General features: G+C 54.0%; 51 protein-coding genes (2 of these 51 cut by a window edge). 39 read left to right on the top strand and 12 right to left on the bottom strand.

Features of this window, described 5'->3' with window-relative positions; all coding sequences use genetic code 11:
• The 3 genes in view from hemX to hemC are tightly spaced (at most 23 nt apart) and all read right to left on the bottom strand, a layout consistent with a single transcriptional unit that may run on beyond the window.
• A protein-coding gene (hemX, locus tag SJI19_RS10470; protein WP_323478202.1) for a uroporphyrinogen-III C-methyltransferase crosses the window boundary here: on the bottom strand, nt 1-623 show its 5' portion. 592 nt of this gene lie to the left of the window's left edge; only the first 623 of its 1,215 coding nucleotides appear in the window; its start codon is at nt 621-623; its stop codon lies beyond the left edge, outside the window.
• 23 nt (nt 624-646) lie between these two features.
• The gene (gene hemD, locus SJI19_RS10465) at nt 647-1,387 is read right to left on the bottom strand and encodes a uroporphyrinogen-III synthase (protein WP_323478201.1); all 741 of its coding nucleotides are present in this window, start codon (nt 1,385-1,387) and stop codon (nt 647-649) included.
• Nucleotides 1,384-2,337, bottom strand: coding sequence for a hydroxymethylbilane synthase (gene hemC, locus SJI19_RS10460; RefSeq protein ID WP_323478200.1), 954 nt, complete (start codon nt 2,335-2,337; stop codon nt 1,384-1,386). The genes hemD and hemC overlap by 4 nt, the downstream gene beginning before the upstream one ends.
• A gap of 378 nt (nt 2,338-2,715) precedes the next feature.
• Between hemC and SJI19_RS10455 the strand changes: the two genes are divergently transcribed.
• The 9 genes from SJI19_RS10455 to SJI19_RS10415 all read left to right on the top strand — a co-directional run bounded on the left by SJI19_RS10455 (nt 2,716) and on the right by SJI19_RS10415 (nt 13,522).
• The gene (locus tag SJI19_RS10455) at nt 2,716-5,265 is read left to right on the top strand and encodes a class I adenylate cyclase (protein WP_323478199.1); all 2,550 of its coding nucleotides are present in this window, start codon (nt 2,716-2,718) and stop codon (nt 5,263-5,265) included.
• Between the two features lie 186 nt (nt 5,266-5,451).
• The gene (gene lptM, locus SJI19_RS10450; RefSeq protein ID WP_323478198.1) at nt 5,452-5,661 is read left to right on the top strand and encodes an LPS translocon maturation chaperone LptM; all 210 of its coding nucleotides are present in this window, start codon (nt 5,452-5,454) and stop codon (nt 5,659-5,661) included.
• Between the two features lie 70 nt (nt 5,662-5,731).
• A complete protein-coding gene (gene dapF, locus SJI19_RS10445) occupies nt 5,732-6,556 on the top strand; it encodes a diaminopimelate epimerase (protein WP_323478197.1) in 825 nt (274 codons plus the stop codon).
• The gene (locus tag SJI19_RS10440) at nt 6,553-7,257 is read left to right on the top strand and encodes a DUF484 domain-containing protein (protein WP_323478196.1); all 705 of its coding nucleotides are present in this window, start codon (nt 6,553-6,555) and stop codon (nt 7,255-7,257) included. Before dapF ends, SJI19_RS10440 begins: the two co-directional genes overlap by 4 nt.
• Entirely contained in the window at nt 7,254-8,165 is a 912-nt protein-coding gene (gene xerC, locus SJI19_RS10435; protein WP_323478195.1) for a tyrosine recombinase XerC, read from the top strand. Before SJI19_RS10440 ends, xerC begins: the two co-directional genes overlap by 4 nt.
• Nucleotides 8,165-8,881: a 5-amino-6-(5-phospho-D-ribitylamino)uracil phosphatase YigB gene (gene yigB, locus SJI19_RS10430; RefSeq protein ID WP_323478194.1), complete on the top strand. Its 717-nt coding sequence runs from the start codon at nt 8,165-8,167 to the stop codon at nt 8,879-8,881. Before xerC ends, yigB begins: the two co-directional genes overlap by 1 nt.
• A 97-nt stretch (nt 8,882-8,978) precedes the next feature.
• Nucleotides 8,979-11,141 (top strand): DNA helicase II, encoded by a 2,163-nt coding sequence (uvrD, locus tag SJI19_RS10425; protein WP_323478193.1) that lies wholly within the window; start codon nt 8,979-8,981, stop codon nt 11,139-11,141.
• A gap of 366 nt (nt 11,142-11,507) precedes the next feature.
• Nucleotides 11,508-12,458: a magnesium/cobalt transporter CorA gene (corA, locus tag SJI19_RS10420; protein ID WP_323478192.1), complete on the top strand. Its 951-nt coding sequence runs from the start codon at nt 11,508-11,510 to the stop codon at nt 12,456-12,458.
• A gap of 8 nt (nt 12,459-12,466) precedes the next feature.
• Nucleotides 12,467-13,522: an AbrB family transcriptional regulator gene (locus SJI19_RS10415; protein WP_323478191.1), complete on the top strand. Its 1,056-nt coding sequence runs from the start codon at nt 12,467-12,469 to the stop codon at nt 13,520-13,522.
• On the opposite strand, the gene rarD is transcribed toward SJI19_RS10415, so the two are convergent.
• Complete coding sequence (gene rarD / locus SJI19_RS10410) at nt 13,493-14,401, bottom strand: EamA family transporter RarD (RefSeq protein ID WP_323478190.1); 909 nt, start codon at nt 14,399-14,401, stop codon at nt 13,493-13,495. The two genes, SJI19_RS10415 and rarD, sit on opposite strands and share 30 nt — an antisense overlap.
• 260 nt (nt 14,402-14,661) lie before the next feature.
• Here rarD and pldA point away from each other — a divergent pair, with 260 nt between their 5' ends.
• The 3 genes from pldA to rhtC all read left to right on the top strand — a co-directional run bounded on the left by pldA (nt 14,662) and on the right by rhtC (nt 18,178).
• Nucleotides 14,662-15,546 (top strand): phospholipase A, encoded by an 885-nt coding sequence (pldA, locus tag SJI19_RS10405; RefSeq protein WP_323478189.1) that lies wholly within the window; start codon nt 14,662-14,664, stop codon nt 15,544-15,546.
• Nucleotides 15,547-15,609: 63 nt separating this feature from the next.
• On the top strand, nt 15,610-17,442 hold the full coding sequence (gene recQ, locus SJI19_RS10400; RefSeq protein ID WP_323478188.1) for an ATP-dependent DNA helicase RecQ: 1,833 nt from the start codon (nt 15,610-15,612) through the stop codon (nt 17,440-17,442).
• Between the two features lie 118 nt (nt 17,443-17,560).
• The gene (rhtC, locus tag SJI19_RS10395; RefSeq protein ID WP_323478187.1) at nt 17,561-18,178 is read left to right on the top strand and encodes a threonine export protein RhtC; all 618 of its coding nucleotides are present in this window, start codon (nt 17,561-17,563) and stop codon (nt 18,176-18,178) included.
• On the opposite strand, the gene rhtB is transcribed toward rhtC, so the two are convergent.
• Both rhtB and SJI19_RS10385 read right to left on the bottom strand, forming a co-directional pair.
• The gene (rhtB, locus tag SJI19_RS10390; RefSeq protein ID WP_323478186.1) at nt 18,165-18,779 is read right to left on the bottom strand and encodes a homoserine/homoserine lactone efflux protein; all 615 of its coding nucleotides are present in this window, start codon (nt 18,777-18,779) and stop codon (nt 18,165-18,167) included. The genes rhtC and rhtB overlap by 14 nt on opposite strands.
• A 52-nt stretch (nt 18,780-18,831) precedes the next feature.
• A complete protein-coding gene (locus tag SJI19_RS10385) occupies nt 18,832-18,954 on the bottom strand; it encodes a hypothetical protein (RefSeq protein WP_323478185.1) in 123 nt (40 codons plus the stop codon).
• A gap of 21 nt (nt 18,955-18,975) precedes the next feature.
• On the opposite strand from SJI19_RS10385, the gene pldB reads away from it, so the two are divergent.
• The 5 genes from pldB (at nt 18,976) to gntT (ending at nt 24,468) form a co-directional block, all read left to right on the top strand.
• The gene (gene pldB / locus SJI19_RS10380; protein WP_323478184.1) at nt 18,976-19,971 is read left to right on the top strand and encodes a lysophospholipase L2; all 996 of its coding nucleotides are present in this window, start codon (nt 18,976-18,978) and stop codon (nt 19,969-19,971) included.
• Between the two features lie 75 nt (nt 19,972-20,046).
• Nucleotides 20,047-20,844, top strand: a complete 798-nt coding sequence (yigL, locus tag SJI19_RS10375; protein ID WP_323478183.1) for a sugar/pyridoxal phosphate phosphatase YigL — start codon at nt 20,047-20,049, stop codon at nt 20,842-20,844.
• Between the two features lie 117 nt (nt 20,845-20,961).
• Complete coding sequence (locus tag SJI19_RS10370; RefSeq protein ID WP_323478182.1) at nt 20,962-21,657, top strand: pirin family protein; 696 nt, start codon at nt 20,962-20,964, stop codon at nt 21,655-21,657.
• 173 nt (nt 21,658-21,830) lie between these two features.
• Nucleotides 21,831-22,826, top strand: a complete 996-nt coding sequence (gene gntR, locus SJI19_RS10365; RefSeq protein WP_323478251.1) for a gluconate operon transcriptional repressor GntR — start codon at nt 21,831-21,833, stop codon at nt 22,824-22,826.
• 322 nt (nt 22,827-23,148) lie between these two features.
• Nucleotides 23,149-24,468 carry a gluconate transporter gene (gntT, locus tag SJI19_RS10360; RefSeq protein WP_323478181.1) on the top strand — a complete coding sequence of 440 codons (1,320 nt, stop codon included), beginning with the start codon at nt 23,149-23,151 and terminating at the stop codon, nt 24,466-24,468.
• 262 nt (nt 24,469-24,730) lie between these two features.
• Here gntT and SJI19_RS10355 read toward each other — a convergent pair whose 3' ends face one another.
• Nucleotides 24,731-25,324, bottom strand: coding sequence for a YhgN family NAAT transporter (locus tag SJI19_RS10355; RefSeq protein WP_323478180.1), 594 nt, complete (start codon nt 25,322-25,324; stop codon nt 24,731-24,733).
• A 370-nt stretch (nt 25,325-25,694) separates the two neighbouring features.
• On the opposite strand from SJI19_RS10355, the gene asd reads away from it, so the two are divergent.
• The 6 genes from asd (at nt 25,695) to glgP (ending at nt 36,758) form a co-directional block, all read left to right on the top strand.
• Entirely contained in the window at nt 25,695-26,798 is a 1,104-nt protein-coding gene (gene asd / locus SJI19_RS10350; protein ID WP_323478179.1) for an aspartate-semialdehyde dehydrogenase, read from the top strand.
• Nucleotides 26,799-27,328: 530 nt separating this feature from the next.
• Complete coding sequence (gene glgB, locus SJI19_RS10345) at nt 27,329-29,512, top strand: 1,4-alpha-glucan branching enzyme (protein WP_323478178.1); 2,184 nt, start codon at nt 27,329-27,331, stop codon at nt 29,510-29,512.
• Nucleotides 29,512-31,497 (top strand): glycogen debranching protein GlgX, encoded by a 1,986-nt coding sequence (gene glgX, locus SJI19_RS10340; protein ID WP_323478177.1) that lies wholly within the window; start codon nt 29,512-29,514, stop codon nt 31,495-31,497. Before glgB ends, glgX begins: the two co-directional genes overlap by 1 nt.
• A gap of 13 nt (nt 31,498-31,510) precedes the next feature.
• On the top strand, nt 31,511-32,797 hold the full coding sequence (gene glgC / locus SJI19_RS10335) for a glucose-1-phosphate adenylyltransferase (RefSeq protein WP_323478176.1): 1,287 nt from the start codon (nt 31,511-31,513) through the stop codon (nt 32,795-32,797).
• A 56-nt stretch (nt 32,798-32,853) separates the two neighbouring features.
• Nucleotides 32,854-34,284: a glycogen synthase GlgA gene (gene glgA, locus SJI19_RS10330; protein ID WP_323478175.1), complete on the top strand. Its 1,431-nt coding sequence runs from the start codon at nt 32,854-32,856 to the stop codon at nt 34,282-34,284.
• A 26-nt stretch (nt 34,285-34,310) separates the two neighbouring features.
• Nucleotides 34,311-36,758: a glycogen phosphorylase gene (gene glgP / locus SJI19_RS10325; RefSeq protein ID WP_323478174.1), complete on the top strand. Its 2,448-nt coding sequence runs from the start codon at nt 34,311-34,313 to the stop codon at nt 36,756-36,758.
• A gap of 167 nt (nt 36,759-36,925) precedes the next feature.
• On the opposite strand, the gene shiA is transcribed toward glgP, so the two are convergent.
• Nucleotides 36,926-38,242, bottom strand: coding sequence for a shikimate transporter (shiA, locus tag SJI19_RS10320; RefSeq protein ID WP_323478173.1), 1,317 nt, complete (start codon nt 38,240-38,242; stop codon nt 36,926-36,928).
• Nucleotides 38,243-38,511: 269 nt separating this feature from the next.
• Nucleotides 38,512-39,210 carry an RluA family pseudouridine synthase gene (locus tag SJI19_RS10315; RefSeq protein WP_323478172.1) on the bottom strand — a complete coding sequence of 233 codons (699 nt, stop codon included), beginning with the start codon at nt 39,208-39,210 and terminating at the stop codon, nt 38,512-38,514.
• A gap of 29 nt (nt 39,211-39,239) precedes the next feature.
• On the opposite strand from SJI19_RS10315, the gene SJI19_RS10310 reads away from it, so the two are divergent.
• Together SJI19_RS10310 and SJI19_RS10305 are read left to right on the top strand one after the other, a co-directional pair.
• Complete coding sequence (locus tag SJI19_RS10310) at nt 39,240-39,476, top strand: hypothetical protein (protein WP_323478171.1); 237 nt, start codon at nt 39,240-39,242, stop codon at nt 39,474-39,476.
• Nucleotides 39,476-39,736, top strand: coding sequence for a hypothetical protein (locus tag SJI19_RS10305; protein WP_323478170.1), 261 nt, complete (start codon nt 39,476-39,478; stop codon nt 39,734-39,736). The genes SJI19_RS10310 and SJI19_RS10305 overlap by 1 nt, the downstream gene beginning before the upstream one ends.
• Nucleotides 39,737-40,010: 274 nt before the next feature.
• On the opposite strand, the gene glpD is transcribed toward SJI19_RS10305, so the two are convergent.
• Nucleotides 40,011-41,522 (bottom strand): glycerol-3-phosphate dehydrogenase, encoded by a 1,512-nt coding sequence (glpD, locus tag SJI19_RS10300; RefSeq protein ID WP_323478169.1) that lies wholly within the window; start codon nt 41,520-41,522, stop codon nt 40,011-40,013.
• 191 nt (nt 41,523-41,713) lie between these two features.
• Here glpD and glpE point away from each other — a divergent pair, with 191 nt between their 5' ends.
• The 5 genes from glpE to malQ all read left to right on the top strand — a co-directional run bounded on the left by glpE (nt 41,714) and on the right by malQ (nt 48,900).
• Entirely contained in the window at nt 41,714-42,043 is a 330-nt protein-coding gene (gene glpE / locus SJI19_RS10295) for a thiosulfate sulfurtransferase GlpE (RefSeq protein WP_323478168.1), read from the top strand.
• 440 nt (nt 42,044-42,483) lie between these two features.
• Complete coding sequence (gene glpG / locus SJI19_RS10290) at nt 42,484-43,329, top strand: rhomboid family intramembrane serine protease GlpG (protein WP_323478167.1); 846 nt, start codon at nt 42,484-42,486, stop codon at nt 43,327-43,329.
• A 24-nt stretch (nt 43,330-43,353) separates the two neighbouring features.
• Complete coding sequence (locus SJI19_RS10285) at nt 43,354-44,112, top strand: DeoR/GlpR family transcriptional regulator (RefSeq protein WP_323478166.1); 759 nt, start codon at nt 43,354-43,356, stop codon at nt 44,110-44,112.
• A 264-nt stretch (nt 44,113-44,376) separates the two neighbouring features.
• On the top strand, nt 44,377-46,782 hold the full coding sequence (malP, locus tag SJI19_RS10280; RefSeq protein WP_323478165.1) for a maltodextrin phosphorylase: 2,406 nt from the start codon (nt 44,377-44,379) through the stop codon (nt 46,780-46,782).
• 9 nt (nt 46,783-46,791) lie between these two features.
• A complete protein-coding gene (gene malQ, locus SJI19_RS10275; protein ID WP_323478164.1) occupies nt 46,792-48,900 on the top strand; it encodes a 4-alpha-glucanotransferase in 2,109 nt (702 codons plus the stop codon).
• A 104-nt stretch (nt 48,901-49,004) separates the two neighbouring features.
• Here malQ and nfuA read toward each other — a convergent pair whose 3' ends face one another.
• Both nfuA and SJI19_RS10265 read right to left on the bottom strand, forming a co-directional pair.
• Entirely contained in the window at nt 49,005-49,580 is a 576-nt protein-coding gene (gene nfuA, locus SJI19_RS10270; RefSeq protein WP_323478163.1) for a Fe-S biogenesis protein NfuA, read from the bottom strand.
• A gap of 59 nt (nt 49,581-49,639) precedes the next feature.
• Nucleotides 49,640-50,326 carry a phosphoribosyltransferase family protein gene (locus SJI19_RS10265; RefSeq protein ID WP_323478162.1) on the bottom strand — a complete coding sequence of 229 codons (687 nt, stop codon included), beginning with the start codon at nt 50,324-50,326 and terminating at the stop codon, nt 49,640-49,642.
• Nucleotides 50,327-50,384: 58 nt separating this feature from the next.
• On the opposite strand from SJI19_RS10265, the gene bioH reads away from it, so the two are divergent.
• The 9 genes from bioH to mdcH form a co-directional block, all read left to right on the top strand.
• Nucleotides 50,385-51,158, top strand: a complete 774-nt coding sequence (gene bioH, locus SJI19_RS10260) for a pimeloyl-ACP methyl ester esterase BioH (protein ID WP_323478250.1) — start codon at nt 50,385-50,387, stop codon at nt 51,156-51,158.
• Nucleotides 51,159-51,365: 207 nt separating this feature from the next.
• The gene (gene mdcA, locus SJI19_RS10255) at nt 51,366-53,027 is read left to right on the top strand and encodes a malonate decarboxylase subunit alpha (protein WP_323478161.1); all 1,662 of its coding nucleotides are present in this window, start codon (nt 51,366-51,368) and stop codon (nt 53,025-53,027) included.
• Complete coding sequence (locus SJI19_RS10250; protein ID WP_323478160.1) at nt 53,027-53,878, top strand: triphosphoribosyl-dephospho-CoA synthase; 852 nt, start codon at nt 53,027-53,029, stop codon at nt 53,876-53,878. The genes mdcA and SJI19_RS10250 overlap by 1 nt, the downstream gene beginning before the upstream one ends.
• Nucleotides 53,879-53,903: 25 nt before the next feature.
• Nucleotides 53,904-54,203, top strand: a complete 300-nt coding sequence (gene mdcC / locus SJI19_RS10245; RefSeq protein ID WP_323478159.1) for a malonate decarboxylase acyl carrier protein — start codon at nt 53,904-53,906, stop codon at nt 54,201-54,203.
• The gene (locus SJI19_RS10240; protein ID WP_323478158.1) at nt 54,196-55,032 is read left to right on the top strand and encodes a biotin-independent malonate decarboxylase subunit beta; all 837 of its coding nucleotides are present in this window, start codon (nt 54,196-54,198) and stop codon (nt 55,030-55,032) included. Before mdcC ends, SJI19_RS10240 begins: the two co-directional genes overlap by 8 nt.
• Nucleotides 55,029-55,835 carry a biotin-independent malonate decarboxylase subunit gamma gene (gene mdcE, locus SJI19_RS10235; protein WP_323478157.1) on the top strand — a complete coding sequence of 269 codons (807 nt, stop codon included), beginning with the start codon at nt 55,029-55,031 and terminating at the stop codon, nt 55,833-55,835. Before SJI19_RS10240 ends, mdcE begins: the two co-directional genes overlap by 4 nt.
• 181 nt (nt 55,836-56,016) lie before the next feature.
• Nucleotides 56,017-56,976, top strand: coding sequence for an AEC family transporter (locus SJI19_RS10230; RefSeq protein ID WP_323478156.1), 960 nt, complete (start codon nt 56,017-56,019; stop codon nt 56,974-56,976).
• 14 nt (nt 56,977-56,990) lie between these two features.
• Nucleotides 56,991-57,644 (top strand): malonate decarboxylase holo-ACP synthase, encoded by a 654-nt coding sequence (locus tag SJI19_RS10225; RefSeq protein WP_323478155.1) that lies wholly within the window; start codon nt 56,991-56,993, stop codon nt 57,642-57,644.
• Nucleotides 57,641-57,671 carry the 5' portion of a malonate decarboxylase subunit epsilon gene (gene mdcH / locus SJI19_RS10220; RefSeq protein WP_323478154.1) on the top strand. Its footprint extends 899 nt past the window's final position, so only the first 31 of its 930 coding nucleotides appear in the window; it begins with the start codon at nt 57,641-57,643; its stop codon lies beyond the right edge, outside the window. Before SJI19_RS10225 ends, mdcH begins: the two co-directional genes overlap by 4 nt.

Here is a 57,671-nt window from a genome sequence, read left to right as displayed (position 1 = left end):
ACACCCATCAGGCTGGGATCGTTCATCTGCGCCAGGCTAACATCGGCGTCTTTTAGCAACACGCTGGCGGTGAGGACATCATGGTCACTCCAGAGTTTCTGTCCGGCCTGTTTGACCAGAAAATTTGCCTGCGCCAGCAACCAGGTATTGGCATCGGAGCCGGAGATGGTGGCGACTTTATCGCGCAATTCGTTAAGTTGCTTATCCTGGCTGGCCGCCTGCTGCTGCTGTGCAGCGGAGAGTTCCTGAGTTTGCTGGCTCAGCGCGGTCTGATTGTCCTGCTGCTGTTGTTGTTGCTTGTGTTGCAGCGCCTCGAGGCGAGACTGCAGTTGTTGGTTAACCGCGGTTTGCTCTTTTATCTGTCGGCTGCTGTAACTGTAAAAAATCGCTGCCAGCAGGAACGTCAGCAAAATGGCCAGTATGGCCAACAGCATACTCAGCGACAGCTTACCCCGCCGGGTGGCCGGCGGCCGGTTGTCGGGGGGAACCATCCCGCCGGGGGCGCTGCGAGTGTTAGCTGACCCCGCCATGGTTTCGCCGGCGTTTGATGGCGTCGCTTTTGGGGTTTGCGCTGCCTTGGCCGCCTCATCCTGTGGCGTCGTTGGAGTAGAGTGTTCCGTCATATTGGCCTATCCCATAGTTAAATTTAGAGCAGTACGCGCATTAGCGCATCGTTGTCTGCCGCGTTTGCTACGACGATGTCCGTCCAGCCCAATTGGCGGGCTAGAGCCCCTAAACGTTCGCTCACCACGATCAACCGACATTGCAGTAGCCAAGAAGCATGAAAGTAATCAGGAATTAAAGTATAGAATTGATGCAACATTTCGCCGCTGGTTATGATCAAAGTATTGACCTCTAGCTGTAGGCATCGCCGACTTTGCTGCTCGCCATCGTAGTGTACCGGACTACGCTGATAACATTCACTGTAGCAGACCTTGGCTCCTCGCTGGTGTAACGCGTCTTCCAATACTTCACGTCCGCCGTTGCCGCGCAGGATTAGCGTGTTCAACCCCTCCACCCGGCTGAGTGCCGGTAAGGCCAGAAGGTGTTCGCTGCTTTCACCGTCGCGGGGATAGTCCACCGGCAATCCGCTGGCGGTATGCAGACTTATCCCGCTGGAGCGTCCCACTGCGAGATAGTGTAGATGGGATGGCCAGGATAACCCCTGGCGAGTCAGGAACGGATGGGCGTAATTTACCGCATGTTGCGACACGACAATGACTAAATCCCCCGGCGCCAAGGCTGCCAGTCGAGCGGGCAGTTGAGCCAGCTCCCGGCCCGGAGAAAAGTCAATCAACGGTAGATGCCAGGCGGGCCGGCCCTGGGCCCGCAGGCGATTGACCAACTGTTCACCGGCGGGTGAGGGGCGGGTCACCAGAATGCTCATTTGATCGTTTTCTCCTGATTATCACCAGCATAAACCTGATCGAGTATCTCGCGTGCGCCGCGGCTCAACAATTCTTCTGCCAGCCTAATGCCAAGGTGTACACCCTGATCCAAGGCGGAGCGGCCTTCAGTGCGGATCACCCGGCGGCCGTCGGGCGACCCTACCAGCGCGCGCAGCCATAGCTGGTCGCCCACAATTTCCGCATAACTGCCAATCGGCACCTGGCAGCCACCTTCCAGGCGAGCGTTCATGGCACGCTCGGCACCGATGCAAATCGCCGTATCGTTATGTTGCAGCGGCGCCAGCAGCGTACGGGTGCGATCATCGTCCAGCCGGCATTCGATTCCGATTGCGCCTTGCCCAACGGCGGGTAGGCACAATTGCGGATCCAACGGCTGGCGGATTCGCTCTGGCAGCGCCAAACGCTTTAGGCCAGCCACCGCCAGGATCACCGCGTCGTATTCACCGCGATCCAGTTTCGCCAATCGGGTACCGACGTTGCCGCGCAAATCACGGATCACCAGATCGGGCCGCCGCTCCCGCACTTGGCATTGCCGGCGCAGACTGGATGTGCCTAACACGCTGCCCAGCGGCAGGTCATCCAGACTGGCATAGTGCGGTGAGACAAAGGCGTCGCGGGGATCATCCCGCTGACAAATGGTCACCAGACCCAACCCATCGGGAAAACCGACCGTCACATCTTTAATACTGTGTACGGCAATATCGGCGCGGTCCTCGATCAACGCCCGTTCAAGCTCCTTGACGAAGAGCCCCTTACCGCCAACCTTCGACAACGGCGTATCGAGCAAAACATCGCCCCGGGTCACCATGGGCACCAACTCCACGCGTAAAGCGGGGTGGTAAAACCGAAGCTGGCGTTGAATTTCTTGAGCTTGCCACAACGCCAGAGGGCTTTGCCGGGTGGCGATCCTTATCAGGGTATCTTGCATAATTGGGTTACCGTATATCGCATTCTATCGCCATTCTACCATCGATAGTAACGCGCTGTAAGTTATCAGAATCCGGTAATGACTGCGTTGGCTGCATGCCCGGTTAAGGGAACATAAGGGTTGCTATAGGGAAAAGTGTTATAATTAACGAGTATAGGCTAAAGGGTTCTCGTTGCAGCACGACGGCAAGCGAGGAAAGCCAACACACCTGTCACGCATATTATTTAGGGTATAACTTAACTTTCTTTACGCTCAAACAGCAAGGTGTTAAATTGATCACGTTTCCAGCAATTAGCGGCCGACCATTATTCTAAATTATTACCCGGCCGGATATGGGAATAGGTTCTTTTAGGCACCGGGATAACCAGGCGAGACGTCTTGTACTTCTATATCGAGACATTGAAACAGAGACTGGATGCGATCAACCAACTACGGGTAGATCGGGCTTTGGCGGCCATGGGGCCGGCCTTTCAACAAGTTTACAGTCTGCTGCCAACCTTATTACATTATCATCATCCAATGCTACCGGGTTACCTTGAAGGTGACGTACCCTGCGGCGTTTGCTTCTATACGTCTGATGAAACCCAATCCGCCTGGCTAAGCCACATCACCGAACACGCCGTTGCACCCTTAGTCGTTCCCCCCAGTGGCGAACGGCCGATTACCGGTGTCTACTCCATGGGTAGCACCTCGTCCATTGGGCAAAACGCCAACTCCGATCTGGATATTTGGGTTTGCCACCAGTCTTGGCTGGATAATGAAGAACGCCGCCAATTGCAGCGGAAATGCTCGCTACTGGAAATATGGGCGGGCACTCAAGGGGTGGATGTTAACTTTTTCCTGATTGATGAAAACCGGTTTCGGCGTAATGAAAGTGGCAATCTGGGGGATGAGGACTGCGGTTCTACCCAGCATATTTTGCTATTGGATGAATTTTACCGCACTGCCGTGCGTATGGCCGGCAAACGGTTGTTATGGAATATGGTGCCGGGGGATGAGGAGGATCACTATGACGAATACGTCATGTCCTTGTACGCGCGCGGCGCGTTGACCCCGAATGAATGGCTTGATTTAGGCGGTTTGGACACCCTGTCCGCCGAAGAGTACTTTGGTGCCAGTCTATGGCAGTTATATAAAAGCATAGATTCCCCTTATAAAGCAGTGCTCAAGACCTTGCTGCTGGAAGCCTATTCTTGGGAATATCCCAACACTCAGCTGTTGGCGATGAACATCAAGCAGCACCTGCACGACGGTGAAATTGTTTCTTATGGTCTTGATCCTTATTGCATGATGCTCGAAAGGGTTACGTATTACCTGACGCAAATCAATGATCTCACTCGGCTGGATCTGGTGCGGCGCTGTTTTTACCTCAAAGTGTGCGAAAAATTATCGCTGACCCCGCAAAGTGTGGTCTGGCGGCGAGAAATTCTCAGTCAGCAGGTGAAAGAATGGGGCTGGGACGAGGCGCGCCTGAGTATGCTTGACGATCGGGCCAATTGGAAGATCGGCCGGGTGCGCGAAGCGCATAACGAGCTGCTTGACGCCATGATGCAAAGCTACCGCAACCTGATTCGCTTTGCGCGGCGCAACAACCTGAGCGTCAGCGCCAGTCCGCAGGACATCGGGGTGTTGACCCGTAAACTCTATGCGGCCTTCGAAGCGCTGCCAGGCAAAGTCACACTGATCAACCCTCAGATCTCTCCCGACTTGTCTGAGCCGAATCTGACGTTTATTCATGTGCCGCAAGGGCGAGCCAATCGGGCTGGCTGGTATCTGTATAACCAGTCGCCAGAGATGGAATTTATCATCAGCCATCAGCCGCTGGAATATAACCGCTACCTTAACAAGCTGGTGGCCTGGGCTTGGTTTAACGGCTTGCTGACCAGCAAAACCCAACTGCATATTAAGGGCAGCGAGTTATGCGATCTGCCCCGGCTGCAGGAGCTGGTGGCAGATGTGTCACGCAATTTCCCATTGCGCGTTCCCGCGCCGACGCCTAAAGCCTTGTATAGCCCATGTGAAATCCGCCACCTGGCGATTATCGTTAATCTTGAGCACGACCCGACCGCCGTATTCCGCAACCAGGTGGTGCACTTTGATTTCCGTAAGCTTGATGTGTTCAGCTTCGGGCAGCAGCAAGAGTGCCTGGTAGGCAGTATTGATTTGCTGTATCGCAACTCCTGGAATGAAGTGCGTACGCTGCACTTCAACGGCGAGCAGGCGGTATTGGAAGGCTTGAAAACCATTCTGGGCAAAATGCATCAGGACGCCTCGCCGCCGGATACGGTGGAGGTATTCTGCTACAGCCAGCATTTACGCGGTCTGATCCGCACCCGGGTACAACAGTTGGTGGCCGATTGCATCGAACTGCGCCTCTCCAGCACCCGCCAGGATCCTGCGCGCTTTAAAGCGGTGCGGGTGGCCGGCCAAACCTGGGGACTGTTTTTCGAGCGGTTGAGTGTTTCAGTGCAAAAGTTGGAGAACGCCATTGAATTTTATGGTGCCATTTCCAATAACAAGCTGCATGGTTTATCGATTCAAATGGAAACCGAAAGGATCAATCTTCCGCCGGTGGTGGATGGCTTCGCCAGCGAAGGTATTATCCAATTTTTCTTTGAAGACAGTGGCGATGATAACCAGGGTTTTAATATTTATATTCTGGATGAAACCAACCGTGTCGAGGCGTATCACCATTGTGAGGGCAGCAAAGAAGAGCTGGTGCGGGATGTGAGCCGTTTTTACTCGTCCTCCCATGACCGCTTTACCTATGGTTCAAGCTTTATCAATTTCAATCTGCCGCAGTTTTATCAGATCATGCAACTGGATGGCCGAACCCAGGTGGTGCCATTTCGCAGTACCGTGTTATCCCAGCTGTGTCCGGCACCCTACGAGCAGGACGTCTCGCCGCGCCAGCAAGCCCATCTTTAATTCGCCTTTAGGTTATGTCCCTTACCCCACGCTGGGTTATGGCAGGCGGTTGGAACCGGGTTATCCGCTGTCTGAGCGCCGATGGTGCTGCACTTCGACATCTGGCAACGCCGATTACTATTGCTTTTCAGGATCTAACTGCGATGATAGACGGCTTGAAAGCATGAATGACAGGTAATTTATCCCATGAAAAAGCCATTACGCCTTATTATGCTGGCGTTTTTAGTTCTAGGATTGAACGGATGCGGACTAAAAGGACCGCTTTATTTTCCCCCGGCTGAAAAACCCGTCCAAAAACCCAAACTGACCCAGACCGGCACAGCAACGCAATCACCGGTGCAGACCGCGAATCCAAGTGCCAGCAGCCAGACGACGCCCACCAAGGTGTTGCCGTAACCGCGAGACAGTCGCATCCGTTACTAAGACGCGCTATGCTGCGTCTAAGGGTTACTCAGCGGAGTGAGATATGCAGTTTTCCAAAATGCACGGCCTGGGAAACGACTTTATGGTCGTGGATGCCGTCACGCAAAATGTCTACTTTTCGCCGGAATTGATTCGCCGTTTGGCGGATCGGCATATTGGCGTCGGATTCGACCAATTATTAGTGGTGGAACCTCCGTACGACCCGGAGCTGGATTTTCATTATCGTATTTTTAACGCCGATGGCAGCGAAGTGGCACAATGCGGCAATGGTGCCCGTTGTTTCGCCCGTTTTGTGCGGATGAAAAGTTTAACCAATAAACGTGAAATACGCGTCAGTACGCAAACGGGCCGCATGGTATTAACCATCACCAATGACGAGTTGGTGCGGGTCAATATGGGCGAACCGAACTTTGATCTGCAGGCGGTGCCTTTTCGCGCCACCAAGGCAGAGAAGACCTATATTATGCGGGTTGCGGAACAAACCATATTGTGCGGCGTGGTTTCCATGGGCAACCCCCACTGTGTCATCACGGTTGATGATGTCGATAACGCACCAGTAGGTTCCCTTGGGCCGTTGCTGGAAAACCATGAGCGCTTTCCGGAACGGGCGAACATTGGGTTTATGCAGATAGTGGATCCACAGCATATCCGTTTGCGGGTTTATGAACGTGGCGCCGGCGAGACCCAAGCTTGCGGCAGCGGCGCTTGCGCGGCGGTGGCGGTAGGCATCCAGCAGGGAGTGCTCGCGGAGCGAGTGGACGTCGATCTCCCGGGAGGGCAACTGCAAATTGTCTGGAAGGGACCGGGTTCTTCGTTATTTATGACCGGGCCGGCTACGCATGTCTACGACGGATTTATTCATCTATGAAATACCTAGGGGAGCAGTTTGATCCGGCGTTGCGGCTTGACGACCGAACGGTCGCGCAATTTTTGCAAGATAACCCGGATTTTTTTATCCGCAACGCCTGTCAGGTTGAGCAAATGCGCGTGCCCCATGTCAACCGCGGCAGCGTTTCATTGCTCGAGTGGCAACTGGCCCGTCAGCGCCATCATATTCGGCAGCTGGAGGATGATATCTCCCGGTTAATCGAACAGGCTACGCTAAACGAACAGCTGTTTAAGAGTCTGCTGGGTCTGCAATCCGATCTGGTGGCGGCCGACGGTCTGCTGGATATGCTTAACCGCCTGCAACGTTGGGCGCGTAGCTTGGGATTATCCGGGGCGCACGTGCGTTTGTTTACCGATAAGTGGTTCATCGGCGCACCGTCGGATTTTACCCACTTAGGTCTATCACGCACCGCGTTTGAGCCGTTGCGTATTCAGCGTCTGGGGCAGCATAATCATTATCTCGGCACGCTTAACGGTCCGGAACTGCTGCAACTGTTGCCCCAGGCCAGACAGGTGGGCTCAGTGGCGATATCCCTGATGGGCGAGCGAGGTGATCTCGGCGTACTGACCTTTACCAGCCGTGATAACCAACATTATCAGCCGGGCATGGGGACTGAATTGTTGCAACAACTGGCGATCTTGCTGCCAGGACTGCTGGCTCACTGGGTCGGACGTTCATGACAGCCGTTTGCTCGCCGTTACGACAGGATGTAGATGCGTTTTTACGCTATCTGCGCGTCGAGCGACAGCTCAGTCCGCTCACCCAGACCAGTTACGATCGCCAACTCACCGCCCTACTGGTGATCGGCGATGACCTGGGACTGAGTACCTGGCAGCAGTTGGACGTGACCCACGTCAGGTCCATGGCAACCCGCAGTAAACGCCATGGCTTACAGTCTGCCAGCCTGGCGCTGCGTTTATCGGCGCTACGCAGTTTCCTCGACTGGATGGTGGCGGGGGGCAAACTAAAGGCGAATCCCGCCAAAGGGGTTTGCGCACCTCGTGCCGGGCGCCATTTACCCAAAAACATGGATGTGGATGAAGTCAGCCGGTTGCTCGACATTGACCCCCATGATCCTTTGGCGGTGCGCGATCGCGCCATGCTGGAAGTGATGTATGGCGACGGGCTGCGCCTGGCGGAATTGGTTAATTTGGATTGCGGACATATTGACTTGCTGGCCGGTGAGGTTTGGGTGGTGGGCAAAGGCAATAAAGAGCGTAAATTGCCGTTGGGCAAAAGCGCCATTACCTGGCTGGAGCATTGGTTGGCGCTGCGCGAGGTGTTCGCCCCGCAGGATGATGCGGTGTTTGTCGCCAAAACCGGCAAGCGTATCTCTATGCGTAATGTACAAAAGCGCTTTGCTGAATGGGGAATCAAACAGGGCATTGAGAGCCATGTCCATCCCCATAAGCTGCGTCATTCATTTGCCACTCATATGCTTGAATCCAGCGGTAACCTGCGGGCAGTGCAGGAATTGCTTGGCCATGCCAACCTATCCACTACGCAAATATATACCCACCTGGATTTCCAGCATCTGGCGTTGGTCTATGATGCCGCTCACCCACGAGCCAAACGAGGGAAAACCTGATGCGCTTTTATCGACCTCTGCGCGCGTTTAGTGCAATAACCTTTGATTTAGACGACACCCTTTATGACAACCGACCGGTAATTACCCGCACAGAGCAACAATCGATCACCTTTTTACGCCATTATCATCCGGCACTGAAAACGCTTGATGGCGATCATTACCAGCGAATCCGGGCCGAACTGCGTAGTCAGGAGCCGGATATTTACCACGACGTTACCCGCTGGCGTTGGCGCTCGGTGGAACTGGCGATGCGTAAACAGGGGCTGGATGTGGCACAATCACGTCTCGGCGCCGATGCCGCCATGGCGGAGTTTGCCCGTTGGCGCAGTGACATCAACGTGCCTGACGCCACCCATCAGACGCTACGCGCGCTCGCGGCACGCTGGCCGCTGGTGGCGATCACCAACGGCAATGCTTGCCCTCAGGCATGTGGTCTGGGTGACTATTTCGCGTTTGTGCTGCGCGCGGGGCCGGATGGTCGCGCCAAACCGTATCGCGATATGTATCATCGAGCGGCGATCAAGTTGGATATGCCGTTAAACAGTATTCTGCACGTGGGTGATGATCTGGTGGCGGATGTTGCCGGTGCGCTACGCTGTGGCATGCAGGCGTGCTGGATTAACGATCGCGGCACCGACGTTTATCATGCGCCTAACGCGCGATTATTACCGCATATTGAAATTTCGCGGTTGGCATCTCTTACCGCTTTGTTATAATCTTCAATATATCTGTATAAATAACCAGTGCATTGATGCCATCGCGGTGTAAAAACAACACGGGGTGGTAAAATTGGTGTCGTCAAAAAGGTCCCCTATGGACGTCTCAGATTTGCTGGAAAGTCTCAACGACAAACAACGTGAAGCCGTGGCCGCGCCGCGTGGCAACCTTTTGGTGCTGGCCGGTGCGGGCAGCGGCAAAACCCGCGTATTGGTGCATCGCATTGCCTGGCTGTTGTCGGTGGAAAACTGTTCACCGTATTCCATCATGGCGGTGACCTTTACCAATAAGGCTGCGGCCGAGATGCGCCATCGCATTGAGCATCTGATCGGCACCGGCCAGGGGGGGATGTGGATTGGCACCTTTCATGGTCTGGCGCACCGTTTGCTGCGCGCCCATCATCTGGACGCCAACCTGCCGCAGGATTTTCAAATCCTCGACAGCGAGGACCAGTTGCGGTTGCTTAAGCGGATCATCCGCGCCCTGAACATTGATGAGAAACAATGGCCGCCGCGTCAGGCCATGTGGTACATCGGCGGCAAAAAAGATGAAGGCCTGCGCCCCCAGCACGTAGAGAGTTATGGCAATCCGGTAGAGGCCACCTGGTTGCGTATCTACCAGGCTTATCAGGAGGCCTGTGATCGCGCCGGGCTGGTGGATTTTGCCGAACTGCTGCTGCGCGCCCACGAGCTTTGGCTTAACAAACCCCATATCCTCAAGCATTATCGCGAGCGTTTCAGTAATATTCTGGTGGATGAGTTTCAGGATACCAACCGCATTCAATATGCCTGGATCAGGCTGCTGGCCGGCGATAACGGTAATGTCATGATCGTGGGTGACGATGATCAGTCCATCTATGGCTGGCGCGGCGCGCAGGTGGAAAATATTCAGCGCTTTCTGGATGATTTCCCCGGTGCGCATACCGTGTGTCTCGAACAGAACTACCGATCCACCAGCAACATTCTTAAGGCTGCCAATGCCCTGATCGCCCATAATGGCGGCCGATTGGGTAAAAATTTGTGGACCGAGGACGGTGAAGGCGAACCGATCTCGGTCTATTGCGCGTTTAATGAGCTCGATGAGGCGCGTTTTGTGGTCAACCGCATCAGGACCTGGCAGGAAGCCGGTGGTGCGCTTTGTGACAGCGCGATCCTGTACCGCAGCAATGCCCAGTCCCGGGTGCTGGAAGAGGCTTTGTTACAAAATGCCATGCCCTATCGTATCTATGGCGGCCAACGTTTTTTCGAACGTCAAGAAATCAAGGATGCGCTGGCATATCTGCGTTTGATCGCCAATCGAAATGACGATGCGGCCTTTGAGCGGGTGGTTAATACTCCTACGCGGGGCATTGGCGATCGGACCCTTGACGTGGTGCGACAGGTGGCCCGAGATCGTCAACTGACGATGTACCAGGCGACGCAGGTCATTTTACAAGAACGGGTGTTAGCCGGTCGCGCGGCGTCCGCCATGCAGCGCTTTTTGGAGCTCATCGATGCTCTGGCGGAAGAGACGGTCGATTTGCCGCTGCACGTACAAAGCGATCGGGTGATTAAAAATTCCGGTCTGTGGATGATGTATGAACAGGAAAAAGGTGAAAAAGGCCAGGCGCGTATCGAAAACCTTGAGGAATTGGTCACCGCGACGCGGCAATACAGTTATCAAGATGAAGATCAGGATTTGATGCCGCTACAGGCCTTTTTGTCCCATGCGGCGTTGGAAGCGGGTGAAGGTCAGGCCCATGCCAACCAGGATGCAGTGCAATTGATGACACTGCATTCCGCCAAAGGGCTGGAGTTTCGCCAGGTGTTTATCGTTGGCATGGAGGAGGGCATGTTCCCGAGCCAAATGTCGCTTGATGAGGGCGGACGGCTGGAAGAAGAGCGTCGTCTGGCTTATGTGGGCGTGACCCGGGCCATGGAAAAACTCACCATTACCTATGCTGAAACCCGCCGCCTGTATGGTAAAGAAGCCTTTCATCGCCCGTCGCGCTTTGTCGGCGAACTGCCAGAGGAGTGCGTTGAGGAAGTGCGGCTGCGCGCCAGCGTAACCCGGCCGGCTAATCATCAACGTATGGGAACCCCATTGAGCGAAAATGACAGCGGTTATACCTTGGGACAGCGGGTTAGACACCCAAAATTTGGTGAAGGCACGGTGATCAACCTGGAGGGCAGTGGTGAGCATAGCCGTGTGCAGATTGCCTTTCAGGGACAAGGAATCAAGTGGCTGGTGGCGGCCTATGCCCGGCTGGAAACGGTGTGAAGATGATGAATTCCGGTGTTGGGCTCCTATCGGTTCCCATTTTGGGTTGACTGTGTGAAAAATCAACAGTAAGCGTTGCTTGTGTATTGACAGACTTTTTCATCTCGGCGTAACATGCGCGCACTATAACTGTATGAGGATCACGCCTTGGACGCCCCCAGTAGATGCTGGCTCGATAATCTGTTAAACAGGTGCTACCACTAAGGCTATCCTCAAGCTGATAGCCGCGGTGGTTATCAGCGACCCTCATTCTGTGTCGCTCTGAGTCAGATCTGTGACGGTCTGAAACGTTGGGTGGCATTTTCACCTCCTGTTTCTGCTTTCTAATGCGTTTCCTGATTGTCACCGCTAAGGAAGCTATGGCGTATGCTTAACGCGTTTACATTAGAACAAAATCGCCTGTCTCGTCTCGAGCTGGATGAATCAGATACTCTGGCCGATTCGGTTTGGGTGGATTTGATCGAGCCGGGTGATGATGAACGGAACCGGGTTCAGGCAGAACTGGGTCAAAGCCTGGCGACGCGGCTTGAGTTGGAGGATATTGAGGCTTCCGCCCGTTTTTTCGAAGACGAGGACGGGTTGCATATCCACTCATTCTTTTTTTATGAAGATGCCGAAGACCACGCAGGTAACGCTACCGTGGCATTTACCATTCGCGACGGTCGGCTGTATACCCTGCGCGAGCGTGAACTGCCTGCGTTCCGGTTGTATCGGATGCGCGCCCGTAGCCAGGTTCTGACCGATGGAAACGCGTATGAACTGCTGCTCGATTTATTCGAAACCAAAATTGAGCAATTGGCCGATGAAATAGAAAATATCTACAGCGATTTGGAAGCGCTCAGTCTGGTCATTATGGAAGGCCGCCAGGGCGATGACTATGATGAGGCCCTGTCGACGCTGGCGGAACTGGAAGATGTGGGTTGGAAAGTTCGCCTGTGTCTGATGGATACGCAGCGCGCGCTGAATTTTCTGGTGCGCAAGGCGCGGCTACCGTCTGGTCAGTTGGAGCAGGCCCGTGAAATCCTGCGCGATATCGAATCGCTGTTGCCGCATAACGAATCCCTGTTCCAGAAGGTTAACTTCCTGATGCAGGCGGCGATGGGGTTTATCAATATTGAACAAAACCGGATTATCAAAATATTCTCGGTGGTGTCGGTGGTATTCCTGCCGCCCACGTTGGTCGCATCCAGTTACGGTATGAACTTCACATTTATGCCCGAGCTGAAATGGTCATTTGGTTATCCTGGCGCCATTGCCGTCATGATCCTGGCGGGGCTAGCCCCGTATCTCTATTTCAAGCGTAAAAATTGGCTCTAGCGGTAAGAATGAAACACTTTCCCCCCATCGCCCAATGGGCCACATTGCTGTTATGTTCTTTGGCGCTGGGATTTAGCCTGCAGCATATCAACTTCCCCGCCGCGCTGCTGATGGGGCCCATGTTAGTGGGCGTAGTGATGGCGCTGTGTGGTACAACCATCAGTATAGATCCGCGGGTGTTTATCGGTTGCCAATCGATTCTCGGCTGTATGATCGCCCTGACACTGTTACCGGGTATTCTCACCGTCCTGCTTGCCGACTGGTTGTTGGTGCTGTTGGTATTGATGATGACGCTGTTGGCGAGCGGCTTATCGGGTTGGTTGCTGGTGAGGTTCAGCAGCCTGCCCGGGCCAACCGGCGCGTGGGGTTCCTCTCCAGGCGGTGCTTCGGCCATGGTGGCTATGGCGGGAGAGTTCGGCGCAGATGTACGCCTGGTGGCGTTTATGCAGTATTTGCGTGTGCTGTTTGTAGCCGCAGCAGCAGCCACGGTCGCTCACCTGAGTATGGAAAATGGCGTGGGCCTGACACCGGAGGTCGAATGGTTCCCGTCGCTGGATGCGCGTTTTGCCGCGACGCTGGTGATTGCTTTCGCCGGTGCCTGGCTGGGTAAACGGTTGCATATCCCCGCCGGCGCGCTACTGATCCCCATGCTGGTGGGGGCTGGGCTGCACGTTAGCGGTATTTTTTCCATGCAGGTGCCTGAGTGGCTGCTGGCCTTAGCCTATGCGTTTATCGGCTGGAGCGTGGGGCTGCGTTTCACTCCCGCTATCGTGCTGTTGGCGTTAAAAACCCTGCCGCAGATGGTGGCGTCGATCATTGGCCTGATCCTGCTATGCGGATTTATGGCCTGGTTGCTGACACTGCTGCTGCCGGTGGACTTGTTGACTGCCTACCTGGCCACCAGCCCTGGCGGGCTCGACACGGTAGCGATTATTGCCGCTGGCAGCCATGCGGATATTGGTTTTGTGATGGCGATGCAAAGCTTGCGGCTGTTTTCGATCCTATTGCTGGGGCCAGCAATGGCCCGTTTTATTTCACATCACGCTGCGCCGAATGTGTCGTGATTTTTGCCGCATGACCAACGCATCAAAAATAAATACCGCCAGTGCCAGCCAGATAAATCCAAAGGCAAACAGCTTATCCTCAGTCATGGTTTCACCATAAAACAGCACAGCCAGCAGGAACATTAGCGTTGGGCCAAGATATTGGAAAAATCCCAGCGTCGATAGGCGCAAACGGTTGGCGGCGGCGGTGAATAACAACAACGGTGTGGTAGTGATAACGCCTGCCGCCACCAGCAGCAGATTTAATTGCCACGGATTAGCCGCCAGATGGCTGGTGGGTGAATCGGCAACGACAAACAGATACCAGGCGCCAGCCGGCAGTAGCCATAGGGTTTCGATCATCATGCCGATCTGCGGATCGACCGCCAATTTCTTGCGCAGTAGGCCGTAAAAAGCAAAGCTGAAGGCCAGACCCAAGGCAATCCACGGCAGCGATCCAAACTTCCACAACTGCATTAACACGCCGCACATGGCCAATATTACCGCCAGCCATTGCAGTTTACGAAAGCGCTCGCCGAGAAAGATCATCCCCAGCAGAATATTCACCAAGGGGTTAATAAAATAACCCAGACTGGCTTCCAGCATATGATGATGATTCACTGACCAGATATACAACAGCCAGTTACCCCCCACCAGGACGGAGGTGACACCCAGCAGCAACAGTATCTTGGGACGGCGGAACAGATCACGCACCTGTCGCCATTTATGGCATAGGCTGAGCAGCAGCACCATAAAAACCATCGACCAGATAATTCGATGGGTGAGAATTTCTGTGGCCGGTACCTGTTGTATGAGTTTGAAATAGGCCGGGGCCAGTCCCCAAATCAAATAGGCGCCAAGTGCGCATAATATGCCCTGACGCGTGGGGTTTTCGTTCATGGGGTAGCCTGATTAATAACAAAATAAGCGAGCAAGTATAAGCTAAACCTATCGGTTATTCATCTGCAGAGTCATTGCGGGTGCCCTCCCACAGGCCGCAACCGAACAATGCCCGGGTGATGACAGCGCCTTACACCGGGTCGATTGCCTTTTTTACATGTAAGAATGTTGCGTAATTTGCTAAAAGAAATAGCGGATAGTGTGTAAAATGGCCTGCTTGCACTCGCCGGTATCACTGCGTACTTTCGGAGAAAAAATATATGCGTAAGCTTTTGGGTGCCACTGTGCTTTTTCTGGGTTCAACCTCGTGTTTATATGCCAACGGAGCATATGCGGCAGAAGCAACGGTGCAGCAAATTCACGATACTCCTGCAGTGAAAGGCAGCATTATCGCGAATATGTTGCAAGAGCATGATAACGCGCTGGTGCTTTATCCATACGAAAGCAACTACGTTATGTACACCTATACCAGCGATCTCAATAAAGAATCCATCAAATCCTATGACTGGGCAAAAAACGCACGCAAGGATGAATTGGATTTTCAGTTGAGCCTGGGATTTCCGCTGTGGCGGGGCATTGCCGGCGATAATTCTGTGTTGGGGGCGTCCTATACTCAACACTCATTATGGCAAGCATCCAATACCAAGGAATCATCGCCGTTTCGCGAAACCAATTACGAACCACAGCTGTTTGTTGGCTGGGCAACGGACTATTATTTAGGCGGCTGGACGCTGCGCGACGTTGAGGTAGGGGTAAACCACCAGTCGAACGGTAAAGCCGATCCCACCTCACGCAGTTGGGATCGTGCTTATACCCGACTGATGGCGCAAAATGGCAATTGGCAGGTGGAAGTTAAACCCTGGTTCACCTTCAGCAGCAAAAGTGACAACCCGGATATCACCAAATACATGGGATATTACCGGTTGAAAGTCGGCTATACCTGGGGCGAGAGTGTGTTTAGCGTCGAGAGCCGGTACAACTGGAATACGGGTTATGGCAGCGGTCAGCTGGGGTGGAGCTATCCTATTAACAAGCATGTGCGTTTTTACACTCAGCTGTTTAACGGGTACGGTGAATCCTTGATTGATTACAATCATCGGCAAACCCGTATCGGCGTGGGTTTTATGCTCAACGATATGATGTAAGTTCCAAGATTTCGCCACAGGGGCCGACAGTTCGGCCTCTGAACAAGATAAGTTGGGGAAGATGTGTCAACGTTGGCTGTAATAGATCGGGAAGCATTGGCTGAACAGGTATTACACGATACCTTCGGCTATCAGCAATTTCGTCCGGGTCAGCAAGCACTGATCAACGCCGTCATCAACGGTAGGGATTGTCTGGCGATAATGCCTACCGGCGGCGGTAAATCCTTATGTTATCAAATTCCCGCCCTGGTAATGGACGGATTAACGGTGGTGGTATCGCCCTTGATCTCGTTGATGAAGGACCAGGTCGATCAACTGCTGGCTTACGGCGTCGCCGCAGGATGCCTGAACTCCACCCAGACCCGTGAGCAACAGCATGAGGTGATGGTAGGGTGCCGGGAAGGGCGGATTAAACTGCTCTATATCGCACCGGAACGGCTGATGATGGACAATATGCTGGATCAGTTGCTGCAATGGCGTCCTGCCATGATAGCCGTTGACGAGGCCCATTGTATCTCTCAGTGGGGACATGATTTCCGCCCCGAGTACCGTACGCTTGGACAAATTAAACAACACTTCCCCGGTTTGCCGTTTATTGCCTTGACTGCCACGGCGGATGAAACGACCCGTCTGGATATTGTTCGCCTGTTGGACCTGCACGACCCACTGATTCAAATCAGCAGCTTCGATCGTCCCAATATCCGTTATACCCTGGTGGAAAAATACAAACCTTTTGAACAGCTTTGGCATCTGGTCCAGGGAAAAAGCGGCAAATGCGGTATTATTTATTGCAACAGTCGCTCGCGAGTTGAAGACATCAGCGCGCGGCTGCAAAGCCGTGGCGTCAGCGCCGATGCCTATCATGCCGGTTTGAGTAATGAACGGCGCGCCCAGGTACAAGAAGCCTTTCAGCGTGATGATCTGCAAATTGTTGTGGCCACCGTGGCTTTCGGCATGGGCATCAACAAACCCAACGTGCGTTTTGTGCTGCATTATGATATCCCGCGCAATATAGAATCCTATTATCAGGAGACCGGCCGCGCCGGACGTGATGGCCTCCCCGCCGAAGCTGTTTTATTTTACGATCCCGCCGATATGGCCTGGTTACGCCGCTGTCTGGAAGAAAAAGCCCCCGGTGAGCAACAGGATATCGAACGCCACAAGCTCAACGCCATGGGTGCCTTCGCCGAAGCGCAAACCTGCCGTCGACTGGTGTTGCTGAATTATTTTGGTGAAAGCCGCCAGCAGCCGTGCGGCAATTGCGATATTTGTCTCGATCCACCTAAGCGCTATGATGGACTGGAGGAAGCCCGCAAGGCGTTATCCTGTGTCTACCGGGTTGGCCAGCGTTTTGGCATGGGTTATATCGTCGAGGTGCTGCGCGGCGCCAACAGCCAGCGTATCCGCGACTATGCCCATGATAAACTGCCGGTCTACGGCATTGGCCGCGATCGTACCAACGAGCATTGGGTCAGTGTGATCCGCCAATTGATTCATCTGGGCATGATCAGTCAAAATATTACGCAGCATTCGGCGCTACAGCTTACCGAATCGGCGCGCCCGGTTTTGCGCGGCGAAGTGCCGTTAATGCTGGCCGAGCCGCGGCTGCCCAATTTAAAAGCGCGCAGCAGCGCGCCGAAGACTTACGGCGGCAACTACGATCGGCCACTGTTCGCGAAATTGCGGCGATTGCGCAAGTCATTGGCGGATGACGCCAATGTGCCGCCGTACGTGGTATTTAACGACGCTACACTGCTGGAAATGGCGGAACAACTACCGGCCACTCCCGCCGATCTGCTGCGGGTCAACGGTGTGGGCCACCGAAAACTCGATCGATTTGGCCTGCCGTTTCTGACCGTTATCCGTGAGCATCTGATCGATGACGACCCAGTGTAGCGATGCAATGATGCTTGGTTGTGTTCAACCAACGTCAACCAAGCCACCGAGACGGGGGTTCCGTCAATGCGGAAATCGCGCCGTGCGGGGTCAATAATACTCGCTGGAGTAACCGATAATGCTGATTCTGTTTGCTACCGTGGCCATGGTGCATCTGATTGCCCTGATGAGCCCAGGGCCTGATTTTTTCTTTATATCTCAAACCGCAGTCAGCCGCTCGCGACGCGATGCCATGATGGGGGTGCTGGGGATTACGCTGGGTGTTGCCGTATGGGCAGCGGTGGCGTTGTTGGGATTGCATTTGTTACTGCAAAAGATGCGCTGGCTGCATAGCCTGATTACCGTGGGCGGCGGCGTGTATCTGTGCTGGCTGGGCTGGCAACTGCTACGCGCCGCGCGCCGGCCCTCGGCACCGGTTGAAACCCCGCAGGATGTGGTCGCCCACGGTGGCCGCATCTTTTTTCGTGGTTTGTTTACCAATCTTGCCAACCCCAAAGCGGTCATCTATTTCGGTAGCGTATTTTCGTTATTTGTGGGCGACAACATCACTTCCGGTGTCCGGGGTGGCCTGTTTATCCTGGTGATCGGCGAAACACTACTCTGGTTTAGCCTGGTGGCGCTGGTGTTTGCCCTGCCAGTCATGCGCCGTGGTTATCAGCGCATGGCGCGCTGGATCGACGGCGTTGCCGGGGTGTTTTTTACCAGTTTCGGTCTGGGACTGATTATTTCGCGCTAGCCAACAATGCGCCCACCATAATAAACAACGAACCAAAGGTGCGGTTTAAACGCCGCATCTGTTGTGGTCCTTTAAGCCAGTGGGCCAATCGGGTGGCAAGCGTGGCATAACCAATCATGACAATGATGTCCACTGCCAGCGTTGTGATGCCCAGGACCAAGTACTGCGGGGTCTGCGGGTAATGCGGCAGCACAAACTGTGGGAACAGTGCGGCCAGGAAAACGATGCTTTTGGGATTGGTCAGGTTGACGAAAATGGCGCGCTTAAACAGCTGACGCCTGGGTATCATGCTGGCCGAGGTGTCGAGGCTGAAACTGCCGGCGGCCCGCCATTGCTGAATGCCAAGCCAGACCAGATAGGCTACCCCAAGCCATTTTAACACTTCAAACGCCAGCAGCGAATGCGCGAACAACGCACCCAGGCCGATGCCCACCAGCACGATATGCGTGGCCAGGCCCACCTGCAGGCCGGCAATCGACGCCACAGCGCCGCGATAACCATGGCTGATGCCGGTACTCATGGTGTTAATGGCCCCAGAGCCGGGCGACAGGCTAAGGATGGTTGTTGTGAGCAGGTAGGTGAGCCACCAGTCCCAGGTCATTAATTGCACTCCCTGAAATGTTGTTTTTATGTCACAATGTACTGATACGGTATCACCATACATAAGGCCCATGGTTAAGCCATTGCATCAGTTGGCGCCGAACTGAAAGAGTAGCCTTTTCCCCATCCACACGGCAACGGTTTTCCAGCGCGCCGGACAGTATTATTTTGCTCATGTCATGCCAGGAGTAGCGTAGGTGTTTTCAGTACATAAACAAAGTTGGTTAACCCGCGAACAACAATTTGCTGCGTTTTCCACCGGGCCGTTATTGGATTTCTGGCACGGACGGGAAGAGGGGGAGTTTACCGGAGCGCAAGGGATGCCGATTCGTTTTGTCCGTTTCCGATCGCCCCAGCATACAAAAGTTATCGTGATCAGTACCGGTCGTATAGAAAGCTACGTTAAATACCCTGAAACCGCTTATGATCTTTATCATTGTGGTTATGATGTCATGATCATCGACCATCGTGGCCAGGGGCGCTCCGGGCGGTTGCTGATGGATACTCACCGGGGGCATGTGCTGCAATTTGGTGATTACGTCAGCGATTTCACCCAGTTCTGGCAGCAATTTGTGGCGCCTGGGCACTATGAACGCCGTTTCGCGCTGGCTCACTCCATGGGCGGGGCGATTCTGGCACTTTTCCTGGCCGCCAATCCGGCAGCCTGCGATGCGGCGGTATTATGTGCGCCGATGTTTGGCATCCGCCTGCCGATGCCTAACTGGCTCGCCTGGCAAATTCTAGAGTGGACCGAGCAACGACCGGCCATGCGTGATTATTATGCCATCGGCACCGGCCAGTGGCGACCGATGCCGTTTATGCTCAATACACTTACGCATAGCGCGCAGCGCTATCGGCGTAATTTACGGTTTTATGCTGACGATCCCGAACTACGGGTCGGCGGTCCGACCTACCACTGGGTCAGGGAAGGCGTGTTGGCGGGTCATGACGTACTGGCCAAAGCTGTCGATATCACCACTCCGGTCTTGCTGTTGCAAGCCGGGGAGGATCGCATTGTTGATAACCGCAGTCATGACACCTTTTGCCAAATCATGGCGGCGTCAGGGCATCCTTGTGATACGGAGAAACCCGTCAGGATCGAAGGCGCCCGGCATGAGATCCTCTTTGAGACAGACAGTTTTCGTGCCGAAGCCTTAAATAGGATCACGGCCTATTTTGCCCGATATCATTAAATTTCGGCTATTCAAACCCAATAGATTTCAAGCTGCAGGGTTTATGCCGCCAACACCAGAGGTTTATAACGCATTATGTATCAAGTCGTCGCATCCGATCTCGATGGTACCCTGTTAGCGCCGGATCATACCCTCAAGCCTTACACCAAAGAAACCCTGCAGTTGCTGACGGCCAGGGGCATTAACTTTGTGTTCGCCACCGGCCGCCATCACGTCGATGTTTCACAGATCCGCGATAATCTGGGCATTAGCGCTTATATGATCACCTCTAACGGCGCGCGGGTGCACAACCCTGACGGGGAGCTGATTTTTGCCCATGATGTGGATACGGATATTGCCGCAGACCTGTTTGGTTTGGTGCATGACGATCCAGAGATCCTGACCAATGTTTACCGGCGCGATGATTGGTATATGAATCGTAATCAGCTTGATCAGCAGAATTTTTTCCGCGAGTCGGATTTCAGTTATCAACTGTACGAACCGAGCCAGATGCCGACGGACGGTATCTGCAAAGTGTACTTTACCAGTGATAACCATCAGCGACTGATGGCCTTGGAAGACACGCTGAATGCGCGCTGGGGCGATCGGGTCAATGTTTGTTTTTCCCTGCCGGTCTGTCTGGAAGTGATGGCGGGTGGTGTATCCAAGGGACATGCTCTGGATCAGGTGGCGAAAACCCTGGGGTATTCATTACTGGACGCAATTTCGTTTGGCGACGGTATGAACGATAAAGAGATGCTCACCATGGCGGGAAAGGGCTGCATCATGAGCAATTCCCATCAGCGGTTAAAAGATTTGCTGCCCGAGCTGGAAGTTATCGGCACCAATGCCGATGAAGCAGTGGCCCGTTTGCTGCGCAAAATGTATTTGTAATCCATTGAATCAACGCGTTAAAATCGTTCAAATTTATTGAATAGAGCGATGAGTTTTTTGCCCTTTCATATTCTCAGCGCAAGTCTAGACTAAAGAAAACGTTGAGGAGACTTGAACATGATTTACTTAAGAGCAGCAAACGATCGTGGCCACGCCCAGCATGGCTGGCTTGATAGCTGGCATACTTTCTCTTTTGCCGACTATTATGATGCCAATTTTATGGGCTTTTCGGCCTTGCGGGTGATTAACGAAGATCGCATCGCCGAAGGGCAGGGTTTTGGTACCCATCCCCATAAAGATATGGAAATTTTGACCTATGTTTTGTCGGGAACGGTGGAACACCAAGACAGCATGGGTAACAAAGAGCAGATCCATGCCGGTGAGTTCCAAATTATGAGTGCCGGTACTGGTGTGCGGCATTCCGAATATAATGGCCGTGACGACAGTCCGCTGCACCTTTATCAAATCTGGATCCTGCCGCAGCAAACCGGATTGCCACCGCGTTACGAACAGCGCCGCTTTGATGCGCCCCGTGGTCGGCAGTTGGTACTGTCCCCCGATGCGCGTGAAGGGTCGCTAAAGGTGTTCCAGGATATGACCTTATCACGCTGGGCGTTGACCGAAGGGCAGCAGGAAACGCTGGCATTAACCCCGGGACGCCGTGTCTGGATTCAGGTCGTGCGCGGCGAGCTGGATATTAATGGCCAGCCGGTGAGCACCAGCGATGCCCTGGCGGTATGGGATGAAACCGACGTGACATTGCACGCCAGCCAGGACAGTGAAATACTGGTATTTGACTTACCGCCGGTATGAGCTGACATAACCGATTAATGGCTAACACCACCCAACACCCCGCGAGCTTGTGCCAGCGGGGTGTTGATGTCGGCACATGCTGGGGCGGGCGTCGGCTCAACGGATAAACATACTCGCCAAGACCTTTTTTTGGTAAACTCCACCCATTCTGGGTAGGAGTCGTCATGTCGCAAATCAAGAAAAAAAGACCAGGGCTTCAGGATGTTGCCGATAAGGTCGGCGTGACCAAAATGACGGTGAGCCGTTTTTTGCGCAATCCATCGCTGGTTTCCGAAGCGTTGCAGCACAAAATCGCCCAATCTTTGGATGAGCTGGGTTACATACCCAACCGGGCACCCGATATACTCTCCAATGCCACTAGCCGGGCCATTGGAGTATTACTCCCTTCTCTTACCAATCAAGTGTTCGCCGAAGTGCTGCGCGGCATTGAAACGGTAACCGACGCCCATGGTTACCAAACCATGCTGGCGCATTACGGTTATCAACCGGAAACCGAAGAGCTGCGGCTGACCTCGCTACTGTCTTATAATATCGACGGGCTGATTTTGGCCGAACGTTCGCATACCCCCCGTACTCTCAAGATGATTCAGGTCGCCGGTATTCCGGTGGTGGAAATTATGGACAGCGTATCGCCGTGTTTGGATATTGCGGTGGGCTTCGATAATTTTGAAGCGGCGCGACAGATGACGCTGCATATCATTTCTCGTGGACATCGCCGGGTGGTCTACTTCGGTGCCCGCCTCGATGAGCGCACTATCATCAAACAGCGGGGTTACGAGCAAGCCATGCAAGAGCAGGGGTTGCCGCCTCACAGTGTGATGGTGGCTGATTCGTCTTCCTACTCCACTGGCGCTGAGTTGTTTCGGCAGGCCCAGCGAGAGTATCCGGCGATGGACAGCGTGATCTGTACCAATGATGATCTGGCCATCGGTGCGATTTTTGAATGCCAGCGCCAAGGCCTGAGAATTCCACAAGAAATGGCTATCGCCGGATTCCATGGTCACGACGTGGGGCAGGCGATGCAGCCTAGGCTTGCCAGCGTGCTTACCCCGCGTGAGGAGATGGGGCGGCTGAGCGCCGAGAAGCTGCTGGCCCGCTTGCGTGGCGAGTCCGTCACACCGCTTAAAACGGATGTGGGTTTCACCTTGTTGCCCGGCGACAGCATCTAGTTGCAGTCCCTCCCCCTGCAGGAGACTGCTAGGGGGCCCATCCTTACCCATTTCCACCCGTGTTTATTTTTATCCACTCTCGCTAATTCAACACCGCCCATTAATATGATCTACCTCCCAAAACGCTAATTTACTGCCGTTGATGGATTCCATTAAGTAATGTTACCGGTATCATGATACCGGTAACATTGTATTACCCACTATGCTCTAACGGTTGGTCGGGAAGTATCCCTAACTTGCGCATCACTAACCCGAATGCATAACTACTCGAAGGTGAGGCCAGCGAGACCTTGCCGGGAAAAGACGCCATTGAGGATTTTTTATGCCGCTTTTTATCGTAGCCATAGGTGTAGCGCTGCTGCTGCTACTCATGATTCGTTTTAAATTGAATGGGTTTATCGCCCTGATCCTGGTAGCGCTGATTGTCGGGGTGCTTGAAGGCATGCCGGTGAGTAAGGTGCTGATGTCCATTAAATCCGGTGTTGGCGGTACCCTCGGCAGCCTGGCTCTGATCATTGGCTTCGGTGCCATGCTGGGTAAACTGCTGGCGGATTGCGGCGGCGCGCAGCGTATCGCCACGACACTCATTGAGAAATTCGGTAAGCAGAATATTCAATGGGCGGTAGTGGTCACCGGGTTTACCGTGGGTTTCGCACTGTTTTATGAAATTGGCTTTGTGCTGATGCTGCCGCTGGTGTTTAGCCTCGCCGCCACCGCGCGCATTCCATTACTGTACGTCGGCGTACCGATGGCGGCAGCGTTATCCGTGACCCACGGATTCTTGCCCCCCCATCCAGGGCCGACAGCCATTGCCACCATTTTTCACGCCGACATGGGTAAGACCCTGCTGTATGGCGCTATTCTGGCAGTGCCGACGGTGATCCTGGCCGGCCCGGTATACAGTCGCTTCCTCAAAGGCATTGATAAGCCGGTACCGGAAGGTTTGTATAACCCGAAAATTTTTACCGAACAGGAAATGCCGAGTTTTGGCGTCAGTGTCTGGACCGCGTTGGTACCGGTGGTCCTAATGGCGCTGCGCGCCGTGGCTGAAATGATTCTGCCCGCCGGCCATGTCATTCTGCCCTATGCCGAATTTTTTGGTGACCCGATTATGGCGACCCTGATTTCGGTGCTGATTGCCATCTTTACCTTCGGTATTAATCGTGGCCGCAGTGTGGATCAGGTCATGACCACCATCAGTGATTCCGTCAAGATTATCGCCATGATCCTGCTGATCATCGGTGGCGGCGGGGCGTTTAAACAGGTGCTGGTAGACAGTGGCGTCGGGACGTATATCGCCTCATTAATGGAAGGAAGCCGTATTTCACCGCTGCTGCTAGCATGGAGTATTGCCGCCGTCCTGCGTGTCGCCTTAGGGTCTGCCACCGTTGCCGCCATAACCGCCGGCGGGATTGCCGCACCGCTAATCGCCACCACCGGTGTCAGCCCCGAATTAATGGTTATCGCCGTTGGTTCAGGCAGCGTCATTTTCTCCCACGTCAACGATCCGGGTTTCTGGCTGTTTAAAGAATATTTCAACCTGACCATCCTGGAAACCTTCAAATCCTGGACAGCGCTGGAAACCATTATTTCAGTGTGCGGTTTGGTGGGGTGTTTGTTGTTGAATTTGGCCATCGCCTAAATACCCGTCATCTTTCGCGCTGCAGGTGTGTTGGCTGTCCTCGTTCACCCCAGTCACTTACATAAGTAAGCTCCTGGGGTTCACTGCGTTGCCGCCTTCCTGCAACACAAAAGCTATAGGGTATCGCCCATCATCTTTCGCGCACGAGCCTCCAGGGATGGATTTACGGCGTCTTTACGATCTTACCCATCATGCCCGCAAACCCCGCTTAGTGATTAAACTCAGGCTAGCTAAACCCATCATCGCGCGCGCTGCAGGTGCGTTAGCTGCGTAAATAGGTGCGTATGCCATCCAGGAACATCTGGGTGGACAACATCACCAGTAATAACCCCATCAGCCGCTCCAACGCATTAACGCCTTTATCGCCCAACAACCGAATAAACAGCGTTGACTGCATCAGGATGATCACCGATAGGCCCCAGGCAATCAGTAGCGCCACCACCAAATGGCTAATTTGCAACGGGTATTGATGTGATAACAGCATCAGCGTGGCGAGTATCGACGGACCTGCCACCAGCGGAATGGCCAGTGGGACCAAAAACGGCTCCTCCCCTGCGGGCAGCCCGCTGCCACCGCCTTCCTGTGAAGGGAAAATCATTTTAATGGCGATCAGGAACATAATAATGCCCCCAGAGATCGACACGGTTTCCGAGCGCAAATTCAAAACGGCTAAAATCTTTTCGCCGGCAAATAAAAACACCAGCATCAGCAAGAGTGCAATCAGCAACTCGCGTATCACAATGGCGCGTCGCCGTTTAGGTTCAATGTGTTTTAACACCGACATAAAAATCGGCAAATTGCCCAGCGGATCCATGATTAAAAACAATAAAACGGTGGCCGAAATCATTTCAGTCATTGTTACCTCGTGGGCTTGTGCCCTTAATCAACCCAAATGCCCGTCATACTTCACGTTGCAGGTGCGTTGGCTGCACTCGTTCACCCGAATCACTTACTTGAGTAAGCTCATCGGGATTCTCTCGATTGCTGCCTGACTGTAACGCGAATTATTTAGGGCATGCCCGTCATACTTCACGTTGCAGATGCGTTGGTTTCCTCGCGCATTATTTAAGGCATATTAGCGTTGCTGCTTAAAAACTTCCCCTAATCGAATAATTTCGCTTGCAGCAATTCGACCACTTTTTGTAAGGTGGTTACATACCCTACAGTTATATGTGGATTCTACAGGCCCAATATCCTTTGTTACCTTCCAAGGCAGGACAGTAAACATGAAAAACGTTGGTTTTATCGGTTGGCGCGGTATGGTCGGTTCGGTGCTCATGCAACGCATGAACGCGGAACACGACTTTGACGCCATCCGTCCGGTATTCTTTTCAACTTCCCAACATGGGCAGGCTGCGCCGGTAATAAACGGCCTGCAAGGGGCGTTGCAAGATGCCTACAATCTGGAGGCGCTTAGCGCTCTGGATATCATCGTTACCTGCCAAGGCGGCGATTATACCAACGAAATCTATCCAAAGCTGCGGGAAATCGGCTGGCAAGGGTATTGGATCGATGCGGCATCCTCGCTACGCATGGATGATAACGCGATCATTGTGCTTGATCCGGTCAATCAGTCGGTGATCCAGCAAGGTTTGAACCAAGGGGTGAAAACCTTTGTCGGCGGCAACTGTACCGTGAGCCTGATGTTGATGTCGCTGGGCGGTTTATTCGCCCACAACCTGGTGGACTGGGTGTCGGTTGCCACCTACCAGGCCGCGTCTGGTGGGGGTGCGCGTCATATGCGTGAACTGCTGGTGCAGATGGGACAGTTGCACAATGAGGTGGCTAAAGAGTTACAGGATCCAGCGTCGGCGATATTGGATATTGAGCGTAAAGTCACCGCGCTAACCCGCAGCGGCACCTTGGCGACGGATAATTTTGGCGTTCCGCTGGCCGGCAGTCTGATCCCCTGGATTGACAAGCAGCTTGACAACGGCCAGAGCCGTGAAGAGTGGAAAGGTCAGGCTGAGACCAATAAGATCCTCAATAGCGACCGAGTTATTCCGGTGGATGGATTGTGCGTGCGGGTCGGCGCGCTGCGCTGCCACAGCCAGGCATTCACTATCAAGCTGAAACAAAACGTTGCCCTGCCGGAAATCGAGCAGATGCTGGCCACCCATAATGACTGGGTCAGCGTGGTGCCCAACGATCGTGAGCTGTCGATGCGTGAGCTAACACCCGCTGCGGTAACCGGCACATTAAAAACGCCGGTGGGACGTTTGCGTAAATTAAATATGGGACCGGAATATCTTTCTGCGTTTACCGTGGGTGATCAACTGTTATGGGGTGCGGCGGAACCACTGCGGCGTATGCTGCGTTTGTTAGCCTGATATCTACCCATCATCCTTCCCGTTGCAGCAAGGTATCGCACTACCATACCTGCCACTGGAAAGATGACGGTTATCCTCTGTAACCATCGCCCGGTCCGCAGTTAGCGGGACGGGCGTGTCTCCCCCGTATTTTCCCTTTCTGAGTGCGTGTTCTGACAATCTTAAAATTTATTTATTTATAAAAAAAACTGAATGTATCGCCTTTCTATCTACAATTATGATTAATAGAACATTTTCACCAAAGGGCATTAACGCTTCCCATCATTTTATTTAATAATAAAAATTTTGGTTAGCACGAAGTAATCTATCTTTTAAACCTTTAGCTATTATTATTATTGCTAAGTCTATGATTGCGCCTAGGGTGTAATAAACATTTACATAAATTGATGCACAAACCGTCGATTTTCACCGCTGGTGGGCCCTCAACTAAGGGTATTCGCGCCGGTGGAATGGTAGCAGATGACAAAAGATACGGTACTTTTATTTGGAAATATTCTTTTATTTCATGGAGTAATCAAAGGAAGAATACCATGTCAGGATTCCCCGACCATGAGGTCATCACAGCATTGGTTGCCGGTCGTTATGCCGACCCGTTTTCTTTATTGGGTATGCATGTCACCCATGAAGGTTTAGTTGTACGTGCGTTATTACCCGATGCCAGTGCGGTAACGCTGATTGATAAAAAAAGTGGGCGCAAGATCACAGAATTAACCTGTGAAGATGCGCGCGGTTTTTTTTGCGTGCAATTAGATCGCCGCAAGAAACCGTTTCCTTATAAATTATCGGTCACCTGGCATGAGCAGACGTATCTTATTGAGGACCCCTATAGTTTTGGGCCGTTATTACAAGATATCGACAGTTGGCTGCTGGCCGAAGGTACCCATTTACGCCCCTATGAACGTCTAGGCGCCCATCCAGATAAACTGGATGGGGTTGGCGGCATGCGATTTGCCGTTTGGGCACCTAATGCTCAGCGGGTTTCGGTGGTCGGCGAGTTTAATTTCTGGGACGGACGCCGCCATCCGATGCGCCAGCGCCGGGAGAACGGTATTTGGGAACTGTTTTTGCCGGAGGTGGGTATTGGACAACTGTATAAATATGAAATCATTGACTGCCACGGTCAAACGCGGCTGAAAGCCGACCCTTACGCATTCGAAGCGCAAATGCGGCCTGAAACCGCGTCCCTGACCCGGGGCCTGCCACCGATCGCCGACAGTGACCCTGGCAGAAATGCCGCCAATGGCCTTAATCAACCGATCTCGATTTATGAAGTCCATCTCGGCTCATGGCGGCGCCATACACAGAATAATTTCTGGCTCAGTTATCTGGAGCTGGCGGAACAATTGGTCAACTATGTCAAGTATATGGGTTTTACCCATATCGAACTGTTGCCCATCAACGAGCATCCGTTTGACGGTAGTTGGGGCTACCAGCCACTCGGTATTTACGCGCCCACCCGCCGTTTCGGCACGCCGGAAGATTTCCGGGAGTTAATTGATGCCGCGCACCGCGCTGGGATCAACGTGCTGTTGGACTGGGTTCCCGGCCACTTCCCCGGCGATGAGTTTGGACTGGCAAAATTCGACGGCACGTCGTTGTATGAATATGCCGATCCCCGCGAAGGATTACATCAAGATTGGAATACCCTGATTTATAACTATGGCCGCAACGAGGTACGTAATTTTTTAGCGGGTAACGCGCTGTTCTGGCTGGAGCGGTATGGGATTGATGGATTACGGGTAGATGCGGTGGCGTCCATGATTTACCGTGATTACAGTCGTCCGGCTGGACAATGGGTACCCAACCATTATGGCGGTAATGAAAACCTCGAAGCCATCGCCTTTCTGCGCTACACCAATCACACCCTCGGTACCCAGCGTGACGGCGCTATTACCCTGGCCGAAGAATCCACCTCGTTTTCCGGTGTGACCGCGCCGCCGGAAAACGGTGGTCTGGGGTTTCATTACAAATGGAACATGGGCTGGATGAATGACACGCTGAGCTATATGCAGCTCGATCCGGTGCATAGGAAATACCACCATAATAGTATGACGTTCAGCATGGTGTACGCCTACAGCGAAAACTTTGTGCTGCCGCTGTCCCATGACGAGGTGGTACATGGCAAGCATTCCATTCTTAACCGCATGCCCGGCGATATGTGGCAAAAGTTTGCCAATGTGCGCGCATATTACGGGTTTATGTGGGGGCATCCTGGCAAAAAGCTGCTGTTTATGGGCAATGAATTTGCCCAACTGCGCGAGTGGAATCACGATGTCAGCCTGGATTGGCACCTGCTCGACGATCCCAACGGCATGCATAGCGGCGTACAGCGCCTGGTACGCGATTTAAACCAGTGTTATCGCCAACATCCACCGCTATATGAAGTGGATTATCGTTATAACGGGTTTGAATGGCTGGTGGCCGATGACAGCGAAAATTCGGTTTTTGCCTTCTTGCGTCGGGACGCCAGCGGTGGCGAAATGATTGTCGTGAGCAATTTTACCCCGGTGCCGCGCCACGGCTACCGCATCGGTATCCCGACACCGGGCCGTTGGCGCGAGGTGCTCAATACCGATTCCCACTATTACAACGGCAGTAATGTGGGCAATGCTGGCGAACTGCTCAGTGAAAATATTGCCAGCCATCACCGTGAGCATTCATTGCTATTGACCTTGCCGCCACTGGCGACGATTTTCCTGATGCGGGAGAGCTAATGGAGATCTTGTCTGGCGGTTCTCCCGAGCCCTTGGGGGCCAGCGTTGAGGGTCATGGGGTTAACTTTAGCCTGTTTTCGGCCCATGCCGAGCGAGTGGTGCTATGCCTGTTTGATGCACAAGGCAATGAGCGCCAGCTTGAGTTGGGTGGGCACAGCGGCAGCCGATGGCATGGCTTTTTGCCGGACGCCCGGCCCGGACTGCGTTATGGCTATCGTCTGCATGGCCCATTTGACCCTGCACAGGGACATCGCTATAACCTGGCCAAATTGGTTATCGATCCCTATGCCCTGGCTTTGGACGGAACGGTTGCCGATGTCGCCGCGCTGTATGACGGCGCCGACAGTGCCGATAATCTCGACAGCGCGCCATGGGTGCCGAAATCAGTGGTCGTGGACCCCCGCTACGACTGGCAGGGGGATCGTTATCCCGCCACGAGCTGGGGCAATACGGTCATTTACGAAGCCCATGTGCGTGGGCTCACCCAGCGGCATCCCGACATTCCAGCGCCGCTACGCGGCACTTACGCCGGTCTTGCACATCCGGTGATGATCGATTATCTCACCACCCTCGGCATCACGGCCATTGAGCTATTACCGGTACAACAACATGCGGACGAACCTCGTTTGCAGCGCCAGGGTTTGCGTAATTACTGGGGATACAACGTACTGGCCCCCTTTGCGGTGGAGCCGCGTTATGCCGCGGGCCAGGATAATCTCTCGGCGTTGGACGAATTTCGCGCCATGGTCAAAAAACTGCATGGTGCCGGTATCGAAGTGATTTTGGATGTGGTGTTCAATCATACCGCAGAATTGGATTTGCCAGGCCCCACGCTTTCACTGCGCGGCATTGATAACTGTCGTTATTACTGGCTGGATGAGCAGGGGGATTATCAAAACTGGACCGGTTGTGGCAATACGCTAAAACTCGCCGACCCTGATGTGGCCACTTGGGTGTTGGATTGCCTGCGTTTTTGGCGCCAGGACTGCCATGTGGACGGTTTTCGCTTCGACTTAGGCACGGTGCTTGGACGCACACCGGCCTTTGATCCAACGGCGGCGCTGTTTGCGGCAATCAGCCAGGACCCGCAGCTCAAGGGGTGTAAATTTATTGCCGAACCGTGGGACATCGGTCCTGATGGCTACCAGGTCGGTCGGTTTCCGTCACCGTTTGCTGAATGGAACGATCGTTTTCGCGATGACATGCGTCGTTTCTGGCTGCACAACACGATTGCGCTGGGGGCGTTTGCCCGACGTCTGGCCGCCTCCAGTGATCTGTTTCACCACCCTGATCGGACACCTGGTGCCTCGATTAATATGTTAACCGCCCATGATGGTTTCACCTTGCAAGATGTGGTGAGTTTCAATGACAAACATAACCAGGCTAACGGCGAAAATAACCGTGACGGCGCGTTTGACAACCACAGTGCTAACCATGGGTATGAAGGCATTGATGCCGGGAGCGATGTCCAGGCGAGGCGGCGGGTGAGTCAGCGGGCCCTGCTGGCGACGCTGCTGCTGTCCCAAGGCACTCCGATGCTGCTGGCCGGTGATGAGCATGGCCATAGTCAGCAAGGCAATAACAACGCATATTGCCAAGATAATGAGCTCACCTGGCTGGATTGGCAGCGGGCTGACCCGGAGCTGACGCGTTATACCGCCGCCCTGATCCGTCTGCGCCAACAGATTCCGGCACTGACCCATAACTGCTGGTGGACCGAGGGCGATGGGCAGACCGTCGCATGGTTGAATCCCCAGGCACAGGCGCTTAGCGCAGGAGAGTGGGAGCAGGGTGAGCCCCTGTTGCAAATCCGCCTGTCACAAGATTATTTGTTTGTGATCAACGCCACGACAAAAACCGGCGAAATCACCTTACCTGAAGGGAGATGGGTTCTGCTGGAACCGTTTCGGTGCCCAGACTCATCACTATCGATAGGCTGTCTGCGTGTGGCAGCTCATACGTTTAGCGTACTGCTAAAGCAATAATAAGGGGTCGGTGATGGTGAGATTTGAAGAAAGCAACCCGGTGATGCTGGCCAGACAATTGCCGATCCAGTCCGTCGCGTTAATTCTGGCGGGAGGGCGCGGATCGCGTCTGAAAGATCTCACCGCCAAACGGGCCAAACCGGCGGTGCATTTTGGCGGTAAGTTTCGAATAATCGATTTTGCGCTGTCCAATTGCCTCAATTCGGGTATTCGCCGTATCGGCGTCATTACGCAGTACCAATCCCATACCTTGGTGCAACATATCCAGCGCGGTTGGTCTTTCCTGAATGAGGAAATGAATGAGTTCGTGGATTTACTGCCTGCACAGCAGCGGTTTGCCACCGAACATTGGTACCGGGGCACGGCGGATGCGGTGTCGCAGAATCTGGATATCATTCGGCGCTATCGTGCAAAATATATCGTGATCCTGGCCGGTGACCATATCTATAAAATGGATTACTCACGCCTGCTGATCGATCATGTCGAAAAAGGGGCCAAATGTACGGTGGCCTGCCTGCCGGTACCGCGCCTTGAAGCCAGCGACTTTGGCGTGATGGGGGTAGACGATCACTATCGGGTGCTGAGTTTTGTTGAGAAACCGGCGGATCCACCGGCGATGCCGGGTTGCCCCGATATGGCCCTGGCGAGCATGGGTATCTATGTGTTTGATGCCGATTATCTGTTCCAACTGTTGGAAGAAGATATGCTCACCGAAGGCTCCAATCACGATTTCGGCAAAGATATTATTCCCAAAGTGACCGCACTCGGCGAGGCCTGGGCGCATCCCTTTACGCTGTCATGTGTCTCATCGGCCGAAGATGATGCGGCCCCGCCTTACTGGCGTGACGTCGGCACGCTTGAGGCGTACTGGCGTGCCAACCTCGATTTGGCCTCCGTCATGCCGGAACTGGATATGTACGACCAAAACTGGCCGATCCGCACGCATATGGAGCCCCTGCCACCGGCCAAGTTTGTTCAGGATCGCGCGGGAAACCATGGTGTCACGCTTAATTCGCTGGTTTCCGGCGGCTGTATTCTCTCCGGCGCACATGTCAGCCATTCGGTATTGTTCCCCCGGGTTCGGGTCAACTCATTCTGTACCCTGGATGAAGCCGTCATTCTGCCGGATGTGGTCGTGGGACGCTCTTGCCGCTTACGACACTGCATTATCGATCGCGCCTGTTCGATCCCGGAAGGGATGGTGATTGGCGAAAATGCCGAAGACGATCAACGGCGATTTTATTGTTCGGAAGAAGGGATCGTCTTAGTCACCAGCGAAATGCTGAACAACATTGCATAGGCAGACCTGTCGCGTGAAAGGTCGTCGAAAAAGAATAAGCCTAAACGGGAGCGAGAATGCAGGTTTTACATGTATGTTCTGAACTGTTCCCCTTGTTGAAAACGGGGGGATTGGCCGATGTGGTCGGGGCTTTGCCCGCTGCGCAAATTGCTGAGGGAGATGATGTCCGAGTCTTATTGCCGGCGTTTCCCGATCTACGCAAGGGGATCCCCGCAACCCGCATCGTCAACCAATTTGAGGTGTTCTCACGCAGCGTGACGCTGCTTTACGGTCGTTTCAACGGCGTGGGCATTTATCTGATTGATGTGCCTGACCTGTATGATCGGCCCGGTAGCCCCTACCACGATCAGGATCAGTATGCCTATATGGATAACTACCTGCGCTTCGCTTTGCTGGGATGGGTAGGCAGTGAGATGGCTTCGGGCCTGGATGCCTCATGGCGCCCAGACATTGTCCAAGCCCATGACTGGCACGCCGGTCTAACCTGTGCGTACCTGGCGGCTAAAGGGCGACCGGCCAAGTCGGTGTTTACCGTGCATAATCTGGCCTACCAGGGGTTGTTCTCTGCTCAGCATCTGCCGGAGCTAGGATTGCCTGCTGATTATTACCAGACCTATGGGATGGAATTTTTCGGCCAGATCTCTTATCTCAAGGCCGGGTTATTTTATGCCGATCATGTCACCACCGTCAGCCCCACCTATGCACGGGAAATTACCCAGCCGGCCTACGGTTATGGTATGGAAGGCTTGCTGGCGTCATTGCAGTCCCAGGGCCGATTGACCGGTATTCTTAACGGTGTCGATGATGCTATTTGGAATCCGACGCATGACGCCATGCTGTCCAGCTGCTATAACCGTGACGTATTGGAGGCTAAATTAAACAACAAACGCCACCTGCAGACCGCGATGGGACTGACGGTGGATGAAAAAGTGCCGTTGTTTGCGGTGGTCAGTCGGCTAACCAGCCAGAAAGGGCTGGATTTGGTATTGGAAGTGTTGCCTGATTTATTGGATCAAGGGGGGCAGCTTACCGTGCTGGGAGCCGGTGACGTCACCTTGCAGCAGGGATTCCTGGCGGCGGCCGCGGAATATCCCAGTCAGGTTGGGGTTCAACTGGGTTATCACGAAGCGTTTTCTCATCGGATGATCGGCGGGGCAGATGTTCTTATGGTACCTAGCCGTTTTGAGCCCTGTGGGCTGACGCAGTTATACGGGCTGAAATACGGCACGTTGCCACTGGTGCGCCGTACTGGCGGGCTGGCGGATACGGTGACCGACAGCTCGCTGGAAAATCTTTCCGACGGCATCGCCAGCGGATTTGTGTTCGAGGATGCCACTGCCAGCGCGCTGCAGCGGGCCATCCGACGGGCGTTTGTGTTATGGTCAAGACCCGCTCTTTGGCGTTATGTTCAGCGCCAGGCAATGGGCTTGGATTTCAGCTGGCACGTTGCGGCCCGGGCTTATCAGTCGCTTTATCAACGGCTGTAGAAACTTACTGATTGGGAATGAATGTCATGAACTCTCCCTTTATTTATGCATCCCCGACGCTCAGTGTAGAAGCACTGAAACACTCTATCGCCTATAAGCTGATGTTCACCATCGGCAAAGATCCCTCTATCGCCAATAAACATGAGTGGTTGAACGCCACGCTGCTGGCGGTGCGGGATCGGATGGTGGAACGTTGGCTGCGTTCCAACCGCGCCCAGTTATCCCAAGACGTACGTCAGGTATATTATCTGTCCATGGAATTTTTGCTTGGCCGGACGCTGTCCAATGCGCTGCTGGCCATGGGCATTTACGACGACACCCAGGCGGCCTTGGCCGATATGGGGTTCGAACTCGACGATCTGCTGCAAGAGGAGAATGACCCAGGGCTGGGTAACGGTGGTCTTGGCCGCCTGGCCGCCTGTTTCCTTGATTCCATGGCGACCTTGGCATTGCCGGGACGGGGTTATGGCATTCGTTATGAATACGGCATGTTCAAACAGAATATCGTTAATGGACAGCAGGCGGAATCGCCGGATTATTGGTTGGAATATGGCAACCCCTGGGAGTTTCCTCGCCACTCGACCCGTTATAAAGTCCGGTTTGGCGGCCGGGTGCAGCAGGAAGGGACCAAAACCCGCTGGGTGGAAACCGAAGAAGTTCTGGCCTGCGCCTACGATCAGATTATCCCCGGTTTTGATACCGATGCCACCAATACCTTACGCTTGTGGAGTGCCCAGGCCAGCAACGAAATCAATCTTGGCAAATTCAACCAAGGGGACTACTTCGCCGCCGTTGAGGATAAAAATTATTCAGAAAATGTTTCCCGGGTGCTTTATCCCGATGATTCCACCTATTCAGGCCGCGAATTGCGCCTACGCCAGGAATATTTTTTAGTCTCCGCCACCATGCAGGATATTCTGTCCCGCCATTGGCAGATGCATCAGACGTTTGATAACTTGGCGGAGAAAATCGCCATTCATCTCAACGATACCCACCCGGTACTGTCGATACCAGAATTAATGCGTCTGCTGATTGATGAGCATAAATTCAGTTGGCTACAGGCCTGGGCGGTGGTGAACCAAGTCTTCTCTTATACCAACCATACTCTGATGAGCGAGGCGCTGGAAACCTGGCCGGTGGATATGCTGGGCAAAATCCTGCCGCGCCAGTTGAAAATCATTTTTGAAATTAATGAATATTTTCTCACCAGCGTGCAAGAAAAAATCCCCAACGACAGTGCACTGCTGTCCCGGGTGTCCATTATTGACGAACACAATGGCCGGGTAGTGCGTATGGCTTGGCTGGCGGTGATTGCCAGCCATAAAGTCAATGGCGTGTCGCAATTGCATTCCGATTTAATGGTGCAATCGCTCTTTGCCGATTTCGCCCGTATTTTTCCGGACCGGTTTTGCAATAAAACCAATGGCGTCACCCCCCGCCGCTGGCTGGCACTGGCCAACCGGCCGCTGTCGGCAGTACTGGATGAGACGATAGGACAAACCTGGCGCACCGATCTGAGTCAGTTGGCAGAAATAAAAGCGCAAATTGATTACCCGGCATTTATTCAGCAGGTGCGCAACGCTAAGCTGGAAAATAAAAAAGCGCTGGCCGTTTATATGGCGACAGAATTAAACGTGGTGGTGGATCCGGCTGCCTTGTTTGACGTGCAAATTAAACGCATCCATGAATATAAACGTCAGTTGATGAATGTATTACACATCATCACCCGCTATAACCGTATCCGGCAGGATCCGGATGCCTTGTGGGTGCCTCGCGTGGTGATTTTTGCCGGCAAAGCTGCGTCGGCATACCATATGGCCAAACAAATTATTCAATTGATCAACGATGTCGCGGCCGTCATCAATAACGATCCACTGATGAAAAATCGGCTAAAAGTGGTTTTTATCCCGAACTATAGCGTCAGTCTGGCCCAACTGATTATTCCGGCGGCCGACCTGTCCGAGCAAATCTCCCTGGCGGGCACCGAGGCGTCGGGCACCAGCAACATGAAATTCGCCCTCAATGGCGCTCTGACTATCGGTACCCTGGATGGTGCCAATATAGAAATGAGCGAACACATGGGGATCGACAATATGTTTATTTTCGGCAATACGGCCGAACAGGTGGAAACCTTGCGCCGCGAGGGTTATAACCCCCGGCGCTATTTTGACCAAGACCCCGAGCTTAACCAGGCGCTGACACAAATCGCCTCCGGTGTATTTAGCCCCATCGACGCCAATCGTTATCGTAATTTGTTCGATACCTTGGTGAACTTTGGCGATCATTATCAGTTGCTGGCGGATTATCGCAGTTATATCGACACGCAGGATAAGGTGGACAAACTTTATCGGCAACCGGATGAATGGGCCCGCCGTTGCGTATTGAATATTGCCAGTATGGGGTATTTTTCATCCGATAGAACCATTCAGGAATACGCCGATGAAATATGGCATGTGAAACCGGTGAAGTTGTAAAAAAAAACGACCACTTCAGCGACATTGACGCCGTTTCCTTTTAATCAGGCCTGTTATCGCTGCTGGAGTGCATGGTCAGTTCCAGCGTTGTAAATGAAGCGCCGTATACGCAACCGTAAGTGCGGTGCTGTGAAAGGATGGCGGTCGTGAGACCGCCTCCTACTCGTTCAGTGCGTCCTTTTCATCATCAGGGCAGTAGCGGCGGAAAGCAGACAGCCAGCCAGCAGATAGACAGCCACGCTGTGCCAGTCGCCGCCGGAAAACGTGACCAGCGTGGCAGCAATCAATGGTGTGAATCCACCGCCAACCACACTGGCGACTTGATAACCCACACCCGCGCCACTATAGCGGTAACGCGTGCCAAACATCTCTATAAACATCGGCTGCTGCACACAGACCACCATGTCGTGTGCAACATTCGCCAGCATAATCGCGAAGAATATGATCCAGAACAGTGAGTGAGCTTCCAGCGCCATAAAGAACGGGAAGGCACTGAGTGTGCCGACCAGTGCACCCGTGATGTAAATGCGCCGCCGGCCAAAGCGGTCAGCCAGCCAGGCGAAGCAGGGGATGGTCAAGCAACTCAGGCCGCCAACCAACAACCCAATATTGAGGAACAGTTCGCGTGGTAAGCCAAGATTCTGGGTGGAGTAGCTAAAAGCGAAGGTGGTGACAATATACATTGTCAGCAGTTCACATAGCCGCAGGGCGATAATTTTTAAAAATGCGCTGGGGTGTCGTATCAACGCCTCCATGACTGGCAGACGTCGTTTAGTCTGTGCCATTGGTTTATGCTGACTCTGCTGTCCAAATTCGGCGGACTCGATTATGCCATTACGTACCCACAGCGCCGCCAGCACCAATACGGTGCTGAACAGGAAAGGAATGCGCCAGCCCCAGCTCAGAAACTGTTCATCGGTGGTCAAATGACTTATAAGCGAGACCAGGCCGGTAGAGAGCAACAGCCCGACGCCATAGCCAATCTGCACCCCACTACTGTAGAAAGCCTTTTTTTTCTCGGGCGCGCTTTCTACTGAAAGCACTGCTGCGCCGCCCCATTCGCCGCCAACGGCGAAGCCTTGTATTGCACGCAGTGCTACCAATAGTACCGGAGCCCACCAACCAATCATGCTAAAGGTAGGCAACAGGCCGATCAGCGCGGTAGCCAAACCCATTATCCAGACGGTCATCATCAGCATGCGTTTGCGGCCAAGAAGATCGCCAAAATGGCCAAAGATTACCCCGCCTAGCGGCCGGAACAGAAAGCCGACGCCAAAGGTCGCTAAAGCGGCAATTGTCCCCATAGCCGGGCTTATCTGCGGGAAGAATTCGCGGTTAAACACGAGGGCAGCAGTGATGCCATAGAGCAGAAAGTCATACCAGTCTACTACGGCGCCAGCGAAGCTACCCCAGGCAGCACGACGGGCACGGTTAAGTGAAGGCGTCTCCTTACCGGGGATAATCGAAATGAGGGTGGGGTCCATACTTGTCCTGTTTACACTAATTTTTTATTACTGGGATTGGTCAAGGGTTACTCACATTATGGCCGACATTTTGTGACGGCACATGAGACTACCGTGACAACAGATGGGAGGAAACCTAAATTTAAGAAAAGAACGCCAAGGGTTCTCATGGACACATTGGGGGCAAGGCCCAAGGTTGGACTGATGAAACGGTAGCACGGTCACTATGGGTTAATTCTTGGCGTCCTGTCGCCGCCGCCGGGGCAGTATCGTTATAGCGACTTTGGCTTTCAGAACGGACTGGCATTACGGGCGTTGATCCACTCTTCGCCAATGGGATGAACAAAATGTAGCTCACTGGCGTGTAGCATCAGCCGCAGAGTTCGTTCGGTACCTGGCAACAGGCGACCGCCATACAGGTCACAGCCCAAAATAGGGTGGCCCACATGCTGACAGTGGATGCGCAGTTGATGGGTACGCCCGGTTTCCGGGGTTAGCTGTACCCGCGTCAATGGCAGTAACGTCCCGCCTTCCAACTCATGATAAAAGCGCTCAACGACCCGATAGCGGGTGCGCGCGGGCTTACCGTGGCGTGCGCTAATCGACATCAGCGGGAACAGCGCCGGGTCTTTGGCAATCGCTGCGTCTATCACCCCTTCGTTGTCGTCCAGATGTCCGCAGAGCAGTGCGCTGTATACTTTGGTCACTGTGCGCTGGCTGAACTGTTGGCAGAGGGCGGCATTTATAGCCTTATTGCGGGCAATCACCATCAGCCCGGAAGTACCGAAATCCAGGCGGTGGACCAGGGTGCAGCCGGGGAATATCTGTACCAGCCGATGATGCACTGAATCCAGATTTTGCGGATTTTTTCCCGAGAGGCTGAGTAGCCCGGAGGGTTTATTGATAAGGACCAAGTGCTCGTCCTGATAGAGATTCTCGATCTTGTCATGGCATGGTGGGGCAATAAAGGTATCGATTATCTTAGACATCGGGCTACCCGGATGAAGAGTGGGAGCGGATGATAACGAATTTTAAGCCGACTGGCGAAGCACTATTCGGCGATACTGAACTCGACCTGCACGGTAAGCCGAGTGCTCGAGACTATATCGAGAAGACAGAGGGCGCTTTCGACACGTCATTTTTCGACCTGCTCCGAAAATACTTAAAAGAGCACGGTAAGGGGCCGGGTTATGTTCAAACTGTACTGGATATGTCTCTACTTGATGCACAGAGTATCCACGCTGAGTTGACCTGATGCCTCAATCGAAAATCCTCGTTGACACCAATGCCTACCTAAGGTTGGCCAAAACCATACGCCCCTTACTGTTCGTGACCTTTGGTGACAACGAGTATTGTCTGTACATTCTGCCTGAGCTCATTGAAGAACTGATCATGCTGGACTACGGTCATACCGATATGAAAACGATTAGTGGCTTGGTTGAGTATTGGAAATACTTTTCAGACATACCGGCCAACTTCAAAGCCGATTATCAGCGCCTGTTTGGTGATCAATAAGCCTTAATGCCTTGCCCACCAATTGATTGCCCGCAGCATCGAGCGCTCAGTAGTTAAGCGCTCTACCGAACTGACTGACCACGGGTTGGATAACCTGATGAATCGGCAATAATCGCTATGTTTATTTACTGTCCGCGAAGCCTATACCCGCTGTTGGTAGCGTCTTCTTGTGCAGTGGTTTACCCAGCGCCAGCCTTTTTCACCATAATCACCTCACCTCACCTCACCGCCACCAACGCCTCGCCAAGCGGGAAGCGTTTAAACCGGGTGGATGTCATGATGCTAGTGACAGGGAACGATCGGCATTAACGTGTTGGGCTAACCAATCGGCTACGCGCTGTTTTTGTACCTCATCCAGCCACATGCCTAACTTGGTTCGCCGCCAGATAGCATCGTCCAGCGAAACCACCCACTCTTTTTCCACCAAATAGCGCAGCTCGCTGGCATAAAGTCCATGACCAAAGTCTTCACCCAGATCTGCCAGACTGTGGGTATCCGTTAATATCAACTCGCTGTGAGAGCCATAGGTGCGGCTGTAGCGTCGCGCCAGACTCTCCGGTATAAACGGGTATTTGCGCCGCAGCTGTGCGGCGTAGTCGTCGCGGTCGCCCTTAAAATCACCACCGGGCAGTACCGTGCCTTTGGTCCAGGCGCCCTTGGCCTTGGGGTAGTATTTATGCAGTTTGTCCAATGCATGTTCGGCCAGTTTGCGATAGGTGGTCAGTTTGCCACCGAATACCGACAGCAACGGCGCTTTGCCATTGTCGTCGGTCACGGACAACGTATAGTCGCGGGTCACCGCCTGTGGCGAGTCCGATTCATCATCGCACAACGGTCTAACGCCGGAATATGACCAGACGATATCGGCGCGACTAAGCGGTTTTTTAAAGTGATCATTATAGACGTTCAATAAATAGTCCGTCTCTTGCTCATCAATATGCACCGCTTTGGGATCGCCATGGTATTCCACATCGGTGGTGCCGATAATGGAAAATTCATCCATCCAGGGAATGACAAACACAATACGGTTATCTTCATTTTGCAGGATATAGGCATATTGGCCGTTATGGACTCGGGGTACCACAATATGGCTGCCTTTGATTAACCGAATGCCATACTGGGATGGCAGCTTCAGGCCATCATCAATAAATTCCTTAACCCAAGGGCCGGTGGCGTTGGCCAGGCCTTTGGCTTGCCAGGACAGCGTTTCACCGGTAAGTGCATCATGGGCTTCAACGTTCCACAGGCCGTTTTCACGCCAGGCGCGGGTGACCTTGGTTTGGGTACGAACCTCGCCCCCTTTGGCCACCACTTCCTGAGCGTTCAGTACCACCAGCCGGGCGTCATCCACCCAACAATCCGAGTATTCAAAACCGCGCACAATAGATGGCTTAAGTGTTGAATCCGCGCCAAAACGCAACCCCTTACTGGCCGGCAAACTGGTACGTTTGCCAAGGTGGTCATACATAAACAGGCCAATGCGAATCATCCATGCCGGACGCAGGTGTGGCTGGTGCGGCAGGCGAAAACGCATGGGAAACGCGATGTGTGGGGCCATCTTTAGTAGCACTTCTCGTTCCGCCAGTGCTTCGCTGACCAAGCGGAATTCATAATGCTCGAGATAGCGCAGGCCGCCGTGGATCAATTTAGAGCTGGCGGAAGAGGTTGCGCAGGCCAGGTCCTGCGCTTCAAGCAGCAGCACGGACAACCCGCGCCCGGCAGCGTCCGCCGCGATGCCGGCACCATTGATGCCACCACCGATGACAATCAAATCTTTGGTTTCCACGTTAGCTACCTCCAAATGTTCGTTATGGTTCTTTTGTTTTCGTTTTCGCTCATAATTGTAAACGAAAATCGACAGTAACGCCAAGGGTGGTGATGGAAAAAACGTCTATGCGTGACGGGGGTAACAGTTTATGTTTAAAGTATGTATAAAGAAGGTTAACAATCGCGGTGGCGGTAACGGTGGGGAACAGGATGGAAAATTTTGCAACGATAGGTGTTGAGCTGGCACATCAGCGCTGGCAAGCGGGTGAAGCGGTGTTAGTGGATATTCGCGATCCGCAAAGCTATGCTGCGGGACATGCCCCTGGGGCTTTCCATTTAAGCAACGACTCTTTGACGGCGTTCATCGAGCAACACGACGTCACGCGACCCGTCATGGTGATGTGCTACCACGGCAATAGCAGCAAGGGGGCGGCGCAATATCTGCTGCAACAGGGTTTTGTCGAGGCCTACAGCATCGATGGCGGCTATGAAGCCTGGCAGGCGGCCTTTCCGGCAGAAGTGGATATCACCGCGGTCTAAGCATGTTTCGGTGGTATAAACCCGCTCCCTGCGTGCCCAGGAGCGGGTTGCACTGACCTATGTTCTCAGACTTTCGCCACCGTTTCCTTAACAAACAGGCCGTAGCTTAAGGCACCCACCACCAACAGTCCGGCACCAAGCAAAAACACCTTGGTTAAAAGTCGCCATAACGAATACCTTTCCTTCGCAGAGTAACGCTACGCTGACACCGTAAACGGCCATTATCGTATTCCTTGATTTTCTCAAAATTAAGCCTAGCTTTTGATCCCATTAGCAACAGGGTTGTGAACACGAAATGGAGGATGCCAGGACTATCATGTTATGATAGTTATCAGCTGATTATCTCAGACGCCAAGCAGCTTCGGCGCCATCGATGCCACTTGGCACCATGCTGGGCAATAATTCCCTGAGATCCTTTACCTAAGGGGTAGACCAACACCATGATTCGCGTAACCACCTTGTCTAATCCCCGTCTCGCCCAGGCCTTTATCGATTATATGAAAACCCAGGGCGTCATATTGGAAATGCAATCGCAAGGCAGAACCGCCGAGCTCTGGCTCCACGATGAGGCAGAACTGGCCCGGGTAGAGGCCGCTCTGGATATCTTCCTGCTCGATCCACTGCATCCGCGCTATCAGGCTGCCAGTTGGCATTCCGGTGATACCGGAAAGGGCCAGTTCCATTACACGCCCTCCTCATGGCTTCCGGCGCTGCGCAATCAGGCAGGGCCGTTTACCCTAGGCATGACTGCCGTGTGTGTCGTGGTATTTATTTTAATGAATCTGGTTGGCGATGATCAGGTGATCTCCTGGCTGGGGTTTCCCGCCGGTCCGCAGCAATATGTTCAGGTGTGGCGATGGGTAACCCACATTTTGTTACATTTTTCCCTGCTGCATTTATTGTTCAATGTGATGTGGTGGTGGTATCTCGCCGGCCTCGTTGAAAAATATCGTGGCGTGGTGCCGCTACTCGTATTAACGTTGGTTTCCGCCGTCGTCAGTGGGGTGGTGCAATCACATTTCAGCGGTCCACTGTTCGGTGGTCTTTCCGGCGTGGTTTATGCACTCATGGGTTATGTGTGGTGGTATGGTGAGAAGAACCCAGACAGCCCGTTGATGATGCCGCGTGGGGTGATAGTGTTTGCCCTGCTGTGGTTGTTCGCCGGTTACTTCGATATTTTCGGCATTGCCATTGCCAATGCCGCGCATGTAGCAGGGCTGGTCATTGGGTTATTAATGGCTTTTTGGGACACTCGCCATGGGATCGGAACCGGTCGCCATCGCTAGTGTTTCGATTACAGGGGATCTAACGTGAAGCAAACGCAGCGGCATGATGCCATCATTGAACTCGTGCGACGCCAAGGGTACGTCAGTACCGAAGAGTTGGTGGAACATTTTGCGGTCAGTCCACAAACCATCCGCCGCGACCTGAATGATTTGGCCGACGGAAATAAAATTCACCGCCATCACGGTGGCGCGGCATTACCCTCCAGTTCGGTCAATACCGCTTATCAAGAACGTAAAATCATGTGGTCGGCGGAAAAAGCCCGTATCGCACAGCGGGTCGCCAGCCAAATTCCCGACGGCGCGACCTTATTTATCGATATAGGCACCACGCCAGAGGCGGTAGCCCACGCCCTGCTGAACCATAAAAACCTACGGGTAGTCACCAATAACCTTAACGTCGCCACCTTGCTAAACGCCAAAGAGGATTTTAACCTGATCCTGGCCGGTGGCGAAGTGCGTACCCGCGACGGAGGTATCATCGGCGAAGCGACCCTAGACTTTATCTCTCAGTTCCGTCTGGATTACGGCATCCTGGGCATTAGCGGCATCGATATGGATGGCTCGCTGCTGGAATTTGATTACCACGAAGTGCGCACCAAACGCGCCATTATCGATAATTCCCGCTGCGTCATGCTTGTCACCGACCACTCAAAATTCGGGCGTAACGCCATGGTCAATCTGGGCAAAATGTCCCTGGTGAACTTCCTGTTCACCGATCGGTTGCCACCGCCTAGCGTTATGAGCATTATCGAGCAGTCGGAAGTGATACTCGAGCTGTGCTAACCCGTCATCTTTCGAACCGCAGGGGCATCGTCCCTGCGTCCGAGATGTTTGATAAATGAAAATAATCCGCTATTTTGTTTGCAAAAAACCCCCGCTGCTCTCATCTTTTTAATACCGTTGATATTCTTTGAACATCACGGATACAACGCGGTTGTACCCGAGGAACAGCCATAAGAGATATGCCGTGGAAACGCTATGCCGCGATAACCTGGTTGGCGTTTCCCATGTTGATCTACGTATAACCAACAGGATAGAGACGCGTTTATGCCAAAATTAAAACTTGATAAAGCAGCATTTCAATCCGCCCTGGAACGCCAGTGGCAACGTTTAGGTCTGCATGACGCACAGGAGATGAGCGCATTTCAGTGGTGGCAGGCGGTGAGTGCGGCGGTCAATGAACTTATTCCGTTCCAATCTGGGCGTCAGGGGGACAAAAAAAATCCTCGCCACGTCAATTACCTGTCTATGGAGTTCCTGATTGGCCGTTTAACCGGGAATAATCTGATCAATCTTGGTTGGTACGATACGGTTAAAAAAGCACTGGCTGAGTATCACATCAATTTAAGCGATCTGTTGGAGCAAGAGACTGACCCGGCTCTGGGCAACGGAGGGCTGGGCCGCTTGGCAGCCTGTTACCTGGATTCTATGGCGACGGTGGGGCAATCGGCTACCGGCTACGGACTCAATTATCAGTACGGCCTGTTTCGCCAGCAATTTTCCGACGGCAAACAAGTTGAAATACCCGATGACTGGCACCGTGAGAGCTATCCTTGGTTCAGACATCAGCCGGCGCTCACTGTCCAGGTCGGACTGGGTGGCAAATTGGTGAAAAATGAATCCGGGGGCGAGCAATGGCAACCGGCGTTTATGCTTAACGGAGAGGCTTGGGATTTGCCGGTCGTCGGGTATGAGAATGGCGTGACCTTGCCACTTCGTTTGTGGCAGGCTACCCATGCGCACCCTTTCGATCTTGCGCTGTTTAATGAAGGTAAGTTTCTCAAAGCCGAACAAGCGGGAATTGACGCCGCCAAGCTGACCAAGGTGTTATACCCTAACGATAACCATCAGCAGGGTAAACAGCTGCGCTTGATGCAACAATATTTCCAATGCGCCTGTGCGGTGGCTGATATTTTGCGCCGCCATCATCTGGCGGGCCTTTCAATCCAAAGCCTGCCGGATCACGAAGTCATTCAACTCAATGATACGCATCCCACCATTGCCATTCCCGAGATGCTTAGGGTGCTACTTGACCAACATCAGCTCTCTTGGGAAGACGCCTGGCGTATCACGTCGCGAACCTTTGCTTATACCAATCATACCCTGATGCCCGAAGCGCTGGAGTGTTGGGATGAAAAGTTGGTCCGTACTTTATTGCCGCGCCACTTCGCTATTATCAAAAATATCGATCGCGAGTTCAAAAAAGTGGTGCGCCAACATTGGCCGGATGATGAGGCCATCTGGGCCAAGGTTGCGGTACATTACGACCACCAGATACGCATGGCAAACCTCTGCGTGGTCTGTGGTTTTGCGGTAAACGGGGTTGCCGCGCTGCACTCCGATCTGGTGAAAACCGATCTCTTTGCGGAATATTTTGCGTTATGGCCGGAAAAATTTCATAACGTGACTAACGGTATCACGCCACGGCGCTGGCTAAAGCAGTGTAATCCGGCCCTGACAGAATTAATCGACAACACGATAGGTAAAGGCTGGGTAACCCGGCTGGAAAAACTTAAAGAACTGGAGCCTTATGCCGATCAGGCGGAGTTCTGTGAACGTTACCAGCAGATAAAGCGCGACAATAAGCAAAAACTGGCGGAAAAAATACAGCAGCTAACGGATATTACCGTCAATCCAGAGGCGTTGTTTGATGTGCAAATAAAACGCCTGCATGAATACAAACGCCAGCATCTTAACTTGCTGCACATTATGTCGCTCTATCGACAGCTGCGTGATAATCCCGCACTGGATATAGTACCGCGGGTATTCTTGTTCGGCGCCAAAGCCGCTCCCGGTTATGCACTGGCGAAAAATATTATTTATGCCATTAACCAAGTGGCGGAGAAGATCAATAACGATCGCAAAATTAACGATCGGCTGAAGGTGATCTTCTTGCCGGATTATCGCGTATCGGTGGCGGAATGGATGATCCCAGCGGCGGATTTGTCGGAACAAATTTCCACTGCAGGCAAAGAGGCCTCGGGCACCGGCAATATGAAGTTGGCGTTAAATGGCGCATTGACCATCGGCACGCTGGACGGTGCCAATGTGGAAATTGCGCAACAGGTGGGTGATGAACATATCTTTATCTTTGGACATACCGCCCCCGAGGTCAAAGAGATCCTGTCCCAAGGATATAAACCAGCCCAAATTCTGAAAAAAGACAAAGCGTTAAAAGCGTTGTTGACTGAACTTGGCAGCGGTGCATACAGTAACAAGCATAAGCATGCGTTCGACCCGTTGCTGCACAGTCTGCAGCAGGGTGGTGATCCCTACCTGGTGCTGGCAGATTTTGCCGCCTACGCTGAAGCTCAGCAACGGGTAGACGCGTTGTATCGTCGGCCACAGGCATGGACGCGCAGCGCGGTGCTCAATACCGCGCGGGTGGGTTTCTTTAGCTCGGACCGCTCGATTCGCGACTACCAGCAGCGTATTTGGCAAGCGAAACGTTAAGGAGCTTTGATGGATCCCAAGGTGCTTGATGAGGCCGCCGAACGGGCGGGAATTAGTCCAGAATATATCGATGCCTGGGGACAGCGCAAAATCATCAGCCAAGAAACCAAGCGGCAGTTACTCGACGCTATGGTGGGGCGGCGCGACCAGGCTGGCCAATCTCCGGTGCCGCCGGTATGGGTAATAAGACCGGGGGATGTGCCATCGCTGGCGCTGGAATTGAACGATCCGGTTGAATGGGTGTTGACAGAGGAGTTAGGGCGCCAGCACGAGGGATCGATGGAGCAGTACGCGCTGACTTTGCCCGATTCTCTGCCTTTGGGTTACCATCGGCTGGCGGTGCGCTCAGGCCTGCGACACTGGCGCTGCCAGGTTATTGTCGCCCCGGCGCGCTGCTACGAACCGGCGGCGTTGTTGGCCGGGCAAAAACTCTGGGGTGCTTGCATACAACTGTACACCCTACGTTCCCGGCATAATTGGGGCGTGGGCGATTTTGGTGATTTGGCCTTAATGCTTGAGGGGGTGGCCAAACAGGGTGGTGCATTTGTTGGCCTAAACCCGATACATGCGCTTTATCCTGCAACGCCAGCCTGGGCCAGCCCCTACAGTCCTTCTTCACGCCGCTGGCTGAATATCCTCTATATCAATGTCGGCGCGCTGGAGGATTTTGTGCAAAGCGTACAGGCCCAACAGTGGTGGAGTTTGCCGTTAACCCAGTCCACCCTGGCTGCGCTGCGTGAGGACGATGTGGTGGACTATGCCCAGGTAACGCAATGTAAGCTAACCGCGTTAACCTTCGCGTATGAGCAATTTTCCAGGCGCGGCAGTGACGACAAACAGTATATTGATTTTGTTGAGTTTATTCGTCTTGGCGGCGAGAGCCTGCGTTATCAGGCCACCTTTGATGCCTTGCATCGTTACCTGACCCGTGAAGGCCATCCTTCTGCAGGGTGGCAACACTGGCCCGTGGAGTATCAGCAAGCCGACAGCCCACAGGTGCGAGAATTTAGTCAACGTCATCACCAGGAGATCCGGTTTTTTAGCTGGATGCAGTGGGTGGCTGCGCGTCAGTTTGATCAGTGCTTCGAGCTCAGTCAGCGGCTGAATATGCCGATCGGTTTATATCGGGATGTCGCGGTAGGGGTCAGCGAAGGGGGGATGGAGACCTGGAGCGATCGCACGTTATATTGTTTGGCCGCTGCCGTGGGTGCACCGCCCGACCGGTTGGGACCACAGGGGCAGAATTGGAACTTGCCGCCACAGGACCCAAACGTGCTGGTGGCGAGAGCCTATGAACCCTTTATTGAGATGTTGCGTGCCAATATGCACCACTGTGGCGCATTACGTCTTGATCATGTGATGTCGTTACTGCGGCTTTGGTGGGTACCCGCACAAAGCAGTGCGGTGCAGGGTGCTTATGTCAGTTATCCGGTGGATGATCTGCTGGCGATACTGGCGCTGGAAAGCCATCGGCAGCACTGCATGGTTATCGGTGAGGATTTAGGCACGGTGCCCCGGGAGATCACCGAAAAACTCCATGCCGCCGGGATTTACTCCTATAAAGTCCTGTTTTTTGAGCGTACTAGCCCTAGTGCATTTCGTAGCCCGACAGAGTACGTTTCCCAGGCGATGGCCACCCTGACCACCCATGATTTGGCCACCTTGCGCGGCTACTGGCAGCAAGAGGACCTGCGCTTGGGCCAGCGACTGAAGCTTTATCCTGACGATGCGGTTTATCAGCATCTGCTACACGATCGGCAACTGGCGCGCCAGGCGCTACTTGACGCCCTGCATCACTGGAAATGTGTGCCGGTAACACTGAGCGCCAATGCTGAGCGGGTGGTGATGTCGCCAGTGCTGAACCGCGGCATTCATCGTTATGTGGCGCGCAGTCATTCGGCACTGCTCGGGTTGCAGCCGGAAGACTGGTTGGGTATGGCGCTGCCGGTCAATGTTCCCGGAACCACTGATCAATACCCCAATTGGCGACGAAAACTCACCTGTGGCGTAGTGGAGATGTTCGACGATCCGGCGGTGATTCGGTTGTTGAAAGAGGTAAACCGATTGCGAAAGGCGGCCGTTGCCAAGACAGCTAGCCTGGTCGTGCGTAAGGCATAATCTAGGACGTATCAATGGTAAGGAATCGGACTTAGGCGGGATATCGGGTGTTGTCATTGTGCCGGCCCATTGTCGCGGGCCGGCGATCGATGACAGCATAAACGTTAATAAAAAGAGTGCTCACCGCGCTGATGCTCAGTCAGATCGCGTACGCCCTTAAGTTCGGGAAATTTTTCCAGCAGCTCTTTTTCGATGCCTTCCTTGAGGGTGTAATCCACCATGGAACAGCCGTTACAACCACCGCCGAACTGCAGAATGGCCAGATGGTCATCGGTGATTTCCATGAGTGACACCTGACCGCCATGGCTTGCCAACTGAGGGTTAATCTGCGATTGCAGCACATATTCCACCCTTTCGATCAGCGGCGCGTCGTCTGATACTTTGCGCATCTTGGCGTTAGGCGCTTTTAGCGTCAGCTGTGAACCGAGTTTGTCGGTCACAAAGTCTATTTCTGCGTCCACCAGGTAAGGTGCGCTGAGGGCATCTACATAGGCGTTGATTTTGTCGAATTTCAGTTCGGTGTCTGTGGTTTCCACCGCGTCGGGCGGGCAGTATGAGACCCCGCACTCGGCGGTTGGCGTACCTGGGTTAATGACAAACACACGAATCTGGGTGCCAGCTTCCTGATTGGCCAGCAATTTAGCAAAATGCTCCTGGGCTGCATCGGTAATCCGGATCATAACATTCACTCAATAGTTGACTGATTTAGTCGGTTATAATACTCCCATTCTCCCGCCAACTACAAGGTTCGGCAAATGCACCATATGTGCACTGCTTTCGCTCGCTGCGTCAGCAGGAGATGGGTAATTTCTTCTGCGGTACTGCCGGTGGTAACCACATCATCCACCAGCGCCACGGTTTTTCCCGCGACATCGGTGGTGCAATAAAACGCCCCACGCAGGTTACGCCGACGGGCGCGGGCATGGAGCATCTGTTGTGGTACTGCGGCCCGCAGGCGCACCAAACCATCACGGCGGTAGTCGAGGTCAAGCCAGTGTGCCAGCGGCCGCGCGAGCAGATCACTTTGATTATACCCCCTGCGCCAATGACGGGAAGCATGCAACGGCACGTTTAGTATAAGATCGGGGGTGTCGCACAGCTGTAGACGGCGATCTTCCTGCCAGCGCAGCAGCAGCAGACGGGCCAGGACATGAGCCAGCCCTGTATCACCCCGGTGTTTACATTTTTTTATCAGCACGCTCAGCGGCGGTTGATAGGCACAAACATAGGTTATCGATTGCCAGGGTGGGGCATTTAGCTGACATCGGCCGCAACGCTGCCGACGGTTTCCCGCAGGCAGACCGCAGCGCGGGCAGCAGGTTTCCCGCCCATTGAGCAGCGCCTGGGTGCAGCAGCGACAAATACCCTGATGGCTGAACCATACGGGCTGTTGGCATAGCCAACAAAGGGCATTGATTGTTAGCATAGGGGTTTTCCTTAACCATTAACCTACGGAACGCGATGTCATGAAGCCAGTGTACGGGATGAACCCCTTGTTTTGGCGCACGATCGGCGCCGGTTCTGTCGATCTTGTGCTACTTCATGGATGGGGATTGAACGCCGAGGTGTGGTCTTGCATTGAGACGCGGCTATCGCCGCATTTCCGGCTGCATTTGGTGGATTTACCGGGCTATGGCCGCAGCCAGGGTTTTGGTGCCTTATCACTGGCGCGCATGGCGCAAGCCGTGATGGATAGAGCACCGCCGCAGGCGTGGTGGTTGGGGTGGTCATTGGGCGGGCTGGTGGCCAGCCAGGCGGCCCTCGACTGGCCTGAGCGGGTCGCTGGGCTTATCACCGTGGCATCATCGCCCTGTTTTAGCGCCGCGCCAGCGTGGCCAGGGATCAACGCGGAGGTACTGGTCGGATTTGAGCAGCAACTGCGCCACGATTTTCAGCGCACGGTAGAGCGTTTCCTCGCGTTGCAAACCTTGGGAACCGTCACCGCCCGGGAAGATACCCGCCGATTGAAACAGGTGGTATTAAGTCAGCCGCTGCCAGCGGTGGAAGTGTTGACTGCGGGGTTGGATATTCTGCGCGGCGCTGATTTGCGCGATCCCCTGGCCGGGCTGAGGGTGCCGCTGTTACGCTTGTATGGTTATTTGGACGGTTTGGTGCCGCGTAAGGTGGCCGGATTGCTGGATCAATGCTGGCCTGATAGCCAGAGTGTGATCGTGCCTAAAGCCGCCCATGCCCCTTTTATTTCTCACCCAGACATATTCTGCCAGCATATTCTTCAATTTATCAACGCATCGCGTTGATATCAGCATAGCCTGCTGCTGGCCACCACTGGCGCATATTGTCGTTGCGCCTTTTTTAGCCGTTTTCTGTTCCCCGCATTGTTACTTAAAGGCTAACGATCAATCCATCAGGTTAATTGATGCTCTGATTGACGCCGCCTAGACTGACTCTATTGTTTCTTCACGCTGTCACTTCTTGTGACAGTGCATGAACCGAGGAGGTCTATCATGCCGCTACATCAAGCGCCGCCCAAAGCCTGGGATACTCATCGTACCGAGAAAAAACGTCGACTGGAGCAAGTCCGTGCCGTAGCCGATGGAAAAGTTCTGCCTACCCATCAGATGACCGCTGTACTTGAAGCCCTGATCGCCCCTGGCGACCGGGTCATACTGGAAGGTAATAATCAAAAACAAGCTGATTTCCTGGCCCGGAGCTTGGCTAAAGCCAACCCGAAAAAATTGCATGATTTACATATGCTGATGCCGAGTGTCAGTTTAGCGGAACATCTTGATCTGTTTGAAAAGGGTATCGCCCACAAACTGGATTTTGCCTTTTCCGGGCCGCAAAGTTTACGCATTTCCCAACTGTTGGATGATGGATTGCTGGAAATAGGCGCTATTCATACCTATATCGAGCTCTATGCCCGTCTGTTCGTCGACTTGGTGCCCAATGTGGCGCTGGTTGCCGGTTTCAAGGCCGACCGAAAGGGCAATCTTTATACGGGTGCCAGTACCGAAGATACCCCGGCATTGGTGGAAGCGACTGCATTTAAAGACGGTATCGTCATCGCCCAGGTTAATGAGCTGGTTGACGATGAGTGTGATTTGCCCAGGGTTGATATTCCCGGATCCTGGATCGATTTTGTGGTGGTGGCCGACCGGCCCTTCTTTATTGAGCCCCTGTTTACCCGCGATCCGCGCCTGATCAAACCGGTGCACGTGCTTATGGCCATGATGGCGATTAAAGGCATTTATGCCGAGCACCAGGTGCAATCGTTGAATCACGGCATCGGTTTTAATACCGCCGCCATTGAATTGCTACTACCGACCTACGGCGAACGGTTGGGACTGAAGGGCAAGATTTGCCGCCACTGGGCGTTAAATCCTCATCCGACGTTAATTCCGGCCATTGAAAGCGGCTGGGTTGATACCGTGCACTGTTTTGGCGGTGAATTGGGGATGGAAAATTATATTGCCGCCCGCCCGGACGTGTTTTTTACCGGTGCCGATGGTTCTATGCGCTCCAACCGTGCCTTATGCCAGTTAGCCGGCCAATACGCAGTGGATATGTTTATCGGCTCGACGCTGCAAATTGACGGCCTGGCCAACTCCTCCACCGTTACCCGCGGGCGTCTATCCGGGTTTGGTGGCGCGCCGAATATGGGACATGACCCGCACGGTCGGCGTCATGCCACGCCTGCCTGGCTGGATATGATTGAAGAACCGGATCCTATGCAACCCGGCCGCAAGCTGGTGGTGCAAATGGTGGAAACCTATCAGGCCGGCGCCAAACCCTCTTTTGTCGAAAAACTCGAAGCGGTAGACGTGGGTAAAGACGCTGGCATGCCGCTGGCACCGGTCATGATTTACGGCCAGGACGTTACCCATGTGTTGACCGAAGAGGGCATTGCCTACCTCTACCGGGCACGGTCGATGGAAGAGCGCCGGGCGATGGTGGCCGCAGTGGCGGGCATCACCGATATCGGTCTGGGGGTGGATGCTAAACGGGTGGCGGATCTGCGTCGCCGTGGTCTGGTGGTGTACCCCGAAGATATGGGGATCCAGCGCTCGGATGCTAGCCGTTCGTTGCTCGCCGCCGGCAGTATCGCGGACCTGGTTGAATGGTCGGGCGGCTTATACCAGCCACCGGCAAAATTCCGGAGCTGGTAATGAAAGTACAACCCGCGCTACAGCCCGATGTCGCCGAACGACAGGCTATCCGCCTGTCCACCCTCGCGGTGCGTTCATTGATTGAGGAAGCGAGGCTCAGTCCAAAACCTGGGCTGGTGGATAGCCGGGGTGCCGGGGCGCATAAAGACCTCAGTTTGGCCTTGATGGAGCGTTCCGCTCAGAGCTTACGCTCGACGTTTTACCATCTGGCACTGCACAGTTGGCTGCGACCGGCTGATGTCGCGCTACGCCAGGAAATCGGCCGATTGGGGCGATTGGGTGAGCAAGACATGATGACTGCCACCGGCGGTATCAATACTCACCGTGGCGCGATTTGGGCGCTGGGACTGTTGGTCAGCGCCTGCGCGATGTTTGGCGGGGCGGGTTCGGTATCGGCCATTACCGATGGTGCGGCGCGCCTGGCGGTCCTGCCGGATCCGTTCGGCCCCATCACCTTTAGTAAAGGGCAACGCGCCATTCAGCGCTACCGGGTTCCCGGCGCCAAAGATGAGGCCATCGGCGGTTTTGTGCATATCACCCAACAGGCGTTGCCGCAATTACGCATGAGCCGCCGGCAGGGATGGACTGAGCCACAGGCCAGGCTGGATGCATTGATGTCCATCATGTCCACCTTGACCGATACCTGTGTGCTAAATCGAGGCGGTATGTCGGCGTTAAACACCATGCATCGGGGCGCATCGGCGGTATTGGCCGCCGGTGGGGTCGGTTGCCTGGCGGGACGCACTGCGCTTGACGCGCTCGATCGACGCATGCTGCAGGACAACGCCTCACCCGGTGGTGCGGCCGACCTATTGGCCGCCACTATTTTCCTCGATTGGGTTAGCGCCTGATCGCTTACATCATAAAGAGGATGCTATGGAACGAATTGAATTGCATTTCCCCGCCGGCGAGACCTTACCCGCTAAGGCACTGGCGGGCGTGGTGGGATCCGGAGATCTGGAAGCGCTCTTCCAGCCGGCCGCCGATAACGAGTTACATGTGATCATCCGTTCGTCGGTAGACGGTGGCCAGCAGCGTTGGCAACACCTGTTCGAACGCATTAACGCCGCGCGTTCCTTACCGGCAGGACGATTGGATATCAACGACTTTGGCGCGACGCCGGGCGTGGCCCGCTTGCGCATTGAACAGGTACTCGAGGAGGCCGGCAATGTCTGACAGAATCAGTTTTATTGAGCTCGGTGCGCGCCAGCGTGCCAAAGCCCTGCTTGATGAAGGTAGCTTTCGCGAACTGCTTGATCCCTACGAGCAGATCACCTCTCCTTGGCTAGAACCACAGGGCATAGTACCGCAGGCCGATGATGGTATGGTGGTGGCAAAAGGCACGCTGGACGGCAAATCCACCGTGGTAGTGGCCATTGAAGGTGCGTTTCAGGGCGGCAGCATGGGCGAGGTGTCCGGCGCAAAAATGGCTGCGGCATTGGAACTGGCGGCCAACGATTGGCACCAGGGTGTGCAGACCCAGGCGGTGCTGATGTTGGAAACCGGAGGTGTTCGCCTGCAGGAGGCCAATCTCGGCCTGGCCGCCATCGCAGACATTCATGCTGCTATTGTGGACCTGCGCCGTTATACGCCGGTGATTGGCATTGTTGCGGGCACGGTGGGCTGTTTTGGTGGCATGTCGATTGCCGCTGCGTTATGCAGCCGTTTGATTGTTACCCGCGAAGCCCGACTGGGATTGAATGGCCCACAGGTGATTGAGCAGGAAGCGGGGATTGAAGAGTATGACTCCCGCGACCGTCCGTTTATCTGGAGCATGACCGGTGGTGAAGTGCGTTATCACGCCGGTTTTGTTGACGCGCTGGTCAGTGACGACCTGGCCGAAGTGAAACGGACCACGCTGGATTTCCTGCGCCGTGGCGTGCCCGACCGGTTGCGTACCGACGATTACCGCTATTACCTGACCAAACTTAACCAATATGACACTCGTCAACAAGTGGATAAGCAGCAGACCCTAGCGCTGTTTACTCGGGAGGATCGCGCATGAACACAACCTATCTTAGTCGCGGAAACTATTGGTTTTCTCTACTGACCGATGGCATGTCGCTGCGCCAGGGTCAATGCGCCTCGGTTAACGTCGCCGACGGCGAGATCAATGGGCAACCGGCGCGTTATATTGCCGTGGTACCTGATGCCGCCAACCACTTCCCACGCGCCGTACGGGGAGAAGTGGGGTTATTGGAAGGTTGGACGCTGGATCAGGTGGTAAGCGAAGTTATCGATCGTGATGCCGACCGAGCTGACAAAGGTGCCATCGTGGCTATCGTTGACGTACCGAGTCAGGCGTATGGCCGGCGCGAGGAAGCCTTTGGCATCCATCAGTCACTGGCTGGTGCGGTATCGGCGTACGCCCGGGCGCGTTTGGCCGGCCATCCCGTCATCGCGCTGATTGTCGGTAAAGCGATGTCCGGTGCCTTCCTGGCTCACGGTTACCAAGCCAATCAACTGATCGCCTTTAATGATCCCGAGGTCATGATTCACGCGATGGGCAAAGAGTCCGCTGCCCGGATCACCCTGCGTTCAGTTGACGCCTTGGAAAAGCTGGCGCAAACCATCCCACCGATGGCCTATGACATTGAACACTATGCCACGCTGGGTTTGCTGGCACGTCTCATGGATATCGGCAATCCCGATCAGGCCAAGCCCGAGGATATTCAGGCCGTGCGCGCCGCCCTGGTTGACGCAACCGCCAAGGCCAGACTCGCGGGCTGCGGGTTGACCAACCGACTCGGCGCGGACAACCGCAAAAGTTCGTTGCGGGTTAGAGAACGTATGCAGCAGGAGTGGTAACCATAAAGCAGCTCCTGCTTTTTAGGCGGTAGGCGCGTGAGCTGCGCGCCTGTTTACCCTATTAAACCCATTGAATAGGCCACCGGCAACGCCTGCCGCCCCCGTTCAAGGTGGCGTAAAAATATAAAACATCGCGCCGGTGGTTGATTAAGCACCTTTTATTTACATTACGGATGGTTATATGACCTACATTATTATTCATGCCCTTACGCCAATCTTCGTGATTATGTTATTGGGTTTTTACGCCGGCAAAGCAAAAATGGTGACCAACACCAATGTCTCCTTGCTCAATGTGTTTGTTATGGACTTTGCGTTACCTGCAGCGCTATTTAGTGCCACGGTGCAAACACCCTGGCGGGGCATCCTTAGCCAGTCACCACTGATTGTGTTGCTGGTGCTTTCCATGTGGATAGCCTATGCCGCCCTTTATTTTATCTGTATCAAGGTGTTCAAGAAGTCGCCCCAGGATGCAGCAGTATTAACCCTGACCGTCGCGTTGCCCAACTATGCCGCGCTGGGTCTGCCTATTCTAGGCAGTGTGTTGGGGGAAAATTCCACCACCTCGTTGTCGGTAGCGGTTTCCATTGCGTGCGGTTCAGTACTGATGACGCCGTTTTGTTTATTAATTCTGGAACGTGAAAAGGCCCGTGCCAACGGCGAGAACCGTGGCTCGGCGCTGAAAATGTTGCCGGTATTAATGTGGCGCTCGGTGACCAAACCCATTGTGTGGGGCCCCTTGCTCGGTGTCCTGCTGTCGGCCATTGGCCTGAGAATGCCGGAAATTGTGCTGACCGCCATTAAGCCATTGGGATTATCCGCCACCGCGGCGGCACTGTTTTTGACCGGGGTAATTCTCTCGGCGCGGAAATTGAAAATCAATGGCCCGGTGCTGGTCTCTTGTGTCACCAAAAACCTGATCCAGCCGTTTATTGCCTGGGGATTACTGCTGATGTTCGGTATCACGGGTCCATTGGCTGTGACCGCGGTATTGATGGTTGCCCTATCGGCCGGTTTCTTCGGCATTGTGTTTGGTAATCGCTTCGGTGTGCAGTCGCCGGATGCCGAGGCGACACTGCTGATAAGCTCCGTGTTGTGTATCCTGACCTTGCCGTTGTTTATCTCACTGACTGCCGGGCTTTAGTCGTCGAGGTGATAATGCATCCGATCCGGCCTCATGACCTGCTGTGGATCGACCGAGCCCAGCAGCTTGATTGGCACCTGCCGGCACCTGAATGGGTTGCCAGCCAATGGTCCAGTGCGCTGCCGCTGGTGGTGCGTCGAGATCACGGGTTATCCGGCCAGATCGCGGTGGGCGTGCGTGGCGCACAGCGAGGACAACGCGCCGCTGCCTGGGTACCGGCGACGGCTATCGTACGCACGGTCAGCCCTGAGGCGCTGATCGCGACATTACCCTCGATGGCATCCCGTGACGATGCCATTGCCCGGCACGGGTCACTCACGGTGCTGAGCGCCTTAGCTGCGCTGGCCCGCATTCAGTGGCCCTGGATCTGGGGCGTCACCGGCAGTTGTGGTTATATGCTGGCGACCGGGGTTAATGTCTGTACACCAAGCAGCGATCTCGACCTGTTGATCCGTTGCCCGGTTGCACAGACACGTGAAAACTTCGCGCCGTTGTTGGCCACCATCGCCACCTTGCCCTGTCGTGTCGATATTCAAGTAGAAACCCCCTTGGGCGGATGGGCTTTGCTGGAATGGCTTCGTGGTGGCAAGGTATTGATAAAGACCGATCGCGGGCCAGTAATCTGCCGTGATCCCTGGACTTTCCCCATGGAGCAGAGAACATCATGAAATTAATGCTGACCTTTCCTGGGCAGG

This window comes from Acerihabitans sp. TG2 (assembly GCF_035013185.1).
Lineage (GTDB): Bacteria > Pseudomonadota > Gammaproteobacteria > Enterobacterales > Enterobacteriaceae > Acerihabitans.
Note: the sequence above shows the minus strand (reverse complement) of the source record. Positions and strands in the feature narration are given on the sequence as shown.

Excerpts from the sequence above, each read along its gene's own strand:
- SJI19_RS10240 (WP_323478158.1), top strand. The coding sequence starts at position 54,196 with ATGTCTGACAGAATCAGTTTTATTGAGCTCGGTGCGCGCCAGCGTGCC.
- SJI19_RS10385 (WP_323478185.1), bottom strand. The coding sequence starts at position 18,954 with ATGAGCAAAATAATACTGTCCGGCGCGCTGGAAAACCGTTGCCGTGTG.
- SJI19_RS10415 (WP_323478191.1), top strand. The coding sequence starts at position 12,467 with ATGAAACACTTTCCCCCCATCGCCCAATGGGCCACATTGCTGTTATGT.
- glpG (WP_323478167.1), top strand. The coding sequence starts at position 42,484 with ATGATTCGCGTAACCACCTTGTCTAATCCCCGTCTCGCCCAGGCCTTT.
- mdcC (WP_323478159.1), top strand. The coding sequence starts at position 53,904 with ATGGAACGAATTGAATTGCATTTCCCCGCCGGCGAGACCTTACCCGCT.
- bioH (WP_323478250.1), top strand. The coding sequence starts at position 50,385 with ATGAACCCCTTGTTTTGGCGCACGATCGGCGCCGGTTCTGTCGATCTT.
- glgA (WP_323478175.1), top strand. The coding sequence starts at position 32,854 with ATGCAGGTTTTACATGTATGTTCTGAACTGTTCCCCTTGTTGAAAACG.
- rhtB (WP_323478186.1), bottom strand. The coding sequence starts at position 18,779 with ATGACCTGGGACTGGTGGCTCACCTACCTGCTCACAACAACCATCCTT.
- glpE (WP_323478168.1), top strand. The coding sequence starts at position 41,714 with ATGGAAAATTTTGCAACGATAGGTGTTGAGCTGGCACATCAGCGCTGG.
- SJI19_RS10225 (WP_323478155.1), top strand. The coding sequence starts at position 56,991 with ATGCATCCGATCCGGCCTCATGACCTGCTGTGGATCGACCGAGCCCAG.
- malQ (WP_323478164.1), top strand. The coding sequence starts at position 46,792 with ATGGATCCCAAGGTGCTTGATGAGGCCGCCGAACGGGCGGGAATTAGT.
- glgC (WP_323478176.1), top strand. The coding sequence starts at position 31,511 with ATGGTGAGATTTGAAGAAAGCAACCCGGTGATGCTGGCCAGACAATTG.
- lptM (WP_323478198.1), top strand. The coding sequence starts at position 5,452 with ATGAAAAAGCCATTACGCCTTATTATGCTGGCGTTTTTAGTTCTAGGA.
- SJI19_RS10265 (WP_323478162.1), bottom strand. The coding sequence starts at position 50,326 with ATGCTAACAATCAATGCCCTTTGTTGGCTATGCCAACAGCCCGTATGG.
- SJI19_RS10370 (WP_323478182.1), top strand. The coding sequence starts at position 20,962 with ATGATTTACTTAAGAGCAGCAAACGATCGTGGCCACGCCCAGCATGGC.
- SJI19_RS10230 (WP_323478156.1), top strand. The coding sequence starts at position 56,017 with ATGACCTACATTATTATTCATGCCCTTACGCCAATCTTCGTGATTATG.
- SJI19_RS10310 (WP_323478171.1), top strand. The coding sequence starts at position 39,240 with ATGATAACGAATTTTAAGCCGACTGGCGAAGCACTATTCGGCGATACT.
- gntT (WP_323478181.1), top strand. The coding sequence starts at position 23,149 with ATGCCGCTTTTTATCGTAGCCATAGGTGTAGCGCTGCTGCTGCTACTC.
- hemD (WP_323478201.1), bottom strand. The coding sequence starts at position 1,387 with ATGAGCATTCTGGTGACCCGCCCCTCACCCGCCGGTGAACAGTTGGTC.
- SJI19_RS10315 (WP_323478172.1), bottom strand. The coding sequence starts at position 39,210 with ATGTCTAAGATAATCGATACCTTTATTGCCCCACCATGCCATGACAAG.
- SJI19_RS10355 (WP_323478180.1), bottom strand. The coding sequence starts at position 25,324 with ATGACTGAAATGATTTCGGCCACCGTTTTATTGTTTTTAATCATGGAT.
- SJI19_RS10440 (WP_323478196.1), top strand. The coding sequence starts at position 6,553 with ATGAAATACCTAGGGGAGCAGTTTGATCCGGCGTTGCGGCTTGACGAC.
- hemC (WP_323478200.1), bottom strand. The coding sequence starts at position 2,337 with ATGCAAGATACCCTGATAAGGATCGCCACCCGGCAAAGCCCTCTGGCG.
- malP (WP_323478165.1), top strand. The coding sequence starts at position 44,377 with ATGCCAAAATTAAAACTTGATAAAGCAGCATTTCAATCCGCCCTGGAA.
- xerC (WP_323478195.1), top strand. The coding sequence starts at position 7,254 with ATGACAGCCGTTTGCTCGCCGTTACGACAGGATGTAGATGCGTTTTTA.
- shiA (WP_323478173.1), bottom strand. The coding sequence starts at position 38,242 with ATGGACCCCACCCTCATTTCGATTATCCCCGGTAAGGAGACGCCTTCA.
- glgB (WP_323478178.1), top strand. The coding sequence starts at position 27,329 with ATGTCAGGATTCCCCGACCATGAGGTCATCACAGCATTGGTTGCCGGT.
- pldA (WP_323478189.1), top strand. The coding sequence starts at position 14,662 with ATGCGTAAGCTTTTGGGTGCCACTGTGCTTTTTCTGGGTTCAACCTCG.
- mdcA (WP_323478161.1), top strand. The coding sequence starts at position 51,366 with ATGCCGCTACATCAAGCGCCGCCCAAAGCCTGGGATACTCATCGTACC.
- SJI19_RS10305 (WP_323478170.1), top strand. The coding sequence starts at position 39,476 with ATGCCTCAATCGAAAATCCTCGTTGACACCAATGCCTACCTAAGGTTG.
- asd (WP_323478179.1), top strand. The coding sequence starts at position 25,695 with ATGAAAAACGTTGGTTTTATCGGTTGGCGCGGTATGGTCGGTTCGGTG.
- rarD (WP_323478190.1), bottom strand. The coding sequence starts at position 14,401 with ATGAACGAAAACCCCACGCGTCAGGGCATATTATGCGCACTTGGCGCC.
- rhtC (WP_323478187.1), top strand. The coding sequence starts at position 17,561 with ATGCTGATTCTGTTTGCTACCGTGGCCATGGTGCATCTGATTGCCCTG.
- uvrD (WP_323478193.1), top strand. The coding sequence starts at position 8,979 with ATGGACGTCTCAGATTTGCTGGAAAGTCTCAACGACAAACAACGTGAA.
- glgX (WP_323478177.1), top strand. The coding sequence starts at position 29,512 with ATGGAGATCTTGTCTGGCGGTTCTCCCGAGCCCTTGGGGGCCAGCGTT.
- glgP (WP_323478174.1), top strand. The coding sequence starts at position 34,311 with ATGAACTCTCCCTTTATTTATGCATCCCCGACGCTCAGTGTAGAAGCA.
- mdcE (WP_323478157.1), top strand. The coding sequence starts at position 55,029 with ATGAACACAACCTATCTTAGTCGCGGAAACTATTGGTTTTCTCTACTG.
- dapF (WP_323478197.1), top strand. The coding sequence starts at position 5,732 with ATGCAGTTTTCCAAAATGCACGGCCTGGGAAACGACTTTATGGTCGTG.
- SJI19_RS10250 (WP_323478160.1), top strand. The coding sequence starts at position 53,027 with ATGAAAGTACAACCCGCGCTACAGCCCGATGTCGCCGAACGACAGGCT.
- corA (WP_323478192.1), top strand. The coding sequence starts at position 11,508 with ATGCTTAACGCGTTTACATTAGAACAAAATCGCCTGTCTCGTCTCGAG.
- yigB (WP_323478194.1), top strand. The coding sequence starts at position 8,165 with ATGCGCTTTTATCGACCTCTGCGCGCGTTTAGTGCAATAACCTTTGAT.
- nfuA (WP_323478163.1), bottom strand. The coding sequence starts at position 49,580 with ATGATCCGGATTACCGATGCAGCCCAGGAGCATTTTGCTAAATTGCTG.
- yigL (WP_323478183.1), top strand. The coding sequence starts at position 20,047 with ATGTATCAAGTCGTCGCATCCGATCTCGATGGTACCCTGTTAGCGCCG.